This window comes from Bradyrhizobium sp. UBA2491, from assembly GCF_002341725.1.
Classification (GTDB): Bacteria; Pseudomonadota; Alphaproteobacteria; order Rhizobiales; family Xanthobacteraceae; genus Bradyrhizobium.
Genome location: NZ_DDOP01000025.1, coordinates 1 through 52,764, shown reverse-complemented (window position 1 = coordinate 52,764; position 52,764 = coordinate 1). Strand labels below are relative to the sequence as shown.

Below are 52,764 nucleotides of genomic sequence, written 5' to 3'. Positions count from 1 at the left end.
ATTGCAGGCCGAATGACACCGATCTCAGCGGCTGGCAGTTCGGACCTTCCTCGGAGACGGAACGAATGGAAGTGAAACTTCGCTTCACACGGTGGGACAGGCGTCGAATGTTCCTCGCGCCGCTCCGCTTGCCGACGGAGCATGCGTAAGCTCAGGTTCACCCAGCACCCTCAAACAACCAACTTTCCTCCGCTGAAAGGAGAAAATATAGAAACCCTCTCTGGAAAAATCGCGCTCGTCACCGGCGCAGCAGGTGGACTTGGCTCGCCGATCGGACCTTGGGCCCGATCGGCTACTATGTCGGCCAAGTGAGCGACGACAAGCCGACCGCTTTCTATGGAGGCGCGATCAAAGGGCAGTTTCCCCCAACGCCAGCGATGCCAACGCCGATCCGCTCGCTCCGATGTGGGGGCGCAGCCGCGGGACTCGGTTTTCAAAATAGGAGATCAGCATGAATAAGATAACGGTCGCCGGTAGTGGTGTTCTCGGCAGTCAGATCGCCTTCCAGACTGCATACCATGGCTACGCCGTAGCACTTTACGACATCAGCGATGCAGTCCTTGAGAAAGCGCGGGCCACGCTCAGGAGCCTCGGGAAGCGCTACGAAACGGACATCGAGGCAACGCAAAATGATATCGATGCCGCCATGGGGCGGATTGCAATGACCACCGATCTAGGTACCGCACTCGCCGATGCCGATCTACTTATCGAGGCGATCCCTGAGTTAATCGCCATCAAGATGGAATTCTACGGAAGGGCTGGCAGCCTCGCTCCCGCAAAGACGATCTTTGCGACCAACACCTCCACGCTCCTGCCGAGCCAGCTTGCGGATGCCACCGGACGCTCCGCTAGGTTTCTGGCGTTGCACTTCGCCAATGAAATCTGGAAGAGAAACATCGCTGAAGTGATGGGTCATGCCGGAACCGATCGTGACGCCTTTGATGCCGTGATCGCCTTCGCGAAGTCGATCGGGATGGTTGCCCTGCCGATCCACAAGGAACAGCCAGGCTATCTCACCAATTCAGTACTGATACCCTGGATCATCGCGTCATTGAAGCTATGGGCCGACGACGTGGCGGACTTTAAGACGATTGACAGAAGCTGGCGGATTGGATCGGGATCCACCTTCGTGCCCTTCGCGGTCATGGACATGGTCGGGTTGAACACAGCCTATAATACCTTCAGCACTATGGCTGAGGCACAAAAAGACCAACTGCTCGCCAAGGTCGCACAGCGACTCAAGGCTGAGTTCATCGACAAGGGCAGGCTGGGAGTCGCAACCGGCGAAGGGTTTTATGAGTACCCCGATCCGGAGTTTCTTGCTCCCGGTTTTCTATCCTGACCCCCGAAGAGACATCCGAGCGCAGGGTTTGCATCCGCCGTCCATCTCCTGCGCGACTATCAATCACCAGCGAATCCGGTTCTCTCGCCACGATCCGACGCGTCCAGTTCACGTCGGTCGGCAACGACGGTTTGCCACCACGCGCGAAGAACGTCCATGCATCGCCCATCGCCTTGGCGACGACTGCGTGTCCCCGCCAATTGAAGGGCGTGTTTACCTTGATGGGGTCGAACTTGTGTCGCGGCTCCGAATATTGCCCCCCTTTCGGCTTCCAACATGCACCCCGGCTCCTCATTGCGCTAATTCGAAATGCATCCTGGCGCTTACTGCATACCGGGCGGGGTCAGTGTTGGACGCCGGTCGTGGAGGCAAAAGCTGCGCCGATCCACGGCCCTTATGATACGAACGGTGTGGCTCGAGGGCTTACAGTGAGCCCGATTACCCTAAACGACTATCGAAGCCTGGCTCAACGTCGCGCAACTTCGGTGCAGACCCTCATGTGACCTTTCCTCGCGCCCTATTTGCCGCAGCCCACTGACGCTCAATTTCCTTCACCGTGTTTTTCATGCGCGGCAGATACTTCTCCGCAGCGGCCTCTGGCGTCATCGAGGACGAGAAGAAGATCAGGCTCAGACTGCAGAGAACCGGACCGCCACCGGGAACGGCCAAAGCGATGGCGCTGATGCCGGCTTCAGGCCCGCCAACTGACGATGCGTAGCCATCCTTTCTCGTCTGCAGAAGAATGTCCTCAATGAAGCGACGATCCTTCGCCAGTTCGGCATCCTCGTCGACGAGCGAGGCGGTTAGGTTGAGGTATTCATTCGGACACAGTCGATGCGACACGCGAATGTTCCTGCGCATGGCCTGACACGTTCCAATGCTGTCCACATGTATTGGACGGTCACGCAGATACTTGCTCACCACACGAGTAATGGCTGCAATTTGATGCCGGGGGACTTTCTCGGTTCGGGCACGATCTCCGGTCCGGACCGAGACAGCCGCGGCAGTTTGCTGGAGGCGACCGAGGGCGGTCGTGTGCCGACCCGCCTCCTGTCCGGAGAGGAGCGAATATTTTTGGAAGACGGTGATTAGATCGTGCTGAGTGCGCAAGCGCGGCGGGATGGCTTCGTCCCAATTGGGTTTGGCGAATGCCGAGCGACCGTTTAGCCGGCCTGGCGATAGAACCCATGAAGCTGTACGGTACTGGCGCTCCACCTCTTCCTATCGCTTACGCATAGCGCTCGCGTTGAAGGGCATCGAGGCGGAGCAGGCTTTCGTACATCTCGTCCGAGGTGAGCAGCACGCAGAGGCTTATCGCGCGCTCAACCCGCAAGCCGGGTACCAGCGCTCGTTCTCGAAGACAGAACGGCGCTGACGCAATCACCAGCAATCATCGAATATCTCGAGGAAATTGCTCCGGATCAGCCGTTGTTGCCGAAAGATCCTGTTGCCAGAGCGAAAGCCCGCGCAGTGGCAGCCATTGTAGGGTGCGACGTGCACCCTTTGCACAATGTCGGCCCCCTGAATCATCTGCGGATGATGTTTGGTTGAGCCGAACCGGAAGTGGCAAACTCGAGCCAAATGGATCGAACTCGGCCTCACCGCTATCGGGGGGTTGATTGGAGATGAAGATTACTGTTTTACCTCCGAACCCGGGCTGGCGGAGATTTATCTCGTTCCGCAGCTATACGTCGCTCGCCGCTTTCAGATGGCGTTGGGGGAATATCCTAAAATCCTCAGGGTCGAGAAGCTTGCCATACAACATGACGCGTTTCGCGGCGCGCATCGTCCGATGGCCCCGGAGTAGGCCGCTGAGCATTGTTAGAATCGAAACATTGGAAGCGAAATACGTTCTAAAGGTCGAGTTTGAGAATCCTTGATTGGGATCGCGAACAGCACACGGCGATCACTTCATTCGAGGCTTTCTCGGTATCGGTCAGCACCATATCACGGTGGTCCGGACGGCCCTCGATGACCTTTGCGACACAGGTTCCGCATACACCGGTTTGACATGCCGTCTCCACTTCAATGCCAGCGCGTTGAAGAGCAGACAGTATCGTTTCGGTACAGCCAACCTCGATTGACAGGCCGGAGCGAGTTGCAACAACGGTGAAGGGAGAACCGGTCGTGTCGATTTCCGCTCCGAAATGCTCTTGGTGAAAGCGCTCTTTCGTCACGCCGACACGGCGCGCTGCTTCTTCAATGAACGCCATATATCCGCGCGGTCCGCAAACGTAGACATGGCAATCGCTGCTCGCTGAACGCAGGATATCCTCCGCATCGAGAAGCTTTCCGTCCTGTTCATCGTCGATATGGAGGACGATCTTGTCGCGGAACGGCAAAGCGTCGAGTTCTCTCGCAAATGGAACCCGCGAACGTGAACGCGCGGAAATATGCCACGTAAGCGAGCGGCCCAATTCGTTTAGACGCCAAGCCATTGCCAGCAACGGCGTCAATCCTATCCCGCCGGAAAAGAGCAGGATGGAATTCGCGTCCTCATTCAGCGGGAAATGGTTACGGGGTATGCCGATCTGGATCTTTGAGCCGACTTGATACTTCCGGTGAATTTCGACGGAGCCCCCGCGCGATTCAGCTTCTTTCTGTACTGCAATCCGATACGTCTTCTCGCCGACACGCCCGGTCAAAGAATACTGACGTACGAGACCTGAACGAACGTGCAGGTCGATATGCGCCCCAGGGGTCCATACGGGAAGGGCCGTGTCTCCATCAGCCGCAAAAGCCAGGGAGATAATACCGTCTCCAATCTCGCTGCGCTCGACGACGCGCGCCTGGATGAGTTGAGAGCGAGCCTGCCGCGGCTGTGCGCGATCGGATTTCGGTGTCACGGTCCTGGCTCCGCGCTCAAATCGAGCAGGAAGCGATTTGAAGGCATAGATCGTGTTGTTCAGGGCGACCGTCGGTTCGCCGGTGTGTATCCGCTCCACCCGAGGCACCATCGCTTTCAGTAGGGCGACCATTTCGAGTTGCGCCAGGTGCATTCCGACGCACATATGGATTCCGCTTCCGAATCCAAGATGTCGCTTTGGATTTCGGGTCACGCGGAACGTATCCGGTTCGTCGAACACACGCTCGTCTCGATTGGCGGATGCATAAAGCACCATGACGCGTGCGCCCTGTTCGACTGTGTGGTCACCGACTTGAATATCTCGCGTTGCATGCCGTGAGAATGATCGGATAGGCGCACCGAGCCGCACGGCTTCGTTGACCGCGTTCGTGAGCAGATCAGGCCGCTCCCGCAGACTGTTCCACTCGCCTGGATTCTTGGATAGTTGCCAGATAAGTTGGCCGGTCGCCGATATCGTGGTGTCGAGGCTGGGATTGATGTAGTCTCGAATGCAGAACGGTGCGAGTTCGGCGGAAAGAGCGCCATCGTCGACCAGTTCGTGTATTCGACGTGTCCAGCTTCCTTCCTTTAGGTCGCTTCGCTTTGCATGCTTGCTGATGAACTCGCGCTGCTCGAGAAAGATGCGGAGCGCTTCCTGACCACGGGGGTTTTGAATTCCCAAGAGATCGAAGGCCGCGCCACCCCAGCGCAGCATGTTCTCTTTTCCGAAGTCGGGAAGACCAACCAGGTCGCGAACGACGGTAAGCGGAAGATGGGACGCGAGATCCGTCATCACATCGAAGTCACCCTGTTCGATGAGCCGGTCGATGAGATCTTCCGCCAAGGCTTCGATCAGCGGCCGTACCTCTTCTAGCGCGCCTGGTAAAAGTGGCGCCGCCATTGCGGAGCGGATGGCGCTGTGTCGCTCCCCATCGGAGGCGATCGAATTCCCCTGCATCAGATCGCACGCAGTCTTATCGGCCGCGACCCCGCGGCCGCTGCAGAAGGTCTCAGGATCTCGAAGACAGTCTGCGACCTCCTGATATCGGGTCAGCGCGTAATTGCCGTGTCGCGGCAGCCATACGAGTGGTCCCAGCTTCCGCATAGCAACATAGTGCGGCCATGGTTCGCGGATGAATTCGTCCGAATAAAAATCGACGTCATAGCTGGGAGCGGACATTTGTTTCCTCTTCCGTCGAGTCTTGCGCGCTGACGGGCGAGCGGCGGATCGTCATCTTCCGGCGCTTCGAGGCTCTGGAATACGGCCCCGTTGCGTCGTAGTCTGTCATTATGATTGATGACAGATCGTCGAAGGACCCGGAGCAGGACGCCCTCGCGCACTGCATCCTGGCCATTGGGACGCCGACATTCTACCGCGCGTTGCTGCGATTTGGTCAGGTTGTATGCGGATTCGAGCACCTCAGCGTTTTCGGGTTCACGCCTACGTTCGAGCCTCGCATTGCAGTTCTCGAAGGGCTGGATGATCCGAGCATCACCAGCCTATCCGCGCAGTCTTATATGGGGTTCGGCTACCATAGCTTTGATCCGGCGCCCGCGCGAATACGCGAACTGGGACAGGCCGCCGACGCGCCAGCCGTTTTGTCATTATGGGCGCGCGACATCAAAGACGCTGCATATCGTCGCGGAATCTACGAAAAGTGGGGGCTCGATGGCCGCGTATCACTCATCGGTAGGGCTGGCGGACAATGGCGTTCCGTCAACTTCTACAAGCACGTGCAGAAGGGTGGGCTGACGGACGAGGATGTCGTAGCTCTGACAAAGAGAGCTCAGGTGTTGTTTGCCGCCGAAACGCGGCATCTTGGCTTGAGCGATCGACAGTCATCGCCAATCGGTGCCACCGTTCCATCACTCGACTTGCTTCAAAGCCTTCTGATGACGATAGCGCCCACGCTGAGCCCGCGCGAAACGGAAGTCTGCGCGCGAGCGCTGCAGGGGATGACGGGAGAGGGTACCGCGCTCGATCTAAAGATTAGCGATACGACGGTCGCGACTCTCAGGCGACGGGCATACGCAAAGCTTCATATTTCAAATCTAAATGAGTTATTCGCGCTCTGCTTGTCGGCGGCTGCCCAGAGTGCACGGCGCGAAAACGATACGGTATAGCGGCCTTCGATGTTCGGACGATCGTGACCGAGCTCGGGGAACGCGTAGCTAGTCTGACGCCGACCCGTTACCGCCCGAGAGAGTCGTGGCTGTGTCGACGACGATCTGCGCGAGCGCCTTTTCAGAAATTGGAGGCGGGCGCGATGACGAATACGCAAGGACCAAGCTGCCTAAGGCGGTTCGATCGCGGTCGAAGACGGGAGCGGCAATTCCCGTTACATCCGGATCAAGTTCGTTTCGGGAGATGTAGTATCCCCGACGGCGGGTTTCCTGAAGAAGCGCTTTGAATTCATCCCAGTTGGCGGCAATACGTTTCAAGTCTGGATCGCCTTCGTGCCGTTCAAAGATTCGTTTGAGCTGGCGGCGATCGAGCACCGACAGAATGGCGCGCGCCTGGGAGCCGCGAAAGAGCGGCATCGGCCGACCTCTCGTGAAAATCAAATCGAGCGGTTCCCGACCGACTGCGTGAAAAACGTTCACGATGGTTTCGTTGTAAATATTACAAAGAAGGACATTGCAGCCGGTTGTTTCCGCGAGACGTCGCAGGACGTCTTCGCTCGCGTGCAAGATCGGATCGCACGACCGGATGATGAATTCGAGTTCAATCACCTTCGGTCCCAGAACGTATAGCCCCGCTCGGCGTGACAGCAGGCCGGACTCGCAGAGTTCTCCCAAATAGCGATAGGCGGTCGGTTCGCTCGCTCCAATCAACTGAGCCACTTCTTCGACCGTGAGAGCGGGCCGGCTGACCGAAAAGGCGTTGAGAACGAGGGACATACGCCTCAGCACCGAAGCCTCTCCCGGCCTTGGCGACACCCCGCGTGCGGTTTTTAAATCGTCAGGTTTCGACATATTTATCATATAACGAGGGAATTGACGTTATAGTAGGACTAGGATAGCAGATTTATCACTAATCGCGAAAACGCCGCAACGACGGCCATACGGGAGGGGTTACCATGAAATTCATTGCACGCCTTTCTGCTGCGCTTACCGCAATGGTATGGGCCTCGGCAGCATTCGCCGATATCAGCATCGGCGTCATCCTGTCTTTGACCGGTCCTGCGGCCTCTCTTGGTATCCCGGAGCGAAACACGGTTGAATTGTGGCCCAAGGAGATCGCCGGCCACAAAATCAATGTCACGATCCTCGACGACGCCTCCGATCCGGGTGCAGCGACAACAGCCGCCCGCAAGCTCACCGCGGAAAACAAGGTCGACGTGATTGTGGGTCCTTCGATCACGCCCACATCGCTGGCCATCATGCAAGTGGCGGAGGAGACGGGTACGCCCGTCCTTACCCTCGCAGGCGGCGGCCCCATTATCGAGCCGATGACCGGACCGCGCCGCTGGATGTTCAAGATGCCGCCCAGCGAGGTCATTCCGCTTCAGATGATTCTCGACGACATGCGGAGATCCAAGAAGACCAAACTCGCCATTGTGGCGGTAGGCAGCGCTTACGGCCAAACGTTTCTCGATGTCGCGAAAAGCCTTGTTGAGAAATACGGTGTTTCGATCACGGTAACGGAACGCTTCAACCCAACGGATCCCAGCTTTGCTTCGCAGGCGTTGAAGATCCTGGCTGCGGCACCGGATGCCGTCTTTATCGCAGCAACAGGAACACCCGGAGCGACTCCGCAAATCGAACTCAAGCGACGCGGATTTGTCGGGGCAATATATCAAACACAGGCGATCGCCAATGCCGACTTTTTACGGGTCGGTGGAAAAGAGGTTGAGGGAGCGCTGCTTCCAGTGTCGCCGCTGCTTGTTGCGGAGCAACTGCCAGATACGAACTCGGTAAAGGCCGCGGCGCTCAATTACCTGAAAATGTACGAGGGCAAGTTTGGCCCGCGGTCTCGCTCGCTCTTCGGCGGGATGGCATGGGATTCACACCTTTTCATCCAGGCCGCGCTGAAAGATGGCTCGGTGAAGGTCGCTCCGGGTACTCCGGAATTCCGCACGGCACTACGGGATCGCCTTGAGCAGATCAAGGACCTCGTCGTGACGCAAGGCGTCTACACCCTGTCTCCGACGGATCATAACGGTGCTGACGGCCGTAGTCAGGTGATGGTCCGGATCGAAAATGGCGGCTGGCGCTACGTCGAGCCCAAGTGATCCCCGTCCAATCCTAGACGATCAAAGGTGTTTTGTAGTGGAAAGCACGGTTCCCAATTTTGTGCATACGACACATCCTGTCACCGTTCCGCCGCTGGTAAATGGCCGGGAAATCGCACGGCGGCCGGTGCTGATAGCCGGTGGCGGTCCTGTGGGCCTTGCGGTTGCGCTTGCTCTCGCAAGCCGCGGGATTGCGGTCCTCGTCGTCGAGGCAGATCAAACGGTATGTGCCGGCAGCCGAGCCATCTGCCTGTCCCGTCGTACGCTCGAAATCCTTGAACGTTTGGGCGCTCTTACGCCGTTTCAGGAAAAAGGCCTGCCTTGGATGGGTGGACGAAGTTTCCACCGGTCCGATGAAGTACTTCACTTCACCATGCCGAACGACAGGGATCAGCGGCTCGCGCCGATGACGAATTTGCAGCAGTACTATATCGAGCAATTCCTGCTCGATGCCGCTGCCAAATGCGATCCTAATCTTCTCGAAGTAAGGTGGGGGACGCGCGTCGACGGGCTGCATCAGGGCCGGGATGGCGTGGTCGTCGAACTTGCCACCGATACGGTCTCGTATGCGACCGAATGCGACTTCCTGGTTGCATGCGACGGGGCGCGAAGTCGGGTGCGACAAGCCGTCGGACTCCGGATGAACGGTACGTCGTACGAGGGCCGATACGTCATCGTCGATATCGAGATCGATCTCGATCTTCCCACCGAGCGGTTGGCTTGGTTCGATCCGCCCAGCAATCCTGGTCGCACCATGCTGATGCACAAGCAGCCGGACAATATCTGGCGGCTCGACTATCAGCTTCATCCCACGGAAGATTCGGAGGAGATGATCCGCGAAGACAAGGTGACGCCCGTCGTTGCCGCGCATCTTGAGATGATAGGAATTGACCGCCCGTGGCGACTGATCTGGACCAGCATGTACCGCGCGGCCGCAGTGTCTCTGGATAGCTACCGAAGCGATCGCGTTGTTTTCGCCGGTGATGCGGCTCATCTGGTTCCCATCTTCGGAGTCAGAGGACTGAACAGCGGCTTTGACGATGCCTTCAATCTCGGTTGGAAGCTTGCGAGCGTCATTGCGGGATGTTCGCCCGACACGATTCTCGACACTTACAGCGAGGAACGTCGGCGCGCGTGGGAAGTAAACGTGACTAGTGCAATGAAGAGCACCGAATTCATGGCGCCGCCATCGCGCGGCTACGAGTTGATGCGAGACGCGGTGCTCTCGTTGGCCAAGGATCATCCCGCGATTGCGACGCTGATCGATCCCCGCCAATCCGCCCCGATCGCCTACGAAGGGTCGCGTTTGAACACCGTTACACGTGACGAAGGCTCGTTCAACGCCGGGCCTCGACCGGGCTCACCTCCCTTGGAGTGCCCGCTCATCGTCAACGGGAAGAAATGCTACCTTACCAGCGTTCTCGGCAGCGATTTCACGCTGGTTTGGACTGGCGAAGGTGATTTGCCGTCGATGGTAACGAACGAACTGCATTGCGCGATCAATCGGGGCCTATCTGTCGTTCTGCTTACGATCGGAGCAGCCAGGCTCTTGTCGGGGACCGCCGGTCAATTGCAGACCTTGCACGCGGAGGTCGTCGAAGGGCGTTTCACGGAACTGTATGACGCGGCTCCTTCTGCCGCGTATCTGTTCAGGCCGGACGGGCATGTCTGCGCGCGCTGGCGCACTATGCGACCGGGTGATCTATCCAACGCAATTGATACCGCGCTGGGCTGCGGAAAGGCCGAACGATCATGACTGTTTGGAGCCGGGATGAGCGCGAACGCGCTTACACGAACCTTTGTGATGCCGTGACGGCGGCTGGTGAAGACGGAGAGTCGTTGTTCCTTGCGCGTCTTTGCCTCTTGCTGATGGAAAAGCTTGGCGACACCGAAAGGTTCGAAGGAATACTCGCACAAGCCCAACTCCAACCTGGCAAAGGTCTCAGTCGGAGCGCTCCGGAATGAACGGCAACATAGCGCTGCTTCTGATTCAGGATGGCCTTACCGTCGGCGCGATTTACGCACTCCTGGCGGTGGCCCTCGTCCTGGTATTTACGGTAACGAGAATCATCTTCATCCCACAGGGTGAATTCGTTTCGTTCGGTGCTCTGACGCTCGCCGCATTGCAGACGGGGCAGGTGCCCAAGACGATATGGCTTCTGATCGCTCTCGCCTGTCTGGTCGCGGTTCGAGATTCCATTCGGTGTATTCGCTCGGGTGAGGGATTGCGTGCCGCGCGCGGCATTCTCGTGAATGTCGTGGCATCGTTTGTGGTCTGTGGCCTCGTATACGTGCTGGCGCCTCTCCAGCTTCCGCTTTGGGCGAATGCGATCATATCGGTCGTGGTCGTCGTGTTCATCGGTACCACGCTTTACCGACTGGCGTTCGAGCCCCTTCAGAGTGCCAGCATCCTGGTTCTGCTGATCGCAGCGGTCGGAGTTCATCTCGCCCTTACGGGCCTTGGCCTGGCTATGTTCGGGGCGGAGGGTTCCAGAACGCCGCCGATGTTCGATTTTCAAGGCCAGCTCGGTCCGCTGCAAATCGGTGGCCAAAGCATCGCGATCTTCGCATCGGCAACTGTCGCGATGGCAGCGCTATCCTTCTTTTTCGGCGCGACCCTCGGTGGAAAGGCCCTAAGGGCCACCGCAGCAAATCGCGTGGGGGCACGTCTGCTCGGCATACGAACGGCGCGGGCTGGCACACTTGCATTCGGCCTAGCCGCCGCACTCGGCGCGGCATCCGGCGTGCTGATCTCTCCGCTCTCCACGATCTACTACGATACCGGATTTCTAATAGGTCTGAAGGGATTCATTGCGGCGGTGATCGGGGGCCTGGTGAGTTATCCCGTTGCGGCCGTGGGAGCGCTTGTCATCGGATTGCTTGAGGGTTTTACGACTTTCGAAACGAGCAAACTCAAGGACGTCATCGTCTTTGCGCTCATCCTGCCCGTCCTTTTGCTTGTGTCGTTCACGCATCGTAGCAGCGGTGAGGAGCAAAACAATTGATCAGATCGTTTCGAAAAGTCGGTCTTGAAACGTACGGCATTCTTGCGCTTGCCGGCATCACGGTTGTCGTGCCGTTTCTGCCCATTTCGGAGTTCTGGGTAACGCTCGGCAATTATATTGGCATTTCCGCGCTTGTGGCGATCGGTCTGGTTCTTCTTACGGGTGCCGCCGGCATCACCTCATTTGGCCAGGCTGCGTTCGTCGGCATCGGTGCATACACGACGGCCTACCTGACGACGGCACATGATGCGTCGGCTTGGCTCGGTCTCATTGCAGGACTTTGCGCCACGGGCGCCACGGCCGTCGTGCTCGGTGAACTTACAATGCGATTGTCCGGGCATTTTCTTCCCCTCGGCACCTTGGCATGGGGACTGGCTTTGTATTTTCTGGCCGGAAATCTTGATTTCCTGGGCGGATACGACGGGATGACCGGAATTCCGCCCATCCAATTGGGTCCGATCGCGCTTGATAAGGGACGACGCATATTCTGGCTGATATGGGCAATCGTGCTGATTGCGATCATCATCACCGGAAACCTGATGCGGTCGCGTTCCGGTCGGGCCCTCCGGGCCCTTAAGGAAAGCGGAGCGCTTGCCGAGTCGATGGGCGTGAATACCGCTCGCGAAAAGCTCAAGGTCTTTGTCACTGCCGCCTTGCTCGCGAGCGTCGCCGGCTGGTTGTTTGCCCATATGCAGCGAACGGTGAACCCGACACCGTTTTCGGCGATGGCGAGCATCGAATACCTGTTGATGGCCGTCATCGGCGGATTAGGCTCCGTTTGGGGTGGATTGATCGGAGCAGCAGCAGTCTTGATTCTGAAAGACTTGCTTCAGAGAGTGCTGCCGATCCTTTCTGCGCCGATCGGCACATATGAGATCGTGGTTTTCGGTGCGATCCTCGTAATCTTGCTGCAGTATTCATCGCACGGAATATGGGGTCTGGTAGTTCGGTTCGCTCGGCGGCAGATCAAGCCACAAGGCGTTGTCCCGGACACTTCCCAGAGTGAACTCGATCACCGGAACAAGCCGGGAGTTGGTGAGCCGATCCTTCAAATTGACGCTGTCCGTCGGACGTTCGGCGGTCTGGTCGCAGTCAATGATGTGAGCTTCGAGGTTCGCGCCGGCGAGATCGTCGGATTGATCGGTCCCAACGGCGCCGGAAAGAGCACGCTCTTCAACCTGGTTTCCGGAGCGTTGGCGCCGGTCAGCGGAGCGGTGGCGTTGCTCGGAGACCGCACATATAGACGCGGTGCACGGCAGGTTGCCGCTGTCGGTGTCGCGCGTTCCTTTCAGCATGTGAAAATGGATGCTGAGATGACGGTGCTCGAGAATGTCGCGCTGGGAGCCCACCTTCGGGGGAACAAGGGCCATTTGAGCGCCATGTTGGGCCTCGACCGGAGGGAAGAACGCGCAATCAACATGGAAGCACGGCGACAGTTGAATTTGCTCGGGCTTGGGGATTTCGAAGGGCGCCCCGCCGGGGCTCTCGCTCTCGGGCAGCAACGCTTGATGGAGATTGCGCGCGCTCTTGCGTCCGATCCGATCCTCCTGCTCCTCGATGAACCGGCTGCGGGCCTGCGCCACGCCGAGAAGCAGGAGTTGGCGACCGTGCTGAGCCGCTTACGCGCGGGAGGACTGGCGATCCTGCTCGTTGAGCACGACATGGAACTGGTGATGGGCCTTGCCGACCGGCTGATCGTGCTCGACTTTGGCACCAAGATTGCCGAGGGCGTTCCAAATGACGTGCGTCGCGAGCCGCGCGTTCTAGAGGCATATCTCGGGAGCGTCGCGTGACCGTCAATCTCCTTAGCTTGCAAGATGTCACGGTCAAGTACGGCCAGATCGAAGCCGTCCATCGAGCGACGCTTGATGTTCCGGCTGGTGCGATTACGAGCGTGATTGGACCCAACGGAGCGGGGAAGAGCACAACCCTGAGCGCTATTTCTGGACTCCTTCGTTGCACTGGAAATCTCAACTTCGACGGCCAGGAACTCCGGCATCAAACGGTGGAAGATCGCGTTGACGCGGGACTGATCTTTGTACCGGAACGGCGCGAGTTGTTCACGTCGATGACGGTGGCGGATAACCTTCAGCTCGGAAGCTATCGATTCCGGCGGGAGGCGTCACGACAGCGGACGGTGGATTTGGAAGTCGTATACGCGTTGTTCCCACGACTGCGAGAACGCCGAGCACAACTTGCCGGTACATTATCCGGCGGCGAACGCCAGATGCTCGCGATCGGCCGAGCCCTGATGTGTCGCCCGAAGCTGCTCATGCTCGATGAACCCAGCTTGGGCCTTGCTCCCCGGATCGTGAAGGAAGTTTTTCAAATCATCAGCCAGCTGCGTGCGAACGGAGTAGCCGTTCTGCTTGTCGAGCAGAACGCGAGAGCGGCACTTGAGATCGCGGATACCGCCTATGTCCTCGAGAGAGGAGCGATCGTTATGAATGGGCCGGCTCGAACATTGGCGGCGGACCCTAAGCTTATCGAGACCTACTTGGGGCTTCCTGCCGCAACGAAATGATAATTTTGCGCTTAGGTAATGGGGACGCGAAGCTGCCTTCTAGGCAAATAGACCACGTCCGTGTCGTCAATGGGGATGACATACTGAAAGGCTGGGACGGTATAGCTTGAATGTCCATTTGCAGTGGCGCTCCCCACTTAAGGCGGAAGGCGCGGAAATTCCAATTTCTAGAACGGTCAGCCGCACGGGACAGATGGCGCTTGAGGCAACCGGGGAACGCGACAGGCCGCTCCTCATCGACTTTAAATTAAGCGAGAACGGGAGTCTCTTGTCGCGACACTGCCCAAACGTGGCAATATTACCACGCTGATTCACATAGGTTATCTTCAAAGAAAAGAGCAGCGCGGTGGGGAACGTGCCCGTTCACAAGCGATTAAAACTGAGATGCGCTATCGACGGTGGACAGACGAAGAAATCGAAAGACTGAAAGCTATGATCGCTGCGCGAGCGAGTGCTAATCGCATTGCCGTCGCACTGAGGCGCCCGATCGCCTCCATTTATGACGGGGCCGAGAGGCTTGGTTTGCACCTTCCAACCCGCACAGATGAGCGCAGACGAGCAAGAAACTTGCTCAACTCCAGTACAAGCTCGGAATGAACGCCGAAGCTGCTAGCCAGACGCCCTTCGCGAAGTCGATCACCTCCCCAAAGCCGCCGCGGTCGATCGTCGGGGTAGATCTCGCTTGAGAAAACATCGCAGCCGTTAGCGCTTCAGAGGCGGCCCGCTCGCGTAGCCCGTGCAAGGAACTACAAATTCACACGGCCACGATCAGCGAATGTCGGTATCGGTGGTTGCGCCCCGATTTGAACGTGTCAAGCAGCTTGCGATATGCAACTGATCCCTTCGCGTGCCGGATTCTCGGACCTAAGCAGCGTACTCGCCGCCGAGGTATCGGATTTGAACTGGGGCGGGGGCGAGCGCCTCTCTCCTGACTAGAAGCCGCGACCCCTCGCAGGCTACCTTGAACTAGGAATGGACCCCGGCTGCCTGCTGGAAGAAATCCGGGCGAGGGCCGGCGCCAGCATGCCCCGGCCTTTGGGCTGGTAAAGCCGCGACGTGTTCTGCCCAACATTGGAGCGCCTCGCGCATCTCGGCCGCGTACCGCGCGCGGTTATAAACACCAGCTACGCCCGCCCGGTGGCCGCTGACGTGGTTTAGGATCGCCTCCACGATGTGCGGCAACACGCCGAGCCGGTCGGCCATCACCGTGGACGCCGATCTCCGGAGATCGTGAACTGTCCAATGGGGCAGTGATTGGCCCAAGGCTTCTGCAATCCGTGCATCAAGCGCCGTCTTCGACTTGGACCAGCCCGAGAAACCACGATGGGGGTCACTCTTGCGTCGAGGTCCGTCACCAAAAACGAAGTCTCGGCCGTTCCGGGGGTGCGGGAGTAGGGCTAGGGCGGCGGGAACCAATGGTAGCGAGTGCTCGCGATGGTTCTTGGTCCGAACGCTTGGCAGCGTCCAGAGCCCCGAAACGGTATCCAGTTCGGCCCATTGCATGCTGCCTACTTCATCACGGCGTTGGGCTGTGAGCAGCAGCAAACGCACAATGCGTCCGTAATCGTCATCTCCACAGGCCCGCCAGATGGCTGATAACTCCATCTCCGTAAGGACCCGTTCGCGACTTCCCGGCTGAGCGGGTCGGTTCGTGCCAAGAACCGGGTTCGCGGCAATGTCGAGTCCCTCGCGTATTGCCCAGTTGAACATTGAGGACAGGGCTGTACGGGCGCGGGCTGCCGAGACCTTTCCATGAACTGATGCGATGTCAGCGATACGAGCCGAGATATGACGGCGGGTGATCTGGAAGACCGAGACCGGATGCAGGGATTTCCAACTGACCAACAAGTAGCGTTCGACTTCCGAATAGGTCCGGGGCTTCAGCCTTTGTTTGGCGTTCCGGAGATATTGTTCCGCGATTACCGAGAGTGTGTCGGCCGCCTGCAGGCGCGCCTTGGCTTTCTCGTCCGCGGGGTCTTTGCCATTCGCAACCAGGCCCAAAAGCCGCTTGGCTTCCTTGCGTGCAAGCTCTGGTGTCCAAGGGGCGCCGTGAGCACCGATGGTTACGAAGCGCTGCCGACCGAACACGCGGTACTTGAGAACGTAGGTTGCTTGATCGCGTTGGCGCCGAACACCAAAGCCCCGCACCGCTTCGCGATGGTCCGCATCCCAAATCGTGTCGCCCGGCTTCAGTGCTTGCACTGCGCGGATCGTTATATTTGAGACAGCCATTGATCACCTCTGTAGCTACCACGTAGCTACCACCATAACGCCAATTGCAGCGCAGGTAAGGCGGGAGGCGGCGGGCTTATTGGTTGATAATACTCCAATTTTCGTACGAAAGGCGGGAATGGCGTAACGCCGGCGGAGCCCTTGCCGTGTCTGTGGAACAGGAGGTCGGTGGTTCGAGCCCACCCAACTGTACCATCCGCAAGTGAACTGCTCCGCATACCCAGCACCTTGCCGATCGGCACGACCGATTTTGCGCCTTGCAAGATACAAAGGCGCCCAGCACGCGTCGCTCCATCCCGATCAGCGCCGCCGCTTGCCTTTCGCTGCGCGCTTGGCGGCCTTGGGTCGCCGTGGGGTCGCCCGCTTGGTCGCTGACGGCTTGGCCGCTGCGACCGCGACCGGTGGCTCACTTCCCGCCAGCGATCCGAGCGCGGCGAGCAGCCGATCGGCGGCAGTCTTTTCGCTCTGTCCGGCGGACCGTGCGTATCTGGAAAGCAGGAACGCAGCATTGTCGAGGACGGAACGCCACATCCTGACATTGTTGACGCGGGCATGGTGCTGCCCGAAGTCTTCGATCAGGCGCGCGACGTCTTGCGCAAGGCGGCCGGCGCCGATCGACACGAACAGGTTCAGTTCGGTCTGTCCGACGACGGTCCAGAAGTCCGGTGCGGCGGACGACATTGATTGGCGCACCTCCGCGATGTCGTTGGCCCTGAGCGGCTTCGCCAGCACCAATTGTGCCGCAATCCGGTTCATCGCCGGATAAAAGAACGGACGCGTCTTGGTGTCGCGCGCGATCGTCTCCGCGGCGCTGTAGTGCTGCCGCATTTCGTCGATCGCCTGCATTTCGGCGGACTGATCACCAGCCAGGGCTTCGAGCATCGCCAATCGCTTGAATCCGGAGCCGTAGATGCTTTGCCGCTCGTAGGTCGGCGCCAGCGCCAACAGTTTGTCGAGCAGCGCCATCGCATCCTTGATGGCCGCGCGAGCGTCGTCGAAGGCTTTGGTCGACGGTCCGGCCACGCTGTTGATGTTGCTCCAGGCCTGGCGGATTCTCGCATTGGCCAGTTGCTCGATCGCGATCAGGGATGTCGTTCCATCCTGTGCCGCTCTCGCGCGCTCGTACCACGCGATCGACTCCGCGAAGAAGCCCGATTTCGCCCAAGCGCTTCCGAATGCCTCGGCGACGTCTCCGCGATCTCGGTACTGGCCGAAGGTGGCCTCGAGATAGCGCAGGCGTCCCGCCTGAACGTCGGACGACTTGCGCTGGTACTCGCTTTCCACCTCGATCTGCTCGAGCGCGAACATCAGGGATGGGGCAGAGGCAATGCTGGAAAACTCCTGCCCCGGAGCAGGCGTCGGGCGCTGCGCATCACCGGTTGTTCGCCGGAACCGCCAGTCGGGGTCGCCATAGCACTGATAGGCCGCCCAGGTGTTGCCGCCGACGGCATAGGCTTTTTCCCTGGCCGCCGCGACGGCGTCGATGAAGCGCTTGTCTGCGAGCAGCGCGCGATAGAACTCCCTGGCAAACACGCTCGCAGCTTCATCGTCCACCGCCCAGCCGGCGGCGATCACGCATCGGACGCCACTCTTGATGAGGGCCTGGGCGACACCGGACGCAAATTGCGCGCGGTTGTAGTTGGTGGGCCCGAGCAGCTCGTTTGGAGCGCCGGTCCCGAGATGGCAGCAATTCACGAACACAAGCTCGGGTTGGACCCGCAACGCCTGGATTTCATTGGCTCCCAGGAACGAACCGCCCGAGAGCACCACGCCCCTCGTCGCGATGCCCTTGTCGGTCTCGGTCGGCGGCTCGCCATGGCCCGCCACATGGATGATCCGCCAGAATTTCTTGCAGGCCGCATTGAGCACGGCGGTCGCGTCGGGTTCGGGATCCCCGGGGCTGGGACCGCTGATCACGGACGTCACCCGTGCCGAGTTGGACTTCGGGCTAGCGGGAGATGTCGTGGCCGCGGTCAGGAACGTCGCGACCTCGAGGGCCTCGCGCCTGGCGCCCAGCAGGATGGGGTAGGTCTCTCGAGCGCAGGCAGGGTCGCCGATCACGAGAATGTCGTCGTCGGCCGTGGCGTTGTTCACGGCGATGTCGGGCGTCGTCATCCGCAGCTTGCGCAACAGCTTGGTCCGGATCGACCATGGCTTCTGCCGGTTCGAAGCTGTCGGCGACTCCAGGGCCTCCCAGGGTATCGGAGCCGTTCCTTGGTCAAGCTCCAGCACCGTCGCCGTGCTGCCACCCAGGAACGACTCGAGATCGCGGGGCAGGAGCAGGGTGAACAAGGTTCGGCCGATCTGCGTGTCGGTATTGGTGTTGTTGGAGGCGGTCGTCACCAGGTTCTTGATGAGGCGCACTTGCATCGGCTGGGGACGCACGTCGTTGCGCGCCCGTTTCGAGTTGATGGTGTAGGCGATCTCCTGGCTGTCGCCCTCGGTCTTCAGCACGAGCGCACTGATGAAGTCGTAGTCGGCGCCGCGATATCCGGCCTCCGGCGGCCGGCGCAGCGCGCCGGCTTCTCGTGCGATGGTCGGGGCGATCGCATAGGAGCCAGGTGCCGAGATCGCGAGGGTCTGAAGCGCATTCCAGGCGTCGCTCGCGCGGTCGAGATAGAGTTCGATGATCTTGAGCTGGTCGACACGCGGCCACTGCGCGTCCGCAGGGTCCTTCTCCGCGATCTGTTCGTTGGCCTCACGCACGCCCTGCGCGATCAGCTGGGCGGCTTGGCCGGGCGTGATGCCGCTGCCGCCGCTGCCCAGCAGCGTGGTCGCGAGCGCAAATCCGGTGACGACCGGGCTGCGTTCGGTGAGACGCTGCGACCATCCGATCACGGCCTGCCGAACCGTGTCGACGAGATCCGAGCCGCGCAACTCGCCTTCGGGGCCGAGACCTGCGACGATCACCGCCGCGGGCAGCGGCATCAGCCTTTTGGGATCGTCGCTGAGATTCCGGAAGATCTGAAATGTTCCCGGTCCCGTGGCGTACAGACCGCGATGCAACGATGCGCTCATCGCACGATTGAGGACATTGTCGATCGCAGCTTCCGCGCCGGTGAGGCTCGATGACCGGTAATGGCCGATCAGCAATGGTTCGGCGACAAAGGTGAGATCGCCGTTGACGACCTCGATGTGCAGCGACGCCGACACCGGCGCGGCTTGCGGAGCGCGCGCTGCCGCCGATGACAGCACGTCGAGCTCGCTCTGAGGCGGCGATTGCCGCACCCGCAATCGGGCGGGACGGGCTCGTGCCACCGGCCCGGCGGTTTCGGCGGCCTTCTGCCGGGCAGTGCCAATCGCGGAGACCCGGGCCAGTCGTTTCGTGGTGCCGGTGTTCAGAAGCTCGCGGTAGGCTTCGAATGCAGCCTTGAACCGCGGCAGCGAACCGTGATCGGAATCGACGGACCAGGTCGCTACTCCCGGAAGCTCCGCGCTTTCCTGCGTAACCCGGCCATCGCCGTCGCCGACCTCGAGATAGACCAGCCCCCTGTCGCCATCGCGCGCGCCCTCGTAGCCGTCAGGCGTGGTTGGCGCCTTGCCGACCACCAGCAGCAGCCTGTCGGCCCAGGAGACGAGGTCCCGGTCGCGTTGCTTGTCGAGCGCGCGACGGAGCTCCACCGCATCGTCGAGCACGGCTTGCGACGGGATACCCCATTCGAATTGAGCGAGCTGAAGTGCCAGACTGTGCCACGTGCTGCGCGCGCGGATGGCATCGAGATCGGACGTTGCGAGATCTCGCCAGGCCGCTTCCGTACCGAGTCCGTTCAACAGGCCCGCCTGGAGCTGAACGAATCCCGGGAAGCCCGCAATCAGCTGGCGCGATTCGTTGCTGGCGAACGGCGCGCCCACATTGATGAGGAGATTGCCGAAGCTGTCATCGCCCGACAGCACCTGCATCGGCGTCCAGGATCCGCCGTTCGGCGTTCCGAGCATCAGAATCCGCGCTCCGTCGGATTGCATCATCCGATCCCAGGTCGCGGGATCGACGATCTGCACGGCACGCGCAACCAGCCCGCCCATCGAATGGGCGATGATCCGCACCGGCTGCCCTGATGTCTTGCGTGCGTCGAGCGCCGTCGCGATCGCCTCTGCGAGCCGCTTTGCCTCGGCCATGATCGGGCGTCGCCAATCGAATGCGAATGGCTTGACGTCATGATCGCTGAACAGCTCGGTGGCGAGATCGTCGTAGTAGATTCCGATGGGGCCATCGGGCGCGACCGCGTCGGCGTTGTTTGGATCGTAGGCGAGCCGCTTGAAGCCGTTGACGAGGCGCCATCCCAGCCAGATCCGCTCATCCGCGATCTTGAGGTTGCTGCCGAGAATTCCGGGCAGGACGAACAGTGCCGGCAATTCAGCGGCCTTGCTGGCGGGACGTGCGGGCAGCGCCGCGCGCGTTCCGCTCGATGATTCCCCGGCCCAGGAGAGCGGGCCGATCACGTTGAACCCGTCGGGCGACGTGCTGTCCGTCCGGGTCAGGGCGTCGACCACTGCCGATGCCGTCTGCGCGTTGCTGAAATAGTTGAAGTGCGAGACCTTGCCGCCCTGGTCGAGAACGAAGGTCGATGCCCGCTCGCGCGGCGAGCCGCCATACATCGACCGGGTCTGCACGACCAGATCATTGTCGGTCCAGAAGAATGCGTCGGACAGCAGGGCCTTGACCCAGGACACCACGGAATCGCCCTGGAGATCGCCGGCGACGACGCGCAGGTCGCCGCTAATCGGGCTCGTCGCCGAATGAAGCCAGCGGATCAGCGGAGAGTCCGGAATCTGCGCCGCAAGGCCGGGCACCTTGTCGGGGTCCGCGCGTCGGCGGGCGACTTCGCCGAGAAAGTTGACGAGTTCGTCCGCAATCGGAATCTGGGCGAGCTTGAGCGCCCATTTCAGCACCGATACGTAGGCATCGAGCCGCTTGGAGGCGAGCAACGTGCCGCGCGCCGGACATGCGACGCGGACAACCCGCTCGATCGAAATCTTCTTGTCCGCGACGAGCTCGGCGAGCTGTTTCAATTCGGCCGCGCTCGAACCATCGTCCCTGAACAGGTCCAGACCGGACAGGCGTGGATTGGCGCACACGCGTGCCAGCACTTCGGCAACCAGTCCGCCGCGTGAATGGGTCAAGAGGTGAAGTCGTGCGTTGCCGGGCGCCGCTTCGGCGAGCGTGATGGCATTGGCGATCGGGCTCACGCCGAGCGTCGGATGATCGAGGGCGTAGACCCTGTCCTTGTAGGACTTGAACAGCGCAGTCACCAACTGCGGGTGCTCGGTCCAGAGCTTGCCGAAAGTGCCGGAGGTTTGGCTGAAGGTTCCGTGGACCAGAACCAGCGACGCTCCATCGGCGGCGGCGATAGAGGACCTGTCGCGCCCCTTGAGCGGCGGGAGCTCGTCAGGCTGCAACCGATAGACGCCCGGGTCGACCTGCGAGTCGAAGGACTTCACGACCTTCGAGGCAACGAAGTCGGCCGCCTCGTCCTCGACGATCCCGGTGAGAATGTGCAGCGCCCCCACCTGCACGTCGCCGAAAATGCCGCGCGACAGGGGAGCTGCGTCGTCCAGACGCCATTGCAGCCGGCCGGGTACGCGCACCTCTCCCGGGCCGAGCGTGGTTCCTTCACGCGCGAGCGGATCGTGCTGTGATTGCAGCAGATCCCGCGCGGATTCGGGATGCAGCCACAGCGAAGGTCCGCCTGCGATATCGATGACGACGATGTCTTCTCCGGGAACGGCGGCTGCGGTCTTGATGACCGCATCGCCGGCGCCGCGTTGCGCCGTCACGATCACGGAGTCTTTCGGATGCCATGTCGCGGCTGTGGTTGGGGCGGGAGCGGGAGCGCCGCGGGTCGTTTGGCTCTGACGGACGCCGGTCAGCACGAATGAGATTGGTTCTGGCAATGTGACGCTCCTGCAATGGCGGGGCCACAACGCAAGAACCGGGAGCGAGCGGAACGAGCCACCGCGGCCGGGCAGGTGGCCACTGAAAAAGGAACTGCGAGCAATGAAGTGACGATACTCGCTTTAATAGAATTGACAAGCGTTGCGGCGGCGCGTGTTGGCGGCCTGCTTCGTGATGAAGCGATCAGGCTTCGGCAGACGAACAAGCTCCCGTCTGACATTGCTTCCGGCAAGCGACCGGACGTCGCACCGGTTCGCCCGCCGATAGCTTCTGCCAAGGGCCAGCGTCGCTTGCGAGATGGTGCAACGCCGCCGTGAATTGATAAATTTCGTCAGGGGCTTGCAAAGGTGGCCGCGATCCCCGCCCGTGGCGTGCCATCACGCCCGCTTGCGCTTCTGCGTTGCTTCACCCACACTCGCCGAAACAACGCGTTGAAGACGCCGAGTGACACCTTGGGGGACGCATGGGGACCGCCGGTTCAAGGAGTTTTTCGTTTGCGTTGCTGCTCGCGGTCGGGCTTGCGGCGTTGCTGTTGCCGGGCCGGGCTGAGGCCTACACGCCCGACCAGCAACAGGCCTGCACGCCGGATGCGTTCCGGCTCTGTGGTGCCGATATCCCCGACGTCGATCGCATCACGGCCTGCATGATCCGGAACAAGGCGCAACTTTCGCCGGCCTGCCGGGTGTTCTTCCGCGCGGGTCCCGAGGCGAGCGAGCGCGTCGAGCGGCGACCGGTGGCTGCGAAGCGCAAGCATGCGAAGCCGCGCAAGGCGAAGCGGCAGGCCGACTGACGTAATTCTCATCGCGCGCACGCTAGACGGCCTTGCCGCGTGCTGTCCTCGCACGAGCCGACCTCGGTGCTGCGTGGGTCGCGTGGCGGCGATTTCAAGGCTGCGATGCGCGACAGACTGACGCCTTGTGACGCTGTCACGCAGCATCATCTGTCAGGCTTGTGTTGTTTGCAGATTCCGTTCCCCGCGGTGGAACGGACGGAGTGGGATGCGTGAGCGAATTTTACAGGCAAGAGATTGATCGGCATTTCGCCTGGTTCGAAGCCAAGCTCCCGGACAAGCCGGCGCGCTTCGTCGCGTGGCTGCGCAAGCCGTCGTCGCGCTATGTGCGGATTCCGCTGGCGATTCTGTTGATCATCGGCGGCATCTTCAGCTTCCTGCCGGTGCTCGGCCTCTGGATGCTGCCGCTCGGACTCCTTTTGTTCGCGCAGGATGTTCCGTTGTTGCAGAAACCCACCGCGCAATTGCTCGGCTGGATCGAACGCAAATGGATCGCGCGCGAGCGCGCCAAAGCTGCCGAAAAACGCTAGGCCTGAGTCAAATCAAGCGTTTAGCACTTCCATTTGCGGTTGTGTCATAGATGATGTGTGACTCAAAAAGCAGAATGCACCGGTAATCTTGGCCGCTTTGCGGATTGCAAGAAGTTTTTTCTTTCGCGAATCAGCGCTCTGATTCATTTTCGCCTCCTGGGGTCAATCTGGAGGCCAAGGTATGAACGTCATTGTTTTCGCTTCGCGTAAAGGGGGCTCGGGAAAAAGTACCCTGGCTGCTCACCTCGCCGCGCAAGTGCACAAGGCCACGAAGCCATGTCTGCTGATCGACGCCGATCCGCAGGGCTCGCTGACGCTGTGGCACAAGCTGCGCGGCACCAACGAACCGGCGATCAAGACCGCGGTGAACTCGGTCAGCGGGATCATTGCGCAAGCCAAGCGTGACGGCATCGAGTGGGTGTTCATCGATACGCCGCCGAACCTGTCGGCCGTGGTCGACGACTCGATCAAGAACGCCACGATGGTGATCATTCCGGCGCGGCCCGGCGTGTTCGACGTCAACGCGGTGCAGGAAACGATCCAGACCTGCCGTTCGATGCGCAAGCCTTATGCCGTCGTGATCAACGGCGCGCCCGCGCAACGTGACGGCGCCGAGAGCCGCATCGTCGCGATCGCGCGCGAGGCGCTGGCCAAGTTCCGTGCGCCGGTATGGAGCGGCCAGATCACCAACCGCGCAGATCTCCTGATGGCGCTCGGCCAGGGCGAAGGCGCCCGCGAATATTACGCGGAGGGCCGCGCCGCCGCCGAGATCAATCGGCTGTGGGCCGCGATCGAACGTTCGATCAAGGCGATCCGCGGCACGGCGCCGGCTTCCGGCGCGATGCACAAGCAGGCGGCGTAACAACGCCGCTTTGGTTCGAAATGGAAAGAACGCGCGGCTCCCGCGCGTTTTTTGTCGTCGTCGTCATCGCTTCGTCGCGGTGCTCCTCGCAATGACGGAGCAGGTGGCCTTACGCCACCATCAGCAGATAGAACAGGATCACCGGCGCCAGGGTCAGGATCACCGACCAGATGCCGACAGCCCACAAAATATCCTCGGTCGTAAAGCCCGGCTCGGCACCCGGCCTCACGGCAGCGAAACCGCTTCTCGAATTCACGTCGCCCCCGCATTGATTTTTAGCGCAATGGGAAGGCTGATACGCGAGCGGTTTTAATATCCCGGTCGGAATTTCGCCGGCATTTGCGCGCGGCTACTACTTCGGATTAACCACGGCATGGGCGGCGGGGCACCGTGCGCTTCAGTGCATCCCTGCGTCCCGGTCGCGGATCGCACCGAGATGCTCGTTGATGCGGAAGACGATCAGGATGAACTCGGCGACGATCCGCGAGAACACGATGCCGACGAACATGCTGGCGATCGAGGCGAGCAACTGGATGAACCCGACGAACGGGCTGATCGCCATCGCCGTGAGGCTCCACAGGACGCCGGAGATCCCGAACAGCACGATCACGGCCATCACGAGCCAGTAGAACGTCTTGATGATCGTGGGCGTGATGAAACGGTCCCACTGAAACAGATCCTGGAAATCGAACATCATGGTTCTCCCGGCAGGCCGAAATATGATTCGCGTCTCATCCTACTGCGTCACCCCCGGCGGTATCACTTCGTCCCGGAGCCTGCGCCGCAGGTCTCCATCGCGATGAAGTCTTGCACCGGATCGATGGTCCCGGACGGCGCTCAGCGCCTCCGCACCACCGGTCGATACCCGGGGAGCCCAGTCCGTCCCCGCGGAGGGCGAGCCCCGGACCGGGCGCCGGCAGTCCAGGAGCGAGCTATGCGAGTGGGCTGGTTGTGATTGCCGCAAATAACGGCCACAATCGGGCTTCCCTCCGGCATATCCTCAACCTCATGACCACGCTGACCTTTGAAGACTTCAAGCCGGGCCGCTTCGGCACGTTCGGCCCGCGCCATGTTTCACGCGAGGAGATCCTCGCCTTCGCCGCCGAATTCGACCCGCAGCCGATGCATCTCGACGACGAGGCGGCCAGCAAATCCATGCTCAGGGGCCTGTCGGGCTCCGGCTGGCATCTCGGGTCGCTGCTGATGCGGATGCTGTTCGATGGCTTCATCGGCCGCACCGCCTCGCTCGGCTCGCCCGGGGTCAACGAGATGCGCTGGATCGCGCCGCTGCGTCCGGGCGACGATTTGACGCTGGACGTCGATGTCGTCGAGGCCCGCGTCTCCAAGAGCCGGCCCGCGACCGGCATCGTCACTTTCAAGGGCACGATCCGCAATGCGCGCGGCGAGACGCTGTGCGAGATGGAATCGCCGATCATGATCAGCCGCCGGGACGGCGCGGGTAGCCAGTAATGCGTTTCTTTGAAGACATCGAGATCGGCGCGCGGCGCGAACTGGGCGCATTCACCTTCGCGCCCGAGGACATCAAGCGCTTTGCCGCGCAGTTCGATCCGCAGCCCTTCCATCTCGACGAGGAGGCGGGACGCAACTCGCTGTTCGGCGGGCTCGCCGCATCGGGCTGGCACGTCGCCAGCGTCTGCATGAAGCTGCTGGTCGCCGACGGTCAGCGGCTTGCGGCCGAGGCCGCCGCGCGCGGCGAGCAGGCTGCGGTCTGGGGACCCTCGCCGGGCTTCCGCGAACTGCGCTGGATCCGGCCGGTGCTGGCAGGCGACACCATCAGCTATTCGAACGAGGTCGAGACCAAGCGCACCTCCGAGAAGCGGCCGCAATGGGGCATCCTTCAGGCGCGCAATACCGGCATCAATCAGCGCAATGAAGTGGTGTTCTCGTTCCTCGCGACCGCCTTCGTGCCGCGCCGGAATCCAGGTTCCTGATGTGGCCTGCGCGCACCTGATGTTGCACGAACGCCATGGTCGGCAGATTACCTGCTGTCCGACGCAGTTGTGCGTTGCGCGGAACTGATTATTTGCTAACGCATTTTGAACCTTTGTCCCTGCCTATGGCTTCAGGGCACGAACTATTGGGGATGATCATGGCAGATCGCAGCGCGCTGAAACTCGTCGGCATTATCTTCGCGACGGTAACGCTTGTGGTGATGCTGGCCACCGGCCTGGTGGTGAAGGGCTTTGCCGACGGCAACTATTCGTTCGAGACCACCGCGAGCATCGATCGCTGATCCAGCCGTCCTGTTCGCATCGGCGCGGCTGGCGTCGGGTGCGCGTCTACGTTCTTACAATGTGATCCGCCGGCGGGCTGCGTCACATTTCTCCAGAAACCCTTCAACGATTCCAGATCAGCACCATCACGACGGTCGCGGCTGCGAGGATGCCGACAAACCGGATCATGATCGTGCCGATGCCGCCCTGATGCGGCTGGCGCAGCGGAATCGGGTCGGCATTGTCAGGCCGCACGCTCTGCATGAAGTGTTCTCCGCATCGATTCCCGCCGGGCACGGCCCGGATCAAAATCGACTGCGGAGTTTACACCGCGCCCAATAACAAATCGTTCCGTCGCGAAACCGGCCACGCAAAACGAAGCCGCCGCCTCCCATGCAGGAGGCGGCGGCCGGCGGTTTCAGAGATTGATCGCGATCAGCTGTTGCGCAGGCCGTCGGCGGCGCGCTTCCACTGCGAGACGTTGTCGGCGATCATGCGCGTCGACTTCATCGCGGCCTGGCTGAGCTGGGCATAGCCGGAGATCTCGCGCTGGACGCGCTGGCCCTCGGCATGCAGCAGGTCGCGCAGGCTCTCGAGCTCGCCGATCAGCTTCTCGATCTCGGCGAGCGAGGTGCCGGCGACGCGCTGGATCAGCGAATTGACGTTGCTGACGGTGGCGTCGGTGTTGGCGTCGGTCGGCGCGGTCTCCGGGCTCGCCACCGGCCGGCGCAGATAGGCGATGTCGTTGCGCACGAAGTCGCGGATACCGGCCTCGACTTCCGAGACCGCGGCGAGGTTGGAATCCACCTCGGACGTCGCCTCTGCGGCTTCCTCGGTGCGGTTGGTGGCGTTCATCGGCTTTCCCCTGAGTTCGCAATAGCGAAGCGCGGCTGTCCCCCGCACGACGAATTGATGAAGTTACGGACCTATCAGTGCCGCCGAATTTGACCGCATCTGGGCCAAGTTGGGGCAATGCCTGATCATTAGCGCGACAGGGCTAACAGATCGTTCACCATGAGTGCTTGTAGCCGGCGCCGATGCTCTTGTTGATCGTGCCCTGGGGGGTCTCGCCGACCGAGCCGGAGACGGTGACGCCGTCGAACAGCTTCTGCTCGGCGCCGATCCGGCGCAGCCATTTGTCGTCGGAGGCGGACAGCGTCTGGCCGGCGGTGATGCTGGTGCCGGTGTCGTTGACGGACAGCCGTGCCGACTGGTCGGTGTTGTAGCTGCTCGACGGGCGGCCGACGATGCCCGGCACCGGGACCACGCCCTGCTGGATGTAGTTGTAGCCGTTCTGTAGCGTCAGCGAATACTGCTCCGACAGCGGCACCGACTTGCTCAAGGAGGTGCCGACCTTGCTCTGGTCGGCGCCCGGATCGACCCGCGCCTCGACCGAGGTCTTGTCCCAGATCGAAGCCACGCCGCCGGTCGAGATCGCGGCCCAGGCCGAGCCGCCGGACTGCGGCAGGTTGCCGCCATTGGCGAGCCGCTCCGACAATTGCTCCGACGTCGTCATCGTACCCTGCCTGGCGACCGTCATGTCGGCGCCGATGCGGGTGTCGAGGAACGGCGAGATCGACTGCTTGACCGACACTGCCGACGAGCCATTGGCGTTGTTGTTGGTAGTCCAGGCTGGATCGTTGCCGGCGGTGCTGCGCTTGGCCGCGCCCTTCGGTGCCAGCGAGGGCAGGTTGGTGGAATCAGTGTCGAGCTGGCTCCAGTCCAGCTTGCTCTCGTCGATGTCCTTCAGGATGTCGGCGTCATTGGCATCGGCGGCCGGCGCCTGCTCGGCCGGCGCCTCGACGTCGTCCGCGGCGTTGTTCTGCGCGGCAGGGGTGATCTGCAAGGGCGGGAACTGGGCGGCGGCCGAAAACGCCATCGCCATGCTGAAGCCGGCCGTCAGCACCGGCAGCCTTGCCCAGCCAAATCGTGATGTGGAAGTCATTCCCAGCCCGCAAATTCCAGCGCCGCAACATGCAGTTGCCGTGGCGCGAAATTGTGGCAAAGGCACTCTGGAGGCAAGTGATAGACGCGTGATCGTCATGTCCGGGACAACGCCAGGCGCGATCGCGCCTGACGTCCGCGCGCGCGGCCGTTCGGGGCTGGCAAAACAGGCCGCTGCTGCCGGCGCTTCAACGCGAAGTCAGGCTTCGCGCTTCGGCCCCGGACATGACGAAGGCGTGAAATCGCCGACCCGTCAGACCGCGATCCGCGGCAGATGGATCGGATAGCCGACGGTCTGTTCGACCAGGTCGAAGCTGTCGACCAGCATGCGGAAGCTCGTCAGCTTGCCAGTCTTGAACTGCGCGAAATGCGCGATGCGGAGCGAGATCGGCTTGTTGGAGTCCAGCGCGGTCAGCGAATAGCGCAGCATCGAGGCCGCGGAATCGGTGCCGAGCATGATCTGCTCACGGTCGAAGCGGTGGACCCGCAGGTTCTCACCGATCTGCCTGATCACCTCAAGCACGGCGGTCTTGCCGCGGCGCGAGCCGAAGAAGGAAAACAGGTCGATCGGCCCGTAGATGGCCCATTCGATTTCGTCATCGAGCAGCGGCTCGATGTCTGCAAGCTGGCGTTCGTTGATCGCGCGATGCAATGCGCGCGAAAAACGCCAGAGGCTGTGCTCTGTCATTTTGGTCTGGTCCTGAAACTGGATTTTCAAAGCAAACGAATGGCAGGCGGTCAGCGCCGACGCCGTGCCAGGTTGCTGCACTTCACTATTAAGCGCTCAAATAGTGCGGATCGGCAAAAACGCAAATGACTTTTTTGCAATGCACAATTGCACGCGTTCTTGCCGAAATGTGAACGCCGCCTCTGGACTCCGCATCCACTTCACCCGAAAGCGCTTTCAGCGGTCGCGTTGCCGCGCCGGCTGTCGTTCGATCACGATCTCGGCGTCGCGGATCGCGACCACGGCGAACAGCAGCGCGCCGCCGATGCCACCGATCGCCGCGCCGAGCGGCATGAAGGTGAAGAACACCAGGGTTCCGCTGTCGAGACCCGAGGTCTTCGCCAGTCCGATCCAGGCAAGCCCGGCCCCGATGCCGAGAGCGGCACCGCCGAGAGCGCCCAGTGCAAGGCCAAGCACGGCGAGCAATGCGATTTTCATGGTGATCTCAGCCCCGACCACGACAAGCCCTGTGTGATAGGTCAGCGCCGCGCCATCGAGGTTCAACGCGCGCTGGCGAATTCGCACGGCGCGCGCAGAGAAGGCTAGAGCGAGTTGAGTCTTGATCAAATTGGCCTGACGCGCCCTCGTTCACCTCTCCCAAGGGAGAGGTGAATCGCGTTCGTGGCCGAACCGATTCAACCTGACTTCATCCCGATCTAGGAAACGGTCTGCCCGGTCAGCGCCGCCGCGATGTCGCGCTCCAGCACCTGCTGGACCAGGTCGAAGGTGTCGATGATCTCGCGGATCTCGGTGATCTTGCCGTCGCGCAGCGTGTAGAACACCGCGACGTCGAACTGCACCACGCGGCTGTTGTTGCGCTTGCGGAAGAACACGCGCAGTTGCGCCGCGACCTTGTCGCCTTCGGCCACCACGGTCGGCGCCTCGTAACGCATGTCGGAATAGCGCTCGTGGATCGTGGTCCACATCTGGCGCAGAGCGGCCTTGCCACGGTGCTGGCCCATATGCGGCAGGATGTCGATCGGGGCGTTGGCGAGAAACGCGACGTCGTCGCTGCAGCGCTCCAGCGCACCCTCGATGCCGCCGGCATAATAGACGTCGAGGAAGTTCAACACGCGCTGCCGGTTCAAGTCCTCGCCCATATTCGACTCCGCCGGTTCCATCCGACTCTCGCTGGCCCGCATAGTGAACCCAAGCGTTGCATAATCAAACACATGTTTGACGCGCCAGAGTGGAAATGGTTCAGCAACCAGCGCGTGTATCGTGGGGCGTGGGCGCGGGATGTCGCGTCGCGCTCGGCCTTGCCGTGGAACCGGCGGCTCGTATGCTTGGTGGCGGAAGGCGGCCAAACAGAGCCGCCGCCATGGGGAGAGACCAATGAAGCGCATCACCCCATTCGCCACCGTTCTGGCGCTGCTCGCATGCCCGGCGATGGCGCCGGTGCTCGCCCACACCCCGCAGCAGCCGCCGCACCAGCTCTACAATGAAGGCGACCTCAAGCTCGAAAGCGGTGAGGCGATCAAGGATTTCTCGATCTCCTACGTCACCCACGGCACGCTGAATGCGAAAAAGTCCAACGCCATCCTGATGGTGACCGCGATCTCGGGCAATCATCACCGGCTCGATTTCATGATCGGCCCCGGCAAGGCGCTCGACACCGACAAATATTTCATCGTCTGCACCGATGCGATCGGCAACGGGCTGACGACCTCACCGAGCAATTCGAAGGCGCAGCCGCGGATGCAGTTCCCGAAATTCGTCATTCGCGACATGGTGGAATCGCAGTACCGGCTGATGAAGGAGAAGCTCGGCATCGACCATGTCGTGGCGGTGGTCGGGCCCTCGATGGGCGGCATGCAGGCGCTGCAATGGGGCGTCAGCCATCCCGGCTACATGGACGCGCTGGTCGCGATGGTGCCGCTGGCCAAGACGCCGGCGTGGTCGGTCGCGGTAATGGAGGCCTCGCGCAAGGCGATCATGAACGATCCGGCGTGGAAGGACGGCAATTACGAGGCGGCGCCGGAGAAGGGCCTGCGGCTGTTCCGCGACATCGTCGCGCTGCTCGCGGCGCGCACGCCCGACATGTATGTCGGCCAGTTCAAGTCCGGCCCCGACGTGCTGCCCTGGATGGCCGAGCAGGAGAGCGCGCTGTGGAAGCTGTTCGACGCCAATGACTGGATCTACCAGAGCTGGGCCTATGACCGGCACGATGTCGGAACCACTCAAGGCTTCGGTGGCGACACCGCGAAGGCGCTGGCCTCGATCAAGGCGAAGACGCTGATCCTGACCGGCACCAAGGACCTGCTCAATCCCGAGTTCGAGCCGAACGAGATGGGCAAGAACATCCCCTCCGTGACCATCAGGACGATCAGCCCGGGCAGCGTGACCGGCCACGCCTCGGCCGGCGGTTTCTTTCCGGCGGATGTCGAGTTTCTCAATCGCGAGACCGGTGCGTTCCTCGACGGCGTCACCGACGGCGGCAAGAGGCTGAACTGATCGCTGAATGGCGCCGTTGCGGGTGTCGAACTTCCGCTAATCCGATGGCGCGACCTTGCCGGTGACGAGGTCGATGACGAACCGCCGCTTCTTCTCGTAGCCGGGCGGCACGAAGGCCTCGCCGGCGAGGAGGTCGTGATAGAGCTCCTTCGGCTTTGGGAAGCCTTCGCCGCAGGCGCTGCGGATGGTCGCGTCGTCGGCGTAGTCGACATCGACCGCGACGCTGTCGCGGCGCGGACCCGCGGCGAGGTTGGAGAGGCCGAAATATTTCGGTCCCTCGTTGCACATCACGACATTGGAGCCATAGGCGCTGACCGCATCCTCGGCGCGGAGCAGGAAGTCCGGCGCGATCTCGATCCGCTTGCCGGACTTGCGCGAGAATGCCATCCGCGTCACCGCGCTTTCGACGATGCCCTGGCCCATGTGGCCGACCAGGCAGACCAGCGCGTCCTGCTGCTCGTCCCTGGGCAGGACGATGCAATCGTGGCCCTGCGCGCCCGGCAGGAAGCGGATGAAGCGGGTGGCCCTGCCGGTCTGCTCGAACAGCGCAACGCCGCCGAAATCGGTCGCGTGCGGCTCGCATTCGCTTTCATAATTGACCACCAGCAGCGCATGGCCGGCGGCGAGGAAGCGCCCGGCGTAGCGCTCCTTGGTCAATTTGACGTCGCAGGCACGGCCGTCGGGATAGGATCTTGCCCGCGTGCAGGTCGATCCCGTGATGTTGGCGCCGGCACAGAATGTCGCGAGCAGCGCGCGGTCGCTGTCCTGCGCGAAGGCCGGGCCCCCCGATATCAACGCGATCGCCGCGCAAAGCGCCGGCGCGAGGCGGGCCAGGAAGAGGGCGATCGGTGATCTCTGCATGATATCAAGAACGCTGTCCGCAATGCCGCGGCATTTAGAGCATGATCGTGACGGCCGCGCAGCAATTTCTGTGGCCTCGGCTCGGGAACCTGTGGGGTGGCTCGGCCGTTGATGCGGCGCAATTCGATTGGAGCCGCATCATGAAATCAATTCTTCTCGTTACCGCCATTGCCGTCACCGCGCTTGCCGCCACATCGCCCGCCGATGCCAAGGGCTGCATCAAGGGCGCAATCGTCGGCGGTGTCGCCGGTCATTATGCCGGCCATCACGGCATGCTCGGCGCCGCCGCCGGCTGTCTCTATGGCCGCCATCACGCCAAGCAGGTGCGCGAGCAACAGCAGCAGCAACAGGCGCAACCCTCGCAGCAGGAGAAGCTGTAGGATCAGTCGTGACGTCGCACCGGGAATGTGGAGTCACATTCCGGGAACGCCGCCCGCGGGGGCGGCGTTGTCTCCTTGCGTAACGGAGACGATGATGACGAAACCAAGGACCAAGACCATCCAGCCCGTTCCCGACGACAACAAGAGCCATAAGGGCCCCGGCAGCACCCCAGGCGTTCCCCTCGATACCACCAAGGGCCATCGCGACGACGAGAAGCACAATATCCGCGAGCAGGCCGCGCACGGCAACCTGACCCAGAACACCAGCAACCGGCGCTCGGGGTAAGGCAGAGCTGCCAAGTCCTCCGCTGTCGTCCTGGCGAAAGCCAGGACCCATAACCACCGCCTTCGATTGTGAACGGGACCCGCGGCCCCGGCGCCGCGCGACAAATGCACATTTGGGGTAATGGGTCCTGGCGTTCGCCAGGACGACGTCGGTGGATGGTTCTCGCTTCAAGATGCCAGACAGCGCGGTGCCATCACCCGTGGAAGCGCGGTTCGCTCTGCGATCGCGTTCTCCAGGCGTGACCCGCATCACGTCGTGAACGATCTCACGCGGCTAACTTGGCGGCATCGGATCGTCCGATGACCTGAACCAGGGATCGCCGCCATGAACGCCATCGCCGCACCGAAATCATCCGCGCAGAACCGGCTCGAAGGCTTTGCGCTCACCGCTGTCCTGCAAGGCCTGCCGACGTTCGCCGCCGCCGCGCTGGTGCTGAAGGTGATGGGCGCCCCGGAAATCGTCGGCGAACGCGGCGGCGCCGCGGTCTATGTCGTGCTGGCGTCGCTGGTCTACGCCGCGCTCACGCCGCTGCTCGCCGCCAAATTCCCGAAGCGCTTCGTGCATGTCCATGCGCCTGTCTTCTTCGACGCCAGCCTGTCCGTCTCCGAGAAGGTCGCGCAGTGGCGAAGCCAGCCGACGGTCTCGCTGCAACTGATGACCACCATGATCACGATGTCGCTGCTGGCGGTCGCAGTCGCCAGCCTCCGCTGAGCTTGCACTTCCCCGCTGATCGGCCTTATCTGCTCGCATGCAGATCAGGGACGAACACCCCGAGGACGCCGCCGCGATCGGCGAACTCACGGCCGCCGCCTTCGCCGACGCGCCGCACGCCAGCGGCACCGAGGCCCGCATCGTCGAGGCGTTGCGTCAGGCCGGCGCGCTGACGCTCTCGCTGGTGGCGACGGCCGACGACGGACGCATCATCGGCCATGCCGCCTTCTCGCCGGTGCAGATCGATCGGGCGGCCGGGCGCTGGTACGGCCTCGGCCCGGTGTCGGTGACGCCCGAATTGCGGCGCCAGGGCACTGGCGGCGCATTGATCCGCAGGGGCCTGGACCGGCTTGCGGCACTGGGCGCGGAGGGCTGCGTCGCGCTCGGCGATCCCGCCTATTACGGACGCTTCGGCTTCGTCAGCGATCCCGCGCTCACCTACGGTGGCGAAGCGAGCCGATACTTCCAGCGCCGCGTGCTGAAGGGCGATCCGCCGCAGGGGGATGTCAGTTATCATCCGGGGTTCGATGTCGCGTGATGCGGCAAAGGGTGCTAACCGCAACTGCGAATTTTGGGGAATGATCTAGGATGACGCTGTTGATGACAGCGACATCTCCTCGATCCTGACTGGCACCGTGCCAAAATCGCTGAACCTCACCCATCTCGGGCGCACGCGGACATAGCCGATGTTCGGCCATGTCTCACGCTCAGGACCGTCGGGCCATGCGGCGAAATACACCCGCTTGCACGCATACAGCTCCGTGCCGGTCGGAAAGTCGGCTACGCCCTCGACCTGCGCGGTCTGCTCGGCATGCCAGCCGATCACCAGTGCGGCGTGGGGATCAGCGCGCAGGTTCTGGTATTTGCGCGAAGTGGTCAGCGTGTCGAAGATGATCTCGAGATCGTCACTGATCGCGACACCGACGACGGCGGCCTGCGGCGCGCCGTCGTGGATCGTGCTGACCACCGCGAGCCGATGCATCCGCAGGAAGGCGAGAAGCTCGGCGCGTGTCATATTTGTTTGAGCATGATCTCTTCGGAAAACCGCTTCGCACTTTGCGCTAACGCGGCCCTTCGGGTCCGGATCATGCTCTACCTCTTCTTCCATCCGCCGCGCTTGCCGGGCGCGCCGCCGCTCGACCGTGCCGACGGGCCGAATTCCGGGCCCGACTGCCGCGAGTCGGTTGGCTGGATGATGCGGCTGGTGGTGCCGAACGGTTTGGCCGGCAGCGCGCCGCCGGGGCGGAACGGCAGCGATTCCGGGCCGTGCATCTCGTCGAGGTCGGGCTTGTGCACCCGCGAGCCTGACTTGCCGCCACCGCGGCTTGCCTTGAGCGAGGTCTGCGCCGACTTGTTCTTCAGCGCGGCGACCGGGAGGTTGGCGGCATCGCCGTACTTCCTGGTGCCGGCATAGGCGCCGGCCTGCTTCTGCACGTTGCGCTGCTTGGCGGTGGGGTCGTCGACCACGGCCATCTCGGTGGCACGCAGCCGCTTGACCTCGTCGCGCAGGCGGGCGGCTTCCTCGAAGTTCAGATCGGCGGCGGCCTCGCGCATTCGCGTTTCGAGGTCGCTCAGCACGGCCTCGAAATTGTGCCCGATCGAGATCACGTCGTCGGCCATGCCGCCGTCGCCGATCTCGACCAGCACGTGGTCGCGTTCGTAGACCGAGTTGAGGATGTCGCCGATCGACTTCTTGACGCTCTCCGGCGTGATGCCGTGGGCTTCGTTGTATTCGACCTGCTTCTCGCGGCGCCGCGTGGTCTCGGCCATCGCGCGCTCCATCGAGCCGGTCATCTGGTCGGCATAGAGGATCACCTTGCCGTCGACGTTGCGCGCGGCGCGGCCGATGGTCTGGATCAGCGAGGTCTCGCTACGCAGGAAACCTTCCTTGTCGGCGTCGAGGATCGCGACCAGCGCGCATTCCGGAATGTCGAGGCCTTCGCGCAACAGATTGATGCCGACCAGCGCGTCGAACGCGCCGAGGCGGAGATCCCGGATGATCTCGATGCGCTCGATGGTGTCGATATCGGAGTGCATGTAGCGGACGCGGATGCCCTGCTCATGCAGATACTCGGTCAGGTCCTCGGCCATCCGCTTGGTCAGCACCGTGATCAGCGAGCGATAGCCGGCCGCGGCGGTCGCGCGCACCTCGCCGACGAGGTCGTCGACCTGGGTGCGGGCCGGGCGGATGTCCACGGGGGGATCGATGAGGCCGGTCGGGCGGATCACCTGCTCGACGAACACGCCGCCACTTTCGTTGAGCTCCCAGCCGCTCGGCGTTGCCGACACCGCGACCGTCTGTGGCCGCATCATGTCCCATTCCTCGAAGCGGAGCGGGCGGTTGTCCATGCAGGAGGGCAGGCGGAAGCCGTATTCGGCGAGCGTCGCCTTGCGGCGGAAGTCGCCGCGGAACATGCCGCCGATCTGCGGCACGGTGACGTGGCTCTCGTCGGCGAAGACAAGCGCGTTGTCGGGCACATATTCGAACAGCGTCGGCGGCGGCTCGCCGGGGCGGCGGCCGGTCAGGTAGCGCGAATAGTTCTCGATGCCGGCGCAGCTTCCTGTCGCCTCCATCATCTCGAGGTCGAAGGTGGTGCGCTGCTCGAGCCGCTGCGCTTCGAGCAGCCGGCCCTGGTCGTTGAGCTGGTCGAGCCGCATCTTCAATTCAGACTTGATCGACTTGATTGCCTGCACCAGCGTCGGGCGCGGCGTCACATAGTGCGAATTGGCGTACATCTTGATGAATTCGAGCTCGTCCTGCTTGTGGCCGGTGAGCGGATCGAACTCCTCGATGGTCTCGATGGTGTCGCCGAACAGGTTCACGCGCCAGGCGCGATCCTCATAGTGCGCCGGGAAGATGTCGATGACGTCGCCGCGGACGCGGAAGGTGCCGCGGGTGAAGTCGGCCTGGGTGCGCTTGTATTGCAGCGCCACCAGGTCGGCGATCAATTGCCGCTGGTCGATCCGCTCGCCCTTCTTCAGCGCGAAGGTCATCGCGGTGTAGGTCTCGACCGAGCCGATACCGTAGATGCAGGACACCGAAGCGACGATGATGACGTCGTCGCGCTCCAGCAGCGCACGCGTCGCCGAGTGGCGCATGCGGTCGATCTGCTCATTGATCGAGGAATCCTTCTCGATGTAGGTGTCGGTACGCGGGACGTAGGCTTCCGGCTGGTAGTAGTCGTAGTACGAGACGAAATACTCGACCGCGTTGTCGGGGAAGAAGCTCTTGAACTCGCCATAGAGCTGGGCGGCCAGCGTCTTGTTCGGTGCCAGGATCAGCGCCGGGCGCTGCGTCGCCTCGATCACCTGCGCCATGGTGTAGGTCTTGCCCGAGCCGGTGACGCCGAGCAGCACCTGGGTGCGGTCGTTGCGGTTGATGCCTTCGACCAGTTCGGCGATCGCGGTCGGCTGGTCGCCCTTGGGCTCGTAGGCGGACTTGAGCTCGAAGCGCACGCCGCCTTCGGACTTTTCCGGGCGCGGCGGCCGGTGCGGGGTCCACACCCGCATCGAGCCGTCGTCCTTGCGGAACTCGGGACGGCCGTCGCGGATCAGGTTTTCCAGTGCGTCGGCGGTGGCCTTGACGCCGAGTGCCTCCATCTTGCTGCGCGGCGGGCGGGCCAGTGCCTCGTCGTCATCCTCGGCGGTCGGCAGGCCTAGCTGCCGCGCCAGTTCCGGATCGAGGGTCGGGATGGTGGCCGAGGTGCCGTAATTGGCCTGCGGCGCCTCCTCGAGGCCCGCGGCGTCGCGCTTGGCGACGGTCTCGCCGGTTTCGCGCGTCGAGGCCCGCGCGCGATGCGCGGCGGCCTCGCCCCCGGCGCGGCGATCCCAGGAATTGTCCGGCGGCGGCTGCAAGCCGGTCCCCGAACCCATGCCGGCATCGCCGCGATTGATCGCGGGATTGAGCAGTTCGGCCAGCGCCGGTCCGATCGGTTGGACCTCAGGACGGTGTGCCTTGGATTTTGGGGTTTTGCCGGGCTTTTTCGGGGTGTTCGGTGTCTTCGCCATGCCCCGAATATGGGACGAGTCCGGCAGCGAGAAAAGGGCAAATGGCGCCCGGAATCGCGCACCGGCGAGGCTGCTGACAGCAGGGTGTCAGCAGGGCGTGCGCGCGAGAAGGCCGCCGGTTGCGGCAGCCTCCGTCGCGAAGGACCGGCCTATTTCGTGTAACCCTGGCTCGTGCAATACCAGAACGCGGTCCCCGAATTCTCGCCATGGTCGATCAGCCATTTTCGGCAGGCGTCGTAGTTGACGGCGTAGCGTTTGGCGCAGGGCTGTGGCGCCATATAGAAGCCGACGCTGCTGCTGCATTTGAATTCGGCGGCCTGTGCCGGCGAGCTTGAGATCGACAGCAAGCCGATAACGGGTACGGTCGCGAGAAGCGCAACAATCTTCATAGCCATCCCCTCTCGATTGCAGGACGGCGACCATCGCCGTCCCCGGCCACAACCTAACAGATCAGGGCTCCGCTCTCACTCGGAAAGCTGAGCGTTCGATTTGGCCGTCCGTTGGCGGGAGCAGTCAGCAGCGCGGCGCCGTCGTCACGCCCGCGGCAGGTCGACGATGTCGAGATGGATGCTGCCGCAGCCGTCGCAGCGCATGGTCCAGTATTCGGCGGCGCGGCCGGGAATCACGCGCAGCAGCGAGAGCTGGGCGGCACATTCCGGGCAAACGGTTCGGACTTGCGGCGGCCAAATCGGATCCGGCTCGCATTGCGGGACGATCGCGACCACGACATTGCCGGTCACGCCGACGCTGCGGCCGCCGGCATTGTCATGCCATGTCAGTGCGGCAGCCGGTCGATGGCTCTCTTCGCGTCGGCGATCGCCGCATCCGGATCGGACCACGCAAAGCCGATGTCGAGCGTCGGAAACGGCATGCCATCGATGACGACCGGCCTTTGATCGACCCGTTGAACCCTGGCGTGCCATTGCCCCTTCCCCACCTCGAACGACCTGATCTCAAAACCGCCGTAGATCATGCGCGACCTCGAAATGCCCCTCTCGAACGAGAGCACGGGCACGCGGGGCTAAATGTGAACCAGATCACAAATCTCGCGGTTTATTTCCGCGGTGCAAAGCAGTTCCGATTTTTTGTTTTACCGCGGCTTCTTCAGGTGGACTGCACGAAAGCGTGCTAGCTGCGGGCCGCAATGTGATCGGCGAGCGCGGCCGCGTCGTCGCCTACGCCCGACAGGAATGAGGATTTCATCTTCGACAGCCATTGCAGGCCGAGGAAATACAGGCCCGGCACGTCGGAGACGCCGTGACGGTGTCGTGGTGCGCCGTCTGCATCAACCAGCGGTATGTCGATCCAGTTCAGATCGAGGCCGTAGCCGGTCGCCCAGATCACGCTGCCGATCCGTTCGGCGCCAAGGTCGACCGCACGCAGCGGCGCCGCGAGACACGGCGGGTCGGGCAGGCGGCGCCGCGCCAGGGGATCGCCGGGATGGTCGAGGCCGCGCGCCGTAACGAAGTCGTCGACGATCCCGAGGAATGTATCGTAGTAGGCATCGCCGTTGGCGATGTTGGTGACGAGGTCGGGCGCAATCTCGAGCACACCCTCATGCGCCGCCGCCACGCGGCCGAGCAGCGTCACGCCGTCGGCGGCGAAGCGGCGGAAATCGACGGTGTGGCCGCCATAGGCGCCGGAAATCACCGGCAGCAGGCGTGACGGGCCGCGCTGCTCGATCGGAGTCTGGTCGATGCCCATCTCGGCCAGCCACCAGAACAGGTCGCGGCCGCGGTAGCGGCGCGGCAGGCGGTTATGACGCCCGACCGAAAGGAAGACGCGGCGGCCGGCGCGCATCAACTCCTCGGCGATCTGTGCGCCCGAGGCGCCGGCACCTACCACCAGCACCGCGCCCTCGGGCAGTTGCGCGGGATTTTTGTAGCTGCTGGCGTGAACCTGGAACAGCCCGGGATGCTCGTCCAGCAGTGCGGGCCGCAGCGGCCGCTGATAGGGGCCGGTGGCGATGACGACGTTGCGGGCGGCGATGTTGCCGCCGGCAATCTCGGCCAGGAAACCGGCGGCGTCACGGCGCAGCCTCAAGACCTCGACGCCGCAACGGATCGGCGGTGCGACGAAGGCAGCGTAATCCTCGATGAAGGCAATGATGTCGGCGGTGGCGGAGAAGCCGTCGGGATCGCGGTGCGGAAACGCGAACTCCGGCAGCCGCACCGACCAGTTCGGAAACTGGAACATCAAGCCGTCCCAGCGTTCGCTGCGCCAGCGCTCCGCGATCCGTCCCCGCTCCAGCACCAGATGGTCGATGCCGCGCTGCTTCAGCCGGTGGCTCATGGTGAGCCCGGCCTGACCGCCACCGATCACCAGCGTATCGATCCGTTGCTCCAGCACCGGCGGATCATGGCCCAAACGTACGATGCAGGCCAGCATCGCGCGGGCAGACGCCCGATCCCGCTGTCAGGGACCGGGCGTTCGCCGCTGATCAGTTCGCCACCAGATGCCGGTCGGCGAGGCGAACGGTGACCATGTCGAAGCGCGATTGCGCCAGCGACCGAACACCGACCTGGTGGAAGCCGATCTTGAGATATTGCTTGTCGACGTCGATGCGCAGGTAGCCGTAATTGTGGTCGTCGTATTTGGCGAGGATCAGCTTGTGGACCTTGGCGACCGGCTTGGGGCCCTCCAGATAGGTGACGTCGGAGCCGGCATTGGGCTCCTGGGCCGGCTCGCCACGACGCGGCATGACCAGCGGATTGACGTTGTGGCCGCCGTCGCCGCAGACGATGAAGGGCACGCCGATCTCCTTGAACTTGTCGAACGCCATCAGGCGCGTGTAGCGCTGGTAGTTGTGGGCGTGGCCGGACAGCACGGCGTGGGGATAGACCCCGACCTCGTGGCAGATCGTATCGATCTCCGCCCACATTTCGGTGCTGCAACCGTGATTGCCGCCGGTCCCGTCGCTCTTCGACTTGGGTGAGTAGCTGAATGGCGGGTGGTGCATCGCGATGATGACGGCGCCTGCGTACTTCTCCTGCTTGATGCGATTGAGCTGCGCGCGCAGGAAATCGATCTGGATGTTGGAGACGTCAGGCCATTTCTTGCTGAGGTTAGAGATCACGCCGGGGTCCTCCAGCGCGTTGCTGAACAATCCGATGATCCGCACGAACGGCGCATCCAGCGTGAAGTAGACGCCGGGCTGGGTCATCGCGGTCCGGTGCAGCGAACCGGCCTCCGGCGTGATGACGGTCGCAGGCGAGCAGAAATTGCGCTGGAACGTGGTCAGCGGTACCGCGTCCGGCTTGGTGCCCGGCACGATGAACGAGTCGTGATTGCCGGGGATGGCGAAGATCGGGGCCGGGTAGTTGCGGAACGGCTCATAGAACTGGTCGTAATAATAGGCCGCCTCGCCGAAATTGTAGACGACGTCGCCGAGGTGAAACAGAAAGGCCGCCGGCTCATGCTGGCCGCGGGCCGACGCGCTGTCGAGCGTGACCTGATCCGCGACGCGCAACTCGTTGAAATATTTACGCGCATTCGAGGCGCCGGAATCGCCGAAAGCGTGGAATGAAATGCTCTTGGCCTTGTTGATCTGATCGATGACCTGTGGTCCGAGCCCCCCATAGGCCGACGCAAGACTGTAGATGTCCTGCGGCGCCTGGCGGGACGGCGGAACCGCAACCACCTTCTTCTTCGCGAGATCGCCGATCTGCTTGTAGATCGCGCTGTCGCTGGGGTGCGAAACTGAAAATGCGGTCGGATCGTGCGAGGGGCCGTTTTCGCCGAAGGTCGGCTCCTGGAACAACGGCTGGCTCAACCTGGTTTGGGGGGACCGTGCCATGGCAATCTCTCCGTGATGAAATGACTGGAATGGAAGTCATTCAACCTAAGAGAGAATTGGTGTCATCTCAATACCTTTGAATGTGACGTGTTGTGTCGCTGCATCGCCGGTTCCGTCGCAGCGCGGATGATCCAGCGCCGGAACGCGGCGAAATCGCGCTGCTCGGCGTGGAAGCCGCGATAGACCAGATACCAGCGCATGCCCTTCGGCACGCTGAGCGCAAACGGCGCCACCAGCCGGCCGGCGGCGAGATCGTCGTCGATGTACGGCCGGATCCCCATCGCGATGCCGAGCCCGTCGCTCGCGGCCTGTAGCGCCTGGCCGTAGAACTGGAATTCCGGCCCGCGCGCGGTCAGCCGCGGCACGCCGGCGGCCTTCAGCCAGGACGGCCAGTCATCGGGCGAATGCGCGACGCGGATCAGGCTTGGTCCCTTCAGGTCGGCGGGGCGCTTCAAGCCGTTGGCGAGCCGCGCCGTGCACACTGGCATCAGGTCGGCGGCGAACAGCGGTTCGGCGACCAGGCCCGGCCATTCGCCGTCGCCGAGCTGGATGCCGCAGCTCCAGTCGTCGGCGAACGGCACAGCCATGCCGCCGGTCGTGATCCGGACCTCGATGTCGGGCTCGGCTTTGCGGAACTCGGCGAGATGCGGGATCATCCACTTCATCGCGAAGGTCGGGCCGACGCCGACGGTCAGGACGCGTGTGCTTGCCGACGCCGTGACCTGCGCGGTGAGGCTCGCCAGCGCGTCGAAGATCGGGGTTAGGCCGCCTTGATAGGCGCGGCCGGCAGGCGTGGTGACGAGGCGGTTGGCCTTGCGCTCGAACAGCGCGACGCCGAGCCGTTCCTCCAGCAGGTGCACCATCCGGCTGATCGCGGCGGCGGAGACGTTGAGCTCGTGGCCCGCCGCCGCGAAGCTGCCGGTGCGCGCCGCGGCCTCGAATGCCTTGATGCCGTTGAGAAAGAGCAGGCGCCGCATGAACCCTCAGGAAAGCTGATGCAAGGGCAAGATAACTCAGTTTGCCTGTCGAGGCCAAGCGGCGCAGAAATGGCGGTGACGGCTTGTATCAAATCCGAGCGCGATGGTGTGTCACCTCGCCCCGCTTGCGGGGAGAGGTCGGCGCGAAGCGCCGGGTGAGGGGGAGCCTCCGCGAGTCTCACTGCAACCTCCCTTGCTGAGACTCCCCCTCATCCCGACCTTCGCCCCGCAAGCGGGGAGAAGGGGAAGTCGGAGCGGAATTACCGGAGAGGACCAGATGACCGAGACTACAGACGCCCTGGTGCTCGACCTCGTGGAATGGGTCGCGCGCGAACCGCGGCCTTATGCTGACGTGCTCGAGGTCTGGCGCACTTCATGCCCGCGGCTGACGATCTGGGAGGACGCGGTCGACCGCGGCTACGTCGCGCGCCGTCCCTCGGTCGAGGGTATGCGGGTGACGGTGACGGCAACCGGCGAGACGTTTCTGCGCGCCCATGGGCGGATGCATTGAGGGCACCGCGTTCCTCACCTCTTCCACAAGGGGAGAGATGGACCTCCCATGCAGCGATAGTCGACGACCTTGTCAGCGTCCCGGCTCGGCGAGCCTCGGCCGGATGATTTCGACCATGCGATCGGCCGAGGTGCCCGGCGGGAAGAAGCCGAGATAATTGCCGTCGCGATCCATCAGGTAGATGTAGGCGGTGTGATCGACGGTGTAGTCGCCAGCGTCCTGCGGCACCCTGGCGTAATAGACCTTGTAGGCGTCGGCGACCTTGCGGATCGCATCGGCGCTGCCGGTCAGCCCGAGCAGCCGCGGGTGGAACAGCGGCACGTAGTCGGCGAGATGCGCGGCGGTGTCGCGCTCGGGATCGACCGTGATGAAGATCGGCTGCACTTGATCGCCGTCGCGGCCGAGCTTGTCGAGCGCCAGCCCGATCGCCTGCAAATCGGTCGGGCAGACGTCGGGGCAATAGGTGAAGCCGAAATAGACCAGCATCAGCCTGCCGCGAAACTCCTTGTCGGTGCGCTGATGGCCGGCCTGATCGGTCAGTGCGAACGGTCCGCCGACCGGCTCGCGATTCCACATCAGGATGTCCATGATCTCGGCGGCCGAGCGCGCCGATTGCTGCGGCGCATCGCCGGCGAGTGCCGGCGCCAGCGTCAGCCAGAGGCCGGCGCCGGCGCATGCGATCCCGCGCAGGATCGGCCGGATCATATGCCGAAGGAAAGGCGGCTGCCGGTGGTCGTGACCAGCACCTTGTCGCCCATCTGCGCGGTCGCTTCCTGCACGAAGTTGAGCCCGGAGCAATGCATCGGGATCAGCACGTCGGGATCGAGCTTCTTGATCTCGGCCACCACCTCGGTGAGGTAGTCCTTCGGCGCCGGCCCGAGATGGAAGCCGCCGACGATCGCGTGCACCTTCTGGATGCCCGAGACCTCCTGCGCCTGCTTCACCGAATTGACGATGCCGACATGGCCGCAGGACGAGATCACGACCAGGCCGAAATCCCGCACGTTGAAGCAGGTCGCGTGTTCATGGATGTGCTCGTCGGGCACGATCTTGCCTTCCATCTCGGCCGGCAAATAGTGGCTGGCGTTGCAGCCGAGCCCGTCCTTGATGCCGAACTCGACCCAGGTCTGCGGCAGCACGCGCTCGATGCTGCGGCGGGTGATCCTGCCGGTCGTGAACGCGTGGCCGGCGATCACGGTCGGCGTCTCGCACAGCACCGTGGTGACGCGCTGCGCAGCGAGCTGGCGGCGGTCCAGCGTGCCGAAATCGGTGAACTGGCCCTTGGTCGAGGTCGGATTGACGCGATGGCAGAAATTGTCCTCGCCGCCGGCATAGAGTTTGACGTCGGCGGGCAGCCTGTCGCGGAATTTATCGAGGAAGCCGTTGAGGCCGCCGAAATGGTCGTAGTGCCCGTGGCTCACGATCAGGGCGTCGAGCTTCGACGGATCGACGCCGGTAAGCTCCATGTTGTTGATCAGGACTTCGGGCGTGTAGCCATAGTCCAGCATCAGCGTGCGCTGGGCGCCCTTGGCCTCCGATTCCAGCCACAGCGACAGGCCCCATTCATTGTGCAGCGATTTGCGGAAGTCGGTGCCGCGCGCCGCCGGCGCAATCGAGACGCCGTGCGCCTGCTTCGGCCGCAGGAACAGGTCGAAGCTTGAATCGACCAGCACCCGGATCGAGAGCTTGTCGACGGTCGGCACCTCGATCGGCGCGGCGCTCGCGATCTCGACGCAGGAGAATGCGCCCGCAGCCGCGGCGCCGGCGAAGGCCGCCGAACCCTTGAGGAAATCTCGTCGTGCCAAATCCCGTGTCATTGCAATGCCCCATGTTCTGAAAATCGTCCAACGCAATCCCGGCCAAGCCTATGAGCAATCGGGGCGCGGCTCAATCGCGCGCTTGCGTCGGTCGCAGATCACATTCGCGCGCGGTGCAATGCGCACGCCATTGACTTGGGCGCGGGTTTGCGTCCAACTCCATGCATCCGCATCTTTCTTGCCGATGCACGTCATTTCATCTCCAGCAATGCAGGATCACGCCCATGATCGACCTCCACTACTGGTCCACGCCGAACGGTCACAAGATCACGATGTTCCTCGAGGAGACGGGACTGGAGTACAAGATTTTCCCGGTGAACATCGGCAAGGGCGATCAGTTCAAGCCGGACTTCCTGCAGGTCGCGCCGAACAACCGCATTCCGGCGATCGTCGACCACGCGCCGAAGGGCGGCGGCAAGCCGGTCTCCTTGTTCGAATCCGGCGCGATCCTGCTCTATCTCGCCGAGAAGACCGGGCAATTCCTGCCCGAGGATCTCTACGGACGTTATGACGCGATCCAGTGGACGTTCTGGCAAATGGGCGGGCTCGGGCCGATGGCCGGGCAGAACCATCATTTCCGCAACTATGCGGTCGAGAAGCTGCCTTACGCGATCGATCGTTATGTCAACGAGACCAACCGGCTCTACGGCGTGCTCAACAAGCGCCTCGCCGACCGCGAGTTCATCGCCGGCGCCTATTCGATCGCCGACATGGCGAGCTATCCCTGGGTCGTGCCGTACAAGAACCAGGGCCAGGAGATCGACGATTTCCCGCATCTGAAGCGCTGGCTGGAGACCATCGGCAAGCGCCCGGCGACCGAGCGCGCCTATGCCAAGGCCAAGGAGGTCAATCCGAATTTCGGCCAGCCCGCGATCCGCACCGAGGAAGAACGGAAACTGCTGTTCGGGCAGACGGCGGCAGTGGTGCGGTAAGACTCTCCGCGTCATTGCGAGCGAAGCGAAGCAATCCATCGAACCGCAGATGCGGAGCAATGGATTGCTTCGTCGCTTCGCTCCTCGCAATGACGGACGCGGAACGAGTGTGCCTTACGCCCCGACATACTTCGCCGGCCGCCGCTCCTTCCACGCCGCCAACCCCTCGGCAAGATCGCGGCTCGGCACCAGCGCGGCGAATTGCTCGCTCTCGACCAGCAGTCCCTCGGCGATCGGCATGTTGAGCCCGCGCGTCACCGCGGTGATGGTGCTGGCGACGCTGCCCGGCGAGTGCCTGGTGATACGGCCGGCGAGCTCGCGCGCGGCATTCAGCAATTGATCGTGCGGCACGATCTGGTTGACCAGCCCGATCTCGCGCGCATGCTCGGGTGGGAAGGGATCGCCTGCCAGCAGCAATTCCAGCGCGCGCTTGCGGCCGGCGAGCCGCGGCAGCCGCTGCGTGCCGCCGAAAGTCGGGGGCATGCCGAGCTTGATCTCGGGTTTGGCGAACAGCGCGCGGTCGCTGGCGACGGCAAGATGCACGGCTTCAGTGATCTCGCAGCCGCCGCCGAAGGCGAGCCCGTTGACCGCGGCGATGACCGGCTTCCTGAACGCTTCGAGCCGTGCCGTCATGGCTTGTCCGCGGCGGACGAAATCGCGCACCGCGACGGCGGCGCCTTGCTTGACGCTTTCCGAGAATTCCTTGATGTCGGCGCCCGCCGAGAAGGCGCGCTCGCCGGCGCCGGTCAGGATCACGGCGCGCACCGCGGCATCGCCCTCGATGCGGTCGAGCGCCGTCATCAGCCGGTCGATCAGCACGTAGCTCAGCGCATTGAGCTGCGCGGGACGGTTCAGCGTGATCAGGGCGATCCCGTCGTCGATGTCGAGCAGGATGGGGTCGGACATGGGCTGTCTCCGGCATTGCTGGGGCGATGCCGAATGTAGGCGCTGTCGCGAATTGTGTATATTCACTGGTCAGTATACATACGCTGTATGCCGAGACCCTCCGAGCCGACCCGCGAGCGTATCGTCCAGGCGGCGAGCGCGCTGTTCTACAATGAAGGCATCCGCCGTGTCAGCGTCGACGAGGTCGCGGCCAAGGCCGGCCTCACCAAGCGCACGCTGTATTACCACTTCAAGAGCAAGGACGACCTGGTCGCCGCCTATCTCGTCGCGCGCGACCAGCCGAACCTCGCGCTGTTCCGAAAATGGTTCGCGGAGGCCGAGGGCGGTTTGTCCGCAAAGGTCGAGGCGATCTTCAGGAACCTCGCGCGCTCGGCGCGGCATCCGAAGTGGAAGGGCTGCGGCTTCCTGCGCACCTCGGCCGAGCTCGCCAACATGCCCGGCCATCCCGCGATCAGGATCGGCGCCGCGCACAAGAAGAAGTTCGAGGACTGGCTGCGCGCGACCTTCGCCGAGCAGGAGATCGCCGATCCGCTCAAGCTGGCGCGACAGATCCTGCTGCTGCTGGACGGTTCGTTCGCCGTCGTGCTGCTGCATCGCGACGCCAGCTACATGGAGACGGCCGGCGAGGCCGCGCGGACGCTGATAGAGACGGCGCTGGCGAAGCCGGGCCGGAAACGGGGGGCGGGTACGAGTTGCGTTCGGGCAACATCGTTCGGAAAGAAGGGGCGTTAACCTTCTTTTGCCATTGCGCGACCACGCCGTGAGCAGACAATCCGCATCGTCACATGCTTGCAATCTGGCTCCAGAAGGGCCCGTGGAGGCTGGGATAATGAATTCGCGGCGGGTGCGGGCGGCAGCGTTAAGCGGGACGGTGGTTCTGTCGGGCTGTATTGTTTCGTGGGTTGCGACGTCCGGTGCGGCTGGCATCGAGAAGGTCGGTGCGTCGGTCACCAGTGCATCAGTTGATGATTCCCGCGCACCTACAGTCGTCGCCGATGCGGTATCAGCGACATCACCAGCAACTGCCACATCGAACGCTGCCGTCGACGGCCCTCATGCACCGACCATGAGCGAACGGGAAGCGGTGGCGACGGCCCATGCTGTGCCGATCGTGCACGAGACGGAACCTGTCGTCCGGGCCGGGTTGACCGATCCGGCACTGCCGCTGGACATCCAATCTCTGCCGGCTCCGGCAGCGGACACGCCGGATCCGGAGCCTCGCGTGGCCAGGCCGGCGGTGGACTCCGTCGAAATCCTCGACGAGTGCTGGGACGTCAACGCCTGCATCGATCGCTATCTGTGGGCGCTCTATCAAAGGACGCCCAAGGAAGACACCATCAAGGTGCCAGAGCAGAGGCAGGTGACGGTCAAGAGAAAGAAGAAGATGGTGACGGTCACCAGAACCTTCACCAGGCTTGTCGATGAGGATTTCGCCTGGAAGGATACCCAGGCAGCGGAAAGAGCCGGCATGCCGATGATGGACTACGTCATGGGAGGCGTCGATCGGAGCTTCAAGCTGAAGCTCTTTCATGTGCTTCTCGCGGCGGAACAGGCCGGCCTTTCGCCCGGTATCACCAGCGCCTTCCGGGATGACTACCGCCAGTCGATTGCAAGCGGGCTGAAGGCGGCCAGCAACAAGTCGTATCACGGCGGCAGCTTCCGTGGCGGCTACGGCCATGGGCTCGCGGCCGACATCGTCAGCGTCGACGGCGCGACACGCGACGACCGTTGGAAATCGTCGGAGAGGCTCTGGAAATGGGTCGACGCGCACGGCAGGGAGTTTGGCGTCGCGCGCCCCTACCTCAATTTCGACCCGCCCCATCTGGCGCCGATCGATGGCAAGGAATATGCCGCTCACCGCGGTGGCGGCACGACACCACAGGCGGCGCTGGACGCGAAGACGCGCAGCCGCCATGCGGCGCGCGATAGTCACGCCGCGGCGAAACGCGCAAAGACCGCGAAGTCATCGAAGGTGCGAACGATCTGAACTGCGCAAATTGTCGGCTGATGACGGCTCCGGCGTAACCCGCCAGCGTGTTACCCGAAGGGCTCGCAATGACGCTTAGAGCGCGCCGCGCTGCTGCAACAACGCCAGCACCGCGTTGAGGTCGGGCAGCACGGCTGCGCATTTCGCGCGCGTCTCTTCCGTTGGCGGTGCGATGTCCGGCACCATCAGGGTGATCGCGCCGGCGGTGTGCGCGGCGGCGACGCCGTGGTTGGAGTCCTCGACCGCGATGCAGGCCGCAGGCCGCACACCGAGTTGCGCGGCGGCCTTGAGATAGAGTGCCGGATCCGGCTTGCCGTGCGTCACGTCGTCGAGCGTCAGCAGTGTCTCGAAGCGATCGCGGATGCCGGCAAGCGTGAGGTTGCGTTCGGCGGAGCGGCGCGACGACGAAGTGACGATCGCCATCGGGCGTTTCGCCGCGGCGATGGCATCGAGCAGGGCGAGCGTGCCGGGCTTGAGCGGCAGGCCCGCGTCCATCATCCGATCGCGATGTTCGATGAAGGCCCGATTGATGTCGTCGAGCGGAAGCGCGGGGCCATAATGCTCGCGCAGCATCGCCTCGCAGACCGGGCCGGGAAGCCCGACCATGGCATGGCACAGCGCGACGACGCCGTCAGTGTAGCCGCATGCATTGAGCGCCGCGACGAGGCTCTCGAAGTAGACCTTCTCGGTGTCGAGCAGCGTGCCGTCCATGTCGAGCAGGATGGCGTCCACGGTCCAGCGTGCGTTCGCCGCTGCTTGCTGTTGCGCAAGTTTCCGCAAGCAAGCCGGGCACAGGCAGTCGCTGCCATCGCCCGGCATCGGCAGACGGAAGCTCTCGTCGGAACACCAGCACGATCCCGTCAGCGAGCAGGAGAATTCGCTGCCGCACGCCGTGCAGGCAAGCCGGCGCGGCGAAGCTTGTTCAGAACGATCGTTCGACGAGAGGTCCATTCTAACCGCGATTTAATGCACGAATTAATCTCGGGTTCATCCCGGACCGCGCTATGATGCCGCGTAACTGATATAGCCGGGATCGGCCGTTAAGGGAATTCTGATGGCCCGTGATTCGCAAGCGGCGCTGATTGCGCTCAACCGGTTCGGATTCGGCGCCCGCGGCGGGGCGGCCGGCGATTTCATCAACGCTGCATCCGATCCGCGCGGTTTCGTGCTGGCGGAACTGGCGCGTCCGAACGGGGCGCTGCTCGAAGTGCCCGGCCTGCTCTCGACGCCGGAACTCGGCAAGCAGGTGTTCGACTATCAGTTCGAGATCAAGCAGGCGCGCGATGCCGCGAAGGCGGCGCAGCAGGGCGCGAGCGAGACGCCGCCGCAAGGCGCGGACGCCACGCCGCAGCAGCGGCGTAACCTGTCATTGTCGTCGGCCGCCAAGGAAATCGCCGGCAAGGATCCGGCGATGCAGGCGCAGGCGGCGGATGGCGCCAACGCGGCGATGACGCCGTCCACCACGATGCAGTCATCGGTTAATCCACCGAAGCCGCCGGCGCAGCCGCTCAACATCATCCAGAAGACGTACCGTGCCGAGGCGCTGGCGCGGCTGCAACGCGGTGTGGTCGCCGATTGCGGATTCGTCGAACGGCTCGTGGCGTTCTGGTCCAACCATTTCTGCATCTCGGCCAACAAGGGCGCGCTGGCGCGGATGTGGGCCGGCTCATTCGAGCGCGAGGCGATCCGTCCGCACGTGCTCGGCCGCTTCTCGGACATGCTGAAGGCGGTCGAGCAGCATCCGGCGATGCTGTTCTTCCTCGACAACCAGCAATCGCTCGGCCCGGACTCGCGCGCCGGCATCAACCGCCACCGCGGCCTCAACGAGAACCTCGCCCGCGAGATCATGGAGCTGCATACGCTGGGCGTCGACGGCGGCTACACCCAGGGCGACGTGACGTCGTTCGCGCGGGTCATCACCGGCTGGACCTTCGCCGGACGGCAGGGCCAGCTCGGCGCGCCCGGCAGCTTCGTGTTCAATGCCAACGCGCATGAGCCCGGCGCCCAGCAGGTGCTGGGCAAGACCTATGCGCAGGCCGGCATCGCGCAGGGCGAGGCGGTGCTGTCGGACATCGCGCGGCATCCCTCGACCGCGAAATTCATCGCGACCAAGTTCGCACGCCATTTCGTCGCCGACGATCCGCCGCCGGCGCTGGTGGCGAAGCTGCAAGAGACCTTTACCAAGACCGACGGTGATCTCAGGGCGTTCACCACGGCACTCGTTGGGGCCAACGAGGCGTGGCAGGCGCCGCTGACCAAAATGCGCTCGCCGTACGACTTCCTGGTCGCGTCCGGCCGCCTGCTGGCGCGCAATCCCGAGGACCCGGGGCGCTATCTCAACGGCCTCAATGTGCTCGGCCAGCCGCTGTGGTCGCCAGCCGGACCGAACGGCTTTCCGGATACCGCCGCGGCCTGGGCAGCGCCTGAAGGCCTCAAGCTCAGGCTCGACATCTCGGCGCAGGTCGCCTCCCAGCTCGCCGACAAGTTCGATCCGCGCGACCTGCTCGAGCTGATTGCGGCGGATGCCGCCTCGCCTGAGACGCGGCGCACCATCGAGCGCGCGGAGACGAAGCAACAGGCGTTGGCGCTGCTGTTGATGTCGCCGGAATTCCAGAGGAGATGACGATGGATTGCTCCGAGAGCCTGATGATGCAGGCGACGTCGCGGCGGACGCTGCTGCTCGGCGGTGCCTCGTTTGCCGCCTGGGCGTATTTGCCGAAATTCGCGCGCGCGGCCGATGGCCGCGATCCGCGCTTCGTCACCATCATCCTGCGCGGCGCGCTCGACGGTCTGGCGACGGTCGCGCCGGTCGGCGATCCCGACTATGCCAGCCTGCATGGCGCGATCGCGCTGCGGCCCGATGGGCCGAACGCGGCGTTGATGCTGGATCAGTTCTTCGGCCTGCATCCGGCGATGCCGGAATTCGCGCGGATGTATCGCGCCAAACAGGCCGCGGTGGTGCATGCGGTGGCGACCTCGTATCGCGACCGTTCGCATTTCGATGGCCAGGACGTGCTGGAGAGCGGCTTCCCCGGTCCCGGCCGCGTGCAGTCCGGCTGGCTCAGCCGTGCGCTGGAGGCGTTGCCGAAGGGCGAGCGGGTGATGAGCGCGCTTGCGGTCGGCCCGACCACGCCGCTGGTGCTGCGCGGCGCCGCGCCGACCGTTGGCTGGGCGCCGACCGCGTTGCCGCAGGCCGCGGACGACACCGCGATGCGGCTGCTCGATCTCTACCAGCACCGCGATCCGGCGCTGGCCAGTGCGCTGACGCAAGGCTTGCAACTCGAGAAGCAGGCACAGGGCGACGAGATGAAGCCGAAGCCCGGTGGTGGTGGCGCGGCGGCAATGCGGCTGGTGGCGCGCGGCGCCGCCAAGCTGATGGCGGCGGACGACGGTCCACGGATCGGCGCGCTGGCCTTCGACGGCTGGGATACCCATGCCAATGAGGGCGGGCCGGTCGGCCGGTTGGCGCAACTGCTCGGCGGTCTCGACGGCGCGCTGGCGGAATTCCAGAGCGGCCTCGGCGCGCGCTGGCGCGATACCGTGATCGTGGTGGCCACCGAATTCGGCCGCACCGCGCGGATCAACGGCACCGAGGGCACCGACCACGGCACCGGAACCATCGCGCTGCTCGCCGGTGGCGCGGTGAATGGCGGCCGCATGATCACCGACTGGCCCGGTCTGAAGCCGGCCAATCTCTACCAGGCCCGCGATCTCGCCGCGACCACCGACCTGCGCGCCGTGATCAAGGGCGTGCTGCACGACCAGTTCGGCCTCGGCGAGCGCGTGCTGGCCGACACGGTGTTTCCGGACAGCGCGCCGGCGAAGCCGATGAAGGGGCTGGTGGTCTAGCGCTCGCCACAACCACGGCGTCGTCCCGGCGAAGGCCGGGACCCATTGCCACCAAACTCGATTGTTGGAAAACGCTGGAGCCACAGCGCGCCATAACTGCACACTTGTGGTTATGGGTCCCCTGAG

The 52,764-nt window shown here is 63.2% G+C and carries 53 protein-coding genes and 1 pseudogene; 28 read left to right on the top strand and 26 right to left on the bottom strand.

What is annotated here, in order from left to right:
* Positions 1-451: 451 nt before the first annotated feature.
* Positions 452-1,342, top strand: a complete 891-nt coding sequence (locus B2W55_RS07885; protein ID WP_210421973.1) for a 3-hydroxyacyl-CoA dehydrogenase — start codon at positions 452-454, stop codon at positions 1,340-1,342.
* Between the two features lie 495 nt (positions 1,343-1,837).
* On the opposite strand, the gene B2W55_RS07880 is transcribed toward B2W55_RS07885, so the two are convergent.
* On the bottom strand, positions 1,838-2,185 hold the full coding sequence (locus tag B2W55_RS07880) for an IclR family transcriptional regulator C-terminal domain-containing protein (protein WP_168200185.1): 348 nt from the start codon (positions 2,183-2,185) through the stop codon (positions 1,838-1,840).
* Between B2W55_RS07880 and B2W55_RS07875 the strand changes: the two genes are divergently transcribed.
* The 4 genes and pseudogenes from B2W55_RS07875 to B2W55_RS07860 all read left to right on the top strand — a co-directional run bounded on the left by B2W55_RS07875 (position 2,177) and on the right by B2W55_RS07860 (position 3,149).
* A complete protein-coding gene (locus tag B2W55_RS07875) occupies positions 2,177-2,434 on the top strand; it encodes a fumarylacetoacetate hydrolase family protein (protein ID WP_256372043.1) in 258 nt (85 codons plus the stop codon). The two genes, B2W55_RS07880 and B2W55_RS07875, sit on opposite strands and share 9 nt — an antisense overlap.
* 28 nt (positions 2,435-2,462) lie before the next feature.
* A complete protein-coding gene (locus B2W55_RS07870) occupies positions 2,463-2,717 on the top strand; it encodes a hypothetical protein (protein WP_244442325.1) in 255 nt (84 codons plus the stop codon).
* Positions 2,699-2,893: pseudogene (locus tag B2W55_RS07865) on the top strand (maleylacetoacetate isomerase); the annotation flags it as partial. The gene B2W55_RS07870 and the pseudogene B2W55_RS07865, both read left to right, overlap by 19 nt.
* On the top strand, positions 2,886-3,149 hold the full coding sequence (locus B2W55_RS07860) for a hypothetical protein (protein WP_244442322.1): 264 nt from the start codon (positions 2,886-2,888) through the stop codon (positions 3,147-3,149). The pseudogene B2W55_RS07865 and the gene B2W55_RS07860, both read left to right, overlap by 8 nt.
* A 46-nt stretch (positions 3,150-3,195) precedes the next feature.
* On the opposite strand, the gene B2W55_RS07855 is transcribed toward B2W55_RS07860, so the two are convergent.
* Entirely contained in the window at positions 3,196-5,367 is a 2,172-nt protein-coding gene (locus B2W55_RS07855) for a cytochrome P450/oxidoreductase (RefSeq protein ID WP_081725991.1), read from the bottom strand.
* A gap of 110 nt (positions 5,368-5,477) precedes the next feature.
* Between B2W55_RS07855 and B2W55_RS07850 the strand changes: the two genes are divergently transcribed.
* On the top strand, positions 5,478-6,311 hold the full coding sequence (locus tag B2W55_RS07850) for a helix-turn-helix domain-containing protein (protein ID WP_024584483.1): 834 nt from the start codon (positions 5,478-5,480) through the stop codon (positions 6,309-6,311).
* Positions 6,312-6,359: 48 nt separating this feature from the next.
* Here the strand turns inward: B2W55_RS07850 and B2W55_RS07845 are convergent, their stop codons facing one another.
* Positions 6,360-7,088, bottom strand: a complete 729-nt coding sequence (locus B2W55_RS07845; protein ID WP_024584482.1) for an IclR family transcriptional regulator — start codon at positions 7,086-7,088, stop codon at positions 6,360-6,362.
* Positions 7,089-7,267: 179 nt separating this feature from the next.
* Here B2W55_RS07845 and B2W55_RS07840 point away from each other — a divergent pair, with 179 nt between their 5' ends.
* From B2W55_RS07840 to B2W55_RS07820, 5 genes are all read left to right on the top strand, one after another.
* Entirely contained in the window at positions 7,268-8,422 is a 1,155-nt protein-coding gene (locus tag B2W55_RS07840) for an ABC transporter substrate-binding protein (RefSeq protein ID WP_024584481.1), read from the top strand.
* Positions 8,423-8,459: 37 nt separating this feature from the next.
* A complete protein-coding gene (locus B2W55_RS07835) occupies positions 8,460-10,178 on the top strand; it encodes an FAD-dependent monooxygenase (protein WP_051404373.1) in 1,719 nt (572 codons plus the stop codon).
* A 205-nt stretch (positions 10,179-10,383) separates the two neighbouring features.
* Complete coding sequence (locus B2W55_RS07830; RefSeq protein ID WP_024584478.1) at positions 10,384-11,427, top strand: branched-chain amino acid ABC transporter permease; 1,044 nt, start codon at positions 10,384-10,386, stop codon at positions 11,425-11,427.
* A complete protein-coding gene (locus tag B2W55_RS07825) occupies positions 11,424-13,220 on the top strand; it encodes an ABC transporter permease subunit (protein ID WP_024584477.1) in 1,797 nt (598 codons plus the stop codon). Before B2W55_RS07830 ends, B2W55_RS07825 begins: the two co-directional genes overlap by 4 nt.
* On the top strand, positions 13,217-13,951 hold the full coding sequence (locus tag B2W55_RS07820) for an ABC transporter ATP-binding protein (RefSeq protein WP_024584476.1): 735 nt from the start codon (positions 13,217-13,219) through the stop codon (positions 13,949-13,951). Before B2W55_RS07825 ends, B2W55_RS07820 begins: the two co-directional genes overlap by 4 nt.
* Before the next feature lie 966 nt (positions 13,952-14,917).
* On the opposite strand, the gene B2W55_RS07815 is transcribed toward B2W55_RS07820, so the two are convergent.
* Both B2W55_RS07815 and B2W55_RS07810 read right to left on the bottom strand, forming a co-directional pair.
* Positions 14,918-16,183 (bottom strand): site-specific integrase, encoded by a 1,266-nt coding sequence (locus tag B2W55_RS07815; protein ID WP_244442321.1) that lies wholly within the window; start codon positions 16,181-16,183, stop codon positions 14,918-14,920.
* A gap of 300 nt (positions 16,184-16,483) precedes the next feature.
* Complete coding sequence (locus tag B2W55_RS07810; RefSeq protein ID WP_145987117.1) at positions 16,484-21,958, bottom strand: DUF7379 domain-containing protein; 5,475 nt, start codon at positions 21,956-21,958, stop codon at positions 16,484-16,486.
* Between the two features lie 617 nt (positions 21,959-22,575).
* Between B2W55_RS07810 and B2W55_RS07805 the strand changes: the two genes are divergently transcribed.
* The 3 genes from B2W55_RS07805 (at position 22,576) to B2W55_RS07795 (ending at position 24,258) form a co-directional block, all read left to right on the top strand.
* Positions 22,576-22,866, top strand: coding sequence for a hypothetical protein (locus B2W55_RS07805; protein ID WP_244442320.1), 291 nt, complete (start codon positions 22,576-22,578; stop codon positions 22,864-22,866).
* Positions 22,867-23,069: 203 nt separating this feature from the next.
* A complete protein-coding gene (locus B2W55_RS07800) occupies positions 23,070-23,396 on the top strand; it encodes a hypothetical protein (protein WP_029880075.1) in 327 nt (108 codons plus the stop codon).
* A 181-nt stretch (positions 23,397-23,577) separates the two neighbouring features.
* On the top strand, positions 23,578-24,258 hold the full coding sequence (locus tag B2W55_RS07795) for a ParA family protein (protein ID WP_024584470.1): 681 nt from the start codon (positions 23,578-23,580) through the stop codon (positions 24,256-24,258).
* A gap of 109 nt (positions 24,259-24,367) precedes the next feature.
* On the opposite strand, the gene B2W55_RS07790 is transcribed toward B2W55_RS07795, so the two are convergent.
* A complete protein-coding gene (locus B2W55_RS07790) occupies positions 24,368-24,514 on the bottom strand; it encodes a hypothetical protein (RefSeq protein ID WP_168200187.1) in 147 nt (48 codons plus the stop codon).
* Positions 24,515-24,655: 141 nt separating this feature from the next.
* Positions 24,656-24,952, bottom strand: coding sequence for a DUF4282 domain-containing protein (locus B2W55_RS07785; RefSeq protein WP_024584469.1), 297 nt, complete (start codon positions 24,950-24,952; stop codon positions 24,656-24,658).
* 314 nt (positions 24,953-25,266) lie between these two features.
* Between B2W55_RS07785 and B2W55_RS07780 the strand changes: the two genes are divergently transcribed.
* The 3 genes from B2W55_RS07780 (at position 25,267) to B2W55_RS07770 (ending at position 26,512) form a co-directional block, all read left to right on the top strand.
* Complete coding sequence (locus B2W55_RS07780) at positions 25,267-25,728, top strand: MaoC family dehydratase (protein ID WP_024584468.1); 462 nt, start codon at positions 25,267-25,269, stop codon at positions 25,726-25,728.
* Positions 25,728-26,210 carry a MaoC family dehydratase gene (locus B2W55_RS07775; RefSeq protein WP_024584467.1) on the top strand — a complete coding sequence of 161 codons (483 nt, stop codon included), beginning with the start codon at positions 25,728-25,730 and terminating at the stop codon, positions 26,208-26,210. Before B2W55_RS07780 ends, B2W55_RS07775 begins: the two co-directional genes overlap by 1 nt.
* A 158-nt stretch (positions 26,211-26,368) precedes the next feature.
* Positions 26,369-26,512: a hypothetical protein gene (locus B2W55_RS07770; protein WP_024584466.1), complete on the top strand. Its 144-nt coding sequence runs from the start codon at positions 26,369-26,371 to the stop codon at positions 26,510-26,512.
* Positions 26,513-26,615: 103 nt separating this feature from the next.
* On the opposite strand, the gene B2W55_RS07765 is transcribed toward B2W55_RS07770, so the two are convergent.
* From B2W55_RS07765 to B2W55_RS07740, 6 genes are all read right to left on the bottom strand, one after another.
* Positions 26,616-26,756 (bottom strand): hypothetical protein, encoded by a 141-nt coding sequence (locus B2W55_RS07765; RefSeq protein WP_168200188.1) that lies wholly within the window; start codon positions 26,754-26,756, stop codon positions 26,616-26,618.
* Positions 26,757-26,927: 171 nt separating this feature from the next.
* On the bottom strand, positions 26,928-27,347 hold the full coding sequence (locus tag B2W55_RS07760; protein WP_024584465.1) for a hypothetical protein: 420 nt from the start codon (positions 27,345-27,347) through the stop codon (positions 26,928-26,930).
* A gap of 154 nt (positions 27,348-27,501) precedes the next feature.
* Positions 27,502-28,437 (bottom strand): hypothetical protein, encoded by a 936-nt coding sequence (locus B2W55_RS07755; RefSeq protein ID WP_024584464.1) that lies wholly within the window; start codon positions 28,435-28,437, stop codon positions 27,502-27,504.
* 252 nt (positions 28,438-28,689) lie between these two features.
* Positions 28,690-29,124 carry a nuclear transport factor 2 family protein gene (locus B2W55_RS07750; protein ID WP_024584463.1) on the bottom strand — a complete coding sequence of 145 codons (435 nt, stop codon included), beginning with the start codon at positions 29,122-29,124 and terminating at the stop codon, positions 28,690-28,692.
* 216 nt (positions 29,125-29,340) lie between these two features.
* Positions 29,341-29,601: a hypothetical protein gene (locus B2W55_RS07745; RefSeq protein ID WP_024584462.1), complete on the bottom strand. Its 261-nt coding sequence runs from the start codon at positions 29,599-29,601 to the stop codon at positions 29,341-29,343.
* A gap of 218 nt (positions 29,602-29,819) precedes the next feature.
* Complete coding sequence (locus tag B2W55_RS07740) at positions 29,820-30,263, bottom strand: nuclear transport factor 2 family protein (protein WP_024584461.1); 444 nt, start codon at positions 30,261-30,263, stop codon at positions 29,820-29,822.
* 235 nt (positions 30,264-30,498) lie between these two features.
* Between B2W55_RS07740 and B2W55_RS07735 the strand changes: the two genes are divergently transcribed.
* Complete coding sequence (locus B2W55_RS07735) at positions 30,499-31,617, top strand: alpha/beta fold hydrolase (RefSeq protein ID WP_024584460.1); 1,119 nt, start codon at positions 30,499-30,501, stop codon at positions 31,615-31,617.
* Between the two features lie 36 nt (positions 31,618-31,653).
* Here B2W55_RS07735 and B2W55_RS07730 read toward each other — a convergent pair whose 3' ends face one another.
* Positions 31,654-32,478 (bottom strand): hypothetical protein, encoded by an 825-nt coding sequence (locus B2W55_RS07730; protein ID WP_024584459.1) that lies wholly within the window; start codon positions 32,476-32,478, stop codon positions 31,654-31,656.
* A gap of 140 nt (positions 32,479-32,618) precedes the next feature.
* On the opposite strand from B2W55_RS07730, the gene B2W55_RS07725 reads away from it, so the two are divergent.
* From B2W55_RS07725 to B2W55_RS07710, 4 genes are all read left to right on the top strand, one after another.
* Positions 32,619-32,858, top strand: a complete 240-nt coding sequence (locus B2W55_RS07725) for a hypothetical protein (RefSeq protein WP_024584458.1) — start codon at positions 32,619-32,621, stop codon at positions 32,856-32,858.
* A 94-nt stretch (positions 32,859-32,952) separates the two neighbouring features.
* Positions 32,953-33,144: a hypothetical protein gene (locus B2W55_RS07720; RefSeq protein WP_244442319.1), complete on the top strand. Its 192-nt coding sequence runs from the start codon at positions 32,953-32,955 to the stop codon at positions 33,142-33,144.
* Between the two features lie 324 nt (positions 33,145-33,468).
* Positions 33,469-33,855, top strand: a complete 387-nt coding sequence (locus tag B2W55_RS07715; protein WP_024584456.1) for a hypothetical protein — start codon at positions 33,469-33,471, stop codon at positions 33,853-33,855.
* 37 nt (positions 33,856-33,892) lie between these two features.
* Positions 33,893-34,393 carry a GNAT family N-acetyltransferase gene (locus B2W55_RS07710; protein WP_024584455.1) on the top strand — a complete coding sequence of 167 codons (501 nt, stop codon included), beginning with the start codon at positions 33,893-33,895 and terminating at the stop codon, positions 34,391-34,393.
* A gap of 45 nt (positions 34,394-34,438) precedes the next feature.
* On the opposite strand, the gene B2W55_RS07705 is transcribed toward B2W55_RS07710, so the two are convergent.
* From B2W55_RS07705 to B2W55_RS07670, 8 genes are all read right to left on the bottom strand, one after another.
* On the bottom strand, positions 34,439-34,963 hold the full coding sequence (locus B2W55_RS07705; RefSeq protein WP_244442318.1) for a pyridoxamine 5'-phosphate oxidase family protein: 525 nt from the start codon (positions 34,961-34,963) through the stop codon (positions 34,439-34,441).
* Positions 34,948-37,863, bottom strand: coding sequence for an excinuclease ABC subunit UvrB (uvrB, locus tag B2W55_RS07700; RefSeq protein ID WP_043855065.1), 2,916 nt, complete (start codon positions 37,861-37,863; stop codon positions 34,948-34,950). The genes B2W55_RS07705 and uvrB overlap by 16 nt, the downstream gene beginning before the upstream one ends.
* A 149-nt stretch (positions 37,864-38,012) precedes the next feature.
* The gene (locus B2W55_RS07695; RefSeq protein ID WP_244442317.1) at positions 38,013-38,258 is read right to left on the bottom strand and encodes a hypothetical protein; all 246 of its coding nucleotides are present in this window, start codon (positions 38,256-38,258) and stop codon (positions 38,013-38,015) included.
* A 138-nt stretch (positions 38,259-38,396) separates the two neighbouring features.
* The gene (locus B2W55_RS07690) at positions 38,397-38,603 is read right to left on the bottom strand and encodes a hypothetical protein (protein ID WP_024584451.1); all 207 of its coding nucleotides are present in this window, start codon (positions 38,601-38,603) and stop codon (positions 38,397-38,399) included.
* Between the two features lie 35 nt (positions 38,604-38,638).
* Entirely contained in the window at positions 38,639-38,836 is a 198-nt protein-coding gene (locus tag B2W55_RS07685; RefSeq protein ID WP_029880069.1) for a hypothetical protein, read from the bottom strand.
* 155 nt (positions 38,837-38,991) lie between these two features.
* A complete protein-coding gene (locus B2W55_RS07680; RefSeq protein ID WP_024584450.1) occupies positions 38,992-40,212 on the bottom strand; it encodes an NAD(P)-binding domain-containing protein in 1,221 nt (406 codons plus the stop codon).
* Positions 40,213-40,303: 91 nt separating this feature from the next.
* Positions 40,304-41,659 carry a metallophosphoesterase family protein gene (locus tag B2W55_RS07675; protein ID WP_043855069.1) on the bottom strand — a complete coding sequence of 452 codons (1,356 nt, stop codon included), beginning with the start codon at positions 41,657-41,659 and terminating at the stop codon, positions 40,304-40,306.
* Between the two features lie 62 nt (positions 41,660-41,721).
* Positions 41,722-42,636 (bottom strand): LysR substrate-binding domain-containing protein, encoded by a 915-nt coding sequence (locus tag B2W55_RS07670; RefSeq protein WP_024584449.1) that lies wholly within the window; start codon positions 42,634-42,636, stop codon positions 41,722-41,724.
* 277 nt (positions 42,637-42,913) lie between these two features.
* Between B2W55_RS07670 and B2W55_RS07665 the strand changes: the two genes are divergently transcribed.
* On the top strand, positions 42,914-43,147 hold the full coding sequence (locus B2W55_RS07665) for a hypothetical protein (protein ID WP_024584448.1): 234 nt from the start codon (positions 42,914-42,916) through the stop codon (positions 43,145-43,147).
* Positions 43,148-43,219: 72 nt separating this feature from the next.
* On the opposite strand, the gene B2W55_RS07660 is transcribed toward B2W55_RS07665, so the two are convergent.
* Positions 43,220-43,852 carry an SCO family protein gene (locus tag B2W55_RS07660; RefSeq protein WP_029880065.1) on the bottom strand — a complete coding sequence of 211 codons (633 nt, stop codon included), beginning with the start codon at positions 43,850-43,852 and terminating at the stop codon, positions 43,220-43,222.
* Positions 43,849-44,964 carry an MBL fold metallo-hydrolase gene (locus tag B2W55_RS07655; RefSeq protein ID WP_024584446.1) on the bottom strand — a complete coding sequence of 372 codons (1,116 nt, stop codon included), beginning with the start codon at positions 44,962-44,964 and terminating at the stop codon, positions 43,849-43,851. Before B2W55_RS07655 ends, B2W55_RS07660 begins: the two co-directional genes overlap by 4 nt.
* 224 nt (positions 44,965-45,188) lie before the next feature.
* Between B2W55_RS07655 and B2W55_RS07650 the strand changes: the two genes are divergently transcribed.
* Entirely contained in the window at positions 45,189-45,896 is a 708-nt protein-coding gene (locus B2W55_RS07650; protein ID WP_024584445.1) for a glutathione S-transferase N-terminal domain-containing protein, read from the top strand.
* Between the two features lie 114 nt (positions 45,897-46,010).
* Here the strand turns inward: B2W55_RS07650 and B2W55_RS07645 are convergent, their stop codons facing one another.
* Complete coding sequence (locus tag B2W55_RS07645) at positions 46,011-46,802, bottom strand: crotonase/enoyl-CoA hydratase family protein (RefSeq protein WP_024584444.1); 792 nt, start codon at positions 46,800-46,802, stop codon at positions 46,011-46,013.
* A gap of 87 nt (positions 46,803-46,889) precedes the next feature.
* Between B2W55_RS07645 and B2W55_RS07640 the strand changes: the two genes are divergently transcribed.
* Both B2W55_RS07640 and B2W55_RS07635 read left to right on the top strand, forming a co-directional pair.
* Positions 46,890-47,534, top strand: coding sequence for a TetR/AcrR family transcriptional regulator (locus tag B2W55_RS07640; RefSeq protein ID WP_024584443.1), 645 nt, complete (start codon positions 46,890-46,892; stop codon positions 47,532-47,534).
* Between the two features lie 97 nt (positions 47,535-47,631).
* Positions 47,632-48,789, top strand: coding sequence for a peptidase M15 (locus tag B2W55_RS07635; RefSeq protein WP_244442316.1), 1,158 nt, complete (start codon positions 47,632-47,634; stop codon positions 48,787-48,789).
* Positions 48,790-48,864: 75 nt separating this feature from the next.
* Here the strand turns inward: B2W55_RS07635 and B2W55_RS07630 are convergent, their stop codons facing one another.
* Positions 48,865-49,521: an HAD family hydrolase gene (locus B2W55_RS07630; RefSeq protein WP_029880062.1), complete on the bottom strand. Its 657-nt coding sequence runs from the start codon at positions 49,519-49,521 to the stop codon at positions 48,865-48,867.
* A 322-nt stretch (positions 49,522-49,843) separates the two neighbouring features.
* Here B2W55_RS07630 and B2W55_RS07625 point away from each other — a divergent pair, with 322 nt between their 5' ends.
* Both B2W55_RS07625 and B2W55_RS07620 read left to right on the top strand, forming a co-directional pair.
* A complete protein-coding gene (locus B2W55_RS07625) occupies positions 49,844-51,412 on the top strand; it encodes a DUF1800 domain-containing protein (RefSeq protein WP_024584440.1) in 1,569 nt (522 codons plus the stop codon).
* On the top strand, positions 51,409-52,638 hold the full coding sequence (locus B2W55_RS07620; RefSeq protein ID WP_024584439.1) for a DUF1501 domain-containing protein: 1,230 nt from the start codon (positions 51,409-51,411) through the stop codon (positions 52,636-52,638). Before B2W55_RS07625 ends, B2W55_RS07620 begins: the two co-directional genes overlap by 4 nt.
* Positions 52,639-52,764: the final 126 nt, after the last annotated feature.

What these genes read in the sequence shown, in the direction of transcription:
- B2W55_RS07885 (WP_210421973.1), top strand. Translation starts at nt 452, where the DNA reads ATGAATAAGATAACGGTCGCCGGTAGTGGTGTTCTCGGCAGTCAGATC.
- B2W55_RS07875 (WP_256372043.1), top strand. Translation starts at nt 2,177, where the DNA reads ATGCGACACGCGAATGTTCCTGCGCATGGCCTGACACGTTCCAATGCT.
- B2W55_RS07870 (WP_244442325.1), top strand. Translation starts at nt 2,463, where the DNA reads ATGGCTTCGTCCCAATTGGGTTTGGCGAATGCCGAGCGACCGTTTAGC.
- B2W55_RS07855 (WP_081725991.1), bottom strand. Translation starts at nt 5,367, where the DNA reads ATGTCCGCTCCCAGCTATGACGTCGATTTTTATTCGGACGAATTCATC.
- B2W55_RS07850 (WP_024584483.1), top strand. Translation starts at nt 5,478, where the DNA reads ATGATTGATGACAGATCGTCGAAGGACCCGGAGCAGGACGCCCTCGCG.
- B2W55_RS07845 (WP_024584482.1), bottom strand. Translation starts at nt 7,088, where the DNA reads ATGTCCCTCGTTCTCAACGCCTTTTCGGTCAGCCGGCCCGCTCTCACG.
- B2W55_RS07840 (WP_024584481.1), top strand. Translation starts at nt 7,268, where the DNA reads ATGAAATTCATTGCACGCCTTTCTGCTGCGCTTACCGCAATGGTATGG.
- B2W55_RS07830 (WP_024584478.1), top strand. Translation starts at nt 10,384, where the DNA reads ATGAACGGCAACATAGCGCTGCTTCTGATTCAGGATGGCCTTACCGTC.
- B2W55_RS07815 (WP_244442321.1), bottom strand. Translation starts at nt 16,183, where the DNA reads ATGGCTGTCTCAAATATAACGATCCGCGCAGTGCAAGCACTGAAGCCG.
- B2W55_RS07795 (WP_024584470.1), top strand. Translation starts at nt 23,578, where the DNA reads ATGAACGTCATTGTTTTCGCTTCGCGTAAAGGGGGCTCGGGAAAAAGT.
- B2W55_RS07785 (WP_024584469.1), bottom strand. Translation starts at nt 24,952, where the DNA reads ATGTTCGATTTCCAGGATCTGTTTCAGTGGGACCGTTTCATCACGCCC.
- B2W55_RS07780 (WP_024584468.1), top strand. Translation starts at nt 25,267, where the DNA reads ATGACCACGCTGACCTTTGAAGACTTCAAGCCGGGCCGCTTCGGCACG.
- B2W55_RS07775 (WP_024584467.1), top strand. Translation starts at nt 25,728, where the DNA reads ATGCGTTTCTTTGAAGACATCGAGATCGGCGCGCGGCGCGAACTGGGC.
- B2W55_RS07770 (WP_024584466.1), top strand. Translation starts at nt 26,369, where the DNA reads ATGGCAGATCGCAGCGCGCTGAAACTCGTCGGCATTATCTTCGCGACG.
- B2W55_RS07765 (WP_168200188.1), bottom strand. Translation starts at nt 26,756, where the DNA reads ATGCAGAGCGTGCGGCCTGACAATGCCGACCCGATTCCGCTGCGCCAG.
- B2W55_RS07760 (WP_024584465.1), bottom strand. Translation starts at nt 27,347, where the DNA reads ATGAACGCCACCAACCGCACCGAGGAAGCCGCAGAGGCGACGTCCGAG.
- B2W55_RS07755 (WP_024584464.1), bottom strand. Translation starts at nt 28,437, where the DNA reads ATGACTTCCACATCACGATTTGGCTGGGCAAGGCTGCCGGTGCTGACG.
- B2W55_RS07750 (WP_024584463.1), bottom strand. Translation starts at nt 29,124, where the DNA reads ATGACAGAGCACAGCCTCTGGCGTTTTTCGCGCGCATTGCATCGCGCG.
- B2W55_RS07745 (WP_024584462.1), bottom strand. Translation starts at nt 29,601, where the DNA reads ATGAAAATCGCATTGCTCGCCGTGCTTGGCCTTGCACTGGGCGCTCTC.
- B2W55_RS07740 (WP_024584461.1), bottom strand. Translation starts at nt 30,263, where the DNA reads ATGGGCGAGGACTTGAACCGGCAGCGCGTGTTGAACTTCCTCGACGTC.
- B2W55_RS07735 (WP_024584460.1), top strand. Translation starts at nt 30,499, where the DNA reads ATGAAGCGCATCACCCCATTCGCCACCGTTCTGGCGCTGCTCGCATGC.
- B2W55_RS07730 (WP_024584459.1), bottom strand. Translation starts at nt 32,478, where the DNA reads ATGCAGAGATCACCGATCGCCCTCTTCCTGGCCCGCCTCGCGCCGGCG.
- B2W55_RS07725 (WP_024584458.1), top strand. Translation starts at nt 32,619, where the DNA reads ATGAAATCAATTCTTCTCGTTACCGCCATTGCCGTCACCGCGCTTGCC.
- B2W55_RS07720 (WP_244442319.1), top strand. Translation starts at nt 32,953, where the DNA reads ATGACGAAACCAAGGACCAAGACCATCCAGCCCGTTCCCGACGACAAC.
- B2W55_RS07715 (WP_024584456.1), top strand. Translation starts at nt 33,469, where the DNA reads ATGAACGCCATCGCCGCACCGAAATCATCCGCGCAGAACCGGCTCGAA.
- B2W55_RS07710 (WP_024584455.1), top strand. Translation starts at nt 33,893, where the DNA reads ATGCAGATCAGGGACGAACACCCCGAGGACGCCGCCGCGATCGGCGAA.
- B2W55_RS07705 (WP_244442318.1), bottom strand. Translation starts at nt 34,963, where the DNA reads ATGGAAGAAGAGGTAGAGCATGATCCGGACCCGAAGGGCCGCGTTAGC.
- uvrB (WP_043855065.1), bottom strand. Translation starts at nt 37,863, where the DNA reads ATGGCGAAGACACCGAACACCCCGAAAAAGCCCGGCAAAACCCCAAAA.
- B2W55_RS07695 (WP_244442317.1), bottom strand. Translation starts at nt 38,258, where the DNA reads ATGGCTATGAAGATTGTTGCGCTTCTCGCGACCGTACCCGTTATCGGC.
- B2W55_RS07685 (WP_029880069.1), bottom strand. Translation starts at nt 38,836, where the DNA reads ATGATCTACGGCGGTTTTGAGATCAGGTCGTTCGAGGTGGGGAAGGGG.
- B2W55_RS07675 (WP_043855069.1), bottom strand. Translation starts at nt 41,659, where the DNA reads ATGGCACGGTCCCCCCAAACCAGGTTGAGCCAGCCGTTGTTCCAGGAG.
- B2W55_RS07670 (WP_024584449.1), bottom strand. Translation starts at nt 42,636, where the DNA reads ATGCGGCGCCTGCTCTTTCTCAACGGCATCAAGGCATTCGAGGCCGCG.
- B2W55_RS07665 (WP_024584448.1), top strand. Translation starts at nt 42,914, where the DNA reads ATGACCGAGACTACAGACGCCCTGGTGCTCGACCTCGTGGAATGGGTC.
- B2W55_RS07660 (WP_029880065.1), bottom strand. Translation starts at nt 43,852, where the DNA reads ATGATCCGGCCGATCCTGCGCGGGATCGCATGCGCCGGCGCCGGCCTC.
- B2W55_RS07655 (WP_024584446.1), bottom strand. Translation starts at nt 44,964, where the DNA reads ATGACACGGGATTTGGCACGACGAGATTTCCTCAAGGGTTCGGCGGCC.
- B2W55_RS07650 (WP_024584445.1), top strand. Translation starts at nt 45,189, where the DNA reads ATGATCGACCTCCACTACTGGTCCACGCCGAACGGTCACAAGATCACG.
- B2W55_RS07645 (WP_024584444.1), bottom strand. Translation starts at nt 46,802, where the DNA reads ATGTCCGACCCCATCCTGCTCGACATCGACGACGGGATCGCCCTGATC.
- B2W55_RS07640 (WP_024584443.1), top strand. Translation starts at nt 46,890, where the DNA reads ATGCCGAGACCCTCCGAGCCGACCCGCGAGCGTATCGTCCAGGCGGCG.
- B2W55_RS07635 (WP_244442316.1), top strand. Translation starts at nt 47,632, where the DNA reads ATGAATTCGCGGCGGGTGCGGGCGGCAGCGTTAAGCGGGACGGTGGTT.
- B2W55_RS07625 (WP_024584440.1), top strand. Translation starts at nt 49,844, where the DNA reads ATGGCCCGTGATTCGCAAGCGGCGCTGATTGCGCTCAACCGGTTCGGA.
- B2W55_RS07620 (WP_024584439.1), top strand. Translation starts at nt 51,409, where the DNA reads ATGACGATGGATTGCTCCGAGAGCCTGATGATGCAGGCGACGTCGCGG.